We start from the raw sequence: 43,883 nt of genomic DNA, 5'->3' as shown, positions 1-43,883 counted from the left end.
CCAGCAGCTCTTTGGGGATTTTGGGCAGGTCACGCAAGGGTTTCTTTTTGGTTGGCATACATGCACCTCTTACTCATGTTATGCCCGAACACAAAATTTCTGACACCCTCGAAGCTTGGGTCTCAGCTTTTCTACATCATTGATGTTGCCTGACCTGCCAAGGCATCAAACCGCCCCGCCAACCCCCGCTCGGCAAACTGCTCCACCACAAAGTCGATGAACGCCCGGGTCTTGCCCGGCAACAGTTTGTGCTCGGCGTAATACAAGCAGATATGCCCATCATCCACATACCAGTCCGGCAGCACCCGCTGCAGTTGCCCGGCCTGCAGATAAGGCACGGCGAACGGCAAGCTGACCAGGGCAATCCCCAGCCCTTGCTGCGCCACCGCGCAGGCCGCATCCGAATCGCTCATGGTCATTGCCTGGCGCAACTGCAACGGCTGTTGTTCCTGCCCGCGACTGGTCAAGGGCCAGGAACGTACCCGCCCAGTCTGTGGGGAGCGGATCAGAATCCCGTCGTGGCGCTGCAGCACCTCGGGGCTGTCGATAGCGGCATGTCGGTTCAAGTACGCAGGCGCCGCCACCAACACCCGATGCGCCGGGGTCAGCTTGCGCGCCACAACCCCCAGCGGCAGCTCGAAACCACCGCCAATGGCCGCATCGAAGCCCTGGCCGATCAGGTCGACCTGGCGGTTGTCGAAATGCCAGTCCGGGGTGATCGCCGGGTAACGTCGCAGAAACTCGCCGAGTAGCGGTAACACATACAGCCGCCCGAACACCGTGCCCATGCTCACCCGCAGCAGCCCGGCCGGCTGGCCCTCGGCGCTGGCCAGGTTGGCCACGGCGTACTGGATGGTACGAACGCTGTCGCTCACCTCGCCCAGAAATCGCTGCCCGGCTTCGGTCAGGGTCAGCTTTCGCGTACTACGCTGGAACAGCCGTACCCCGAGGCGCGCCTCCAACTGAGCAACGTGCTTGCCCACTGCCGCCGGGGTAATGCTCAGGCGCCGGGCCGCCTCGGCGAAACTGCCCACCTCGGCGCTTCGGATGAAGCACTCGAGGGCGTTGAATGATTCCATGGCCATCGATTACCAACCATAGGTTTACTCTGCTGATAGTGATTGCCATCTTATCAGCAGGTAATCATCGGTCGATACTGCGTCCATCCAAGGCATCCGGCCTTGCCTCCAGCAGGAGATCAACATGTCCAAGCAACTTACCCTCGAAGGCAAAGTGGCCTTCGTCCAAGGCGGCTCGCGCGGTATCGGCGCGGCCATCGTGCGGCGCCTGGCCCGTGAAGGTGCGCAGGTGGCCTTCACCTACGTCAGCTCTGCCGGCCCGGCCGAAGCGCTGGCCGAAGAGGTCAAGGCCGCTGGCGGCCAGGCCCTGGCCCTGCGTGCCGACAGCGCCGACGCCGCCGCGCTGCAACTGGCGATAGACGACGCCGTGAAGGCCTTCGGCCGCCTCGATATCCTGGTCAACAATGCTGGCGTGCTGGCGGTTGCGCCGCTGGCCGAGTTCGACCTGGCGGACTTCGACCGCACCCTCGCGGTCAACGTGCGCAGCGTGTTCGTCGCCAGCCAGGCCGCTGCCCGCTACATGGGCCAGGGTGGGCGCATCATCAACATCGGCAGCACCAATGCCGAGCGCATGCCGTTCGCCGGTGGCGCGCCGTATGCCATGAGCAAGTCAGCGCTGGTCGGCCTGACCAAGGGCATGGCCCGTGACCTGGGGCCGCAGGGGATTACCGTGAACAACGTGCAACCGGGGCCGGTGGACACCGACATGAACCCGGCCAGCGGTGAGTTTGCCGAAAGCCTGATTCCGCTGATGGCGATCGGGCGGTACGGGCAGGCGGATGAGATTGCCAGTTTCGTGGCGTATCTTGCGGGGCCGGAGGCGGGTTATATCACCGGGGCCAGTTTGTTGGCCGATGGCGGGTTTGCCGCCTGATAGACTGGGGGCCTTGCGCCCCCAGATTGCCATTGAACACGAGAAACACATGAGATCCCCAACCCTCAGCCGCGCGCTGATCCTGCTGATGGCCACCGCCACCGGCCTGGCCGTGGCCAGCAATTATTACGCCCAACCACTGCTGCACAGCATCGCCCAACAATTCGGCCTGAGTACCGCCAGCGCCGGCAGCATCGTCATCGCTGCGCAACTGAGCTATGGCGCCGGCCTGCTGTTGCTGGCGCCACTGGGCGACCTGTTCGAGCAGCGCCGGCTGATTGTGGTGATGACCGCCATCTCCACCCTCGGCCTGGTGATCAGCGCCTGTGCCCCAAGCCTGCCCTGGTTACTGCTCGGCACCGCGCTCACCGGCCTGTTCTCGGTGGTGGCGCAGATCCTCGTACCCATGGCGGCCACCCTCAGCGAGCCGCATCAACGCGGCCGCGCAGTGGGCACATTAATGAGCGGGCTGCTGCTGGGCATCCTGCTGGCGCGCACTGCGGCCGGTTTCATGGCCGAGCTGGGCGGCTGGCGCAGCATCTACGTGCTGGCCGCCGTGCTGATGGCGCTCGCGGCGCTGGCGCTGTACCGCAACCTGCCTGAACACAACAGCCATGCCGGCTTGAAGTACCCGGCGCTGATCGGCTCGGTGTTCCGCCTGTTCATCGAAGAGCCGGTGCTGCGCCTGCGCTCGCTGCTCGGCCTGCTGGCGTTCAGCCTGTTCGCGCTGTTCTGGACACCGCTGGCGTTCCTGCTGGCACGCGAGCCCTACCACTACTCCGACGCGGCCATCGGCCTGTTCGGCCTGGCCGGCGCCGCCGGTGCACTGGCGGCCAACTGGGCCGGGCGCCTCGCCGACCGTGGCAAAGGCTCATTGGGCACCACTGTTGGCCTGGTGGCGCTGTTGTTGTCATGGGTGCCGCTGGGCTTTGCCGAAAGCTCGCTGCTGGCCTTGCTGGTCGGCGTGCTGGCCCTGGACCTGGCCGTGCAGCTGGTGCACGTGAGCAACCAGAATGCGGTGATCGCCTTGCGGCCTGAAGCACGTACCCGGCTGAATGCCGGCTACATCACCTGTTACTTCATCGGCGGTGCGCTAGGCTCGTTGCTGGGCACCCAACTGTTCCAGCGGCAAGGGTGGATGGGCATCGTGCTCGCAGGCTTTGTGATTGGCACGCTGGCCTTGGTGGTATGGGCCCTGTCGCAGCGCAAGGCCGCAGCGCAGCCAGCCTGAAGCCATCATTGGGCGTGACAACCCGCCACATTACCCTCCGTCGCCTGGCCGTTGACTTGCCTGCCCCGGCGGCGCTCAGTAGGCGCTGGTCAAGACCTTTCACTGACAGGACGACTCAATGACAAGACTCACGGTGCAATCCGGCGATTTCTTGCAAGGTGAAGGCGAGTTTCGCAATGGATCGCTCACACTCAAGACCCCGCGCAGCCCTTCACCCGGCGAGCGAATTTCACTGGCCCGCATCGCTGACCTGCGCCTGGCCAGCCTGGAGTCCAGCCGTAACCTGGGTACCGCCCTTGGCTGGGGCGTGGCCGGGGCGCTGGTGGCCGGCCCGGTGGGCCTGCTGGCCGGGCTCTGGCTGGGCGGCAAAGAGGAAGAAGCCACCTTCCTGGCCACCTTCAAGGATGGCCGCAAACTGATGGCCATCACCGATGGCAAGACCTGGTCGAAGATCGACGACACCTGGCGCCAGCATCGCCGCCCGTCAACTGCCGATTGAGCCCCAGCACAGCAGCCCCAGAATGCAAAAAGCCCCCGAACTTTTCAGCTCGGGGGCTTTCGCAGAATGTGGCGGTGAAGAAGGGATTTGAACCCTTGATACGATTTCTCGTATACACACTTTCCAGGCGTGCTCCTTCGACCACTCGGACACTTCACCGTTTTCTCTCCAAGGCTTTCACCCCGTCGAGGCGCGCTAATTTAGTAGAAGAGCTTTTCTTTGGCAAGCATTTTTTTCAAATTTTTCATGCATTTAAGCCAACCCACTGAAAACCCGAGGTTGCCAGGGCATTGCTGCCAATCTCGCCTGCGCTTTTACCCCCTGCAAACACCCCACCCTCGCCGCGCAAGGCATCGCGCCCTGACGCTGACTGGCCGGTCAGCCTTGCTGCTTTACCTGGCCCGCCGTGCTGGGTAACGTCGTCGCCACGTCACCCTAAGGATTGCGCCATGAGCGAGCTGATTACCTACCACGCCGAAGACGGCATCGCCACCCTGACCCTGAACAACGGCAAGGTCAACGCCATCTCGCCGGACGTCATCGCGGCCTTCAATGCCGCCCTCGACCGCGCCACGCAGGAGCGTGCCGTGGTAATCATCACCGGCCAGCCAGGCATCCTCTCCGGTGGATACGACCTCAAGGTGATGACCTCCGGCCCTAAAGAAGCCGTGGCCCTGGTCACCGCCGGTTCCACCCTGGCCCGGCGCCTGCTGTCGCACCCGTTCCCGGTGATCGTCGCCTGCCCCGGCCATGCCGTGGCCAAGGGCGCCTTCCTGCTGCTGTCGGCCGACTACCGCATCGGCGTCGAAGGCCCGTACAAAGTCGGCCTGAATGAAGTGCAGATCGGCATGACCATGCACCACGCCGGCATCGAGCTGGCCCGCGACCGCCTGCGTCGCTCGGCCTTCCACCGCTCGGTGATCAATGCCGAGATGTTCGAGCCCAAGGACGCACTGGATGCCGGCTTCCTCGACAAGGTGGTGCCGGCCGAGCAACTGCTTGAGGTCGCCCAGGGCGTTGCCCGCGAGCTGAAGAAGCTGAACATGCTGGCGCACAAGAACACCAAGCTGAAAGTGCGCAAAGGGCTGCTGGATGCCCTGGACGAGGCCATTCTGCTCGATCAGGGCCACATGGGCTGAGTGCACCGGCTCACACCAAGGTTTGCCCCGGCCAGTGCACAGCCGTACACTGCGCCGCGACTGTCTGGTGTGAGCCATACCATGCTTTACTCGCTTCGCATGTTCCTGCTGGCGCTGCACTTCCTGCTGGTGGGCGCCATCGGCCTTTTGATCGGCCTGCTGCGCCCCTTCAACCGCGACAACAGCCGCGTCTTCGCCCGCCTCTACAGCCTGCCGGCCACTTGGCTGATGCGCATCAAGGTCAAGGCCGAAGTCGGCCCGCTATGGGACCAGCCGCCCGGCTGCGTGATCGTCGCCAATCACCAGTCCAACTTCGACCTGTTCATCCTCGGCCATGTGGTGCCGCAACGCACCGTCGCCATCGGCAAGAAGAGCCTCGGCTGGATCCCACTGTTCGGCCAGCTGTTCTGGCTCGGTGGCAATGTGCTGATCGACCGCAAGAACAGCTACCAGGCGCGCAAGGCCATGCAGACCACCACGCGCATCCTGCAAGACGACACCTCGATCTGGATCTTCCCGGAAGGCACGCGCAACCCCGAAGAGCAGTTGCTGGCGTTCAAGAAAGGCGCATTTCACATGGCCGTGGAGGCCGGCGTGCCGATCGTGCCGGTGTGCGTCAGCCGTTATGCCCGGCGCCTGAACCTGAACAGCTGGCGGCAGCGCACCGTGATCATTCGCTCGCTGCCACCGATCGCCACCAGCGGCCTTAGCCAGCAGGACCTGCCAGCGCTGATCGAACAGTGCCGCACCCAGATGCAGCACTGCATCAATAATATGGAAAATGAACTGGCAAAGACCTAGGTCGTTTTCATCGCGGGCAAGCTCGCGCCTACAGTTGCTCTACGGCCAACTACAGCCCAAGCTGTAACCCGTGTGCAACCGAACAAGTGGATAACCATGGGTCGAGTCGTGGCATCGGCGGTGTATGCCGCCGGCAGAAAGGTCACCAACATCAATATCGACGAAGGCAGCGAGTGGGCGCGCAAGCCGGGCCATTTCGTGTGGATCGGCCTGGAAGAACCCAACGCCGAGGAGCTGGCCAACCTGCAGTGCCAGTTCAACCTGCACGAACTGGCCATCGAGGATGCGCTGGAAAAGCACAGCCGGCCCAAGCTGGAAACCTTCGGTGACGCGCTGTTCATCGTCACCTATTCGCCGGTGCGCCACGAAGGCAAGCTGGAGTTCATCGAAACCCACATCTTCGCCGGCAACGGCTACATCATCACCTGCCGCAACGGCCACTCGAAATCCTACGCCCTGGTGCGCCAGCGCTGCGAGGCGCGCCCGCTGCTGCTCGAACATGGCGAAGACTTCGTGCTGTATGCCCTGCTCGACTTCGTCACCGAGAACTACCAGCCGGTCAGCGAGGCCATTCATGGCGAGATCGAGGCGCTGGAACAGCGCGTGCTGAGCACCACGCTGCAGGAGGAGGATATCCAGCGCCTGCACAGCCTGCGCCGCGACATCCTGCGCCTGCGCCGCTACGTGGCGCCAATGGTGGAAATCAGCGAGGAACTGCAGCGCCTGAGCTTCCCGTTCATCGACAAGAACATGCGCCCGTACTTCCGTGATGTGCAGATTCACGTGACACGGCAGATGGAGGACCTGGCCGGGATTCGCGACATCGCCAGCCAGACCATCGAAATCGGCATGCTGCTGGAATCGTCACGGCAGAGCATCGTGCAGCGCAAGTTTGCCGCCTGGGCGGCGATCCTGGCCTTCCCCACGGCGATTGCCGGGATCTACGGGATGAACTTCCAGAACATGCCTGAGCTGAACTGGCACTATGGCTATTTTGGGGTGCTGGGCGTGATCGCGCTGGGGTGTTCGGGGTTGTTTGCCAGCTTCAAGAAATCTGGCTGGCTCTAGCGGGTTGGGGCGCCTTGCGCCCCAGGGTTGATCAGGCAGCGCTGTCGCTGGCTTTGGTCGGCTGCTGGATGAAGCGCATCATCCATTCCCCCACCAGGTCGCCCTGGTGCTCGGTGGCCAGGCTGGCAATGGCCTTGTGGTACACCTCGTCTCCCAGGTACTCCTGACGCGCATCGAGCAGCGCCCGCGAGTAGTCGTGGACGAACTCCGGGTGGCCCTGGAAGCACAGCACCTGGTCACGGATGTGGTACGCCGCATTCGGGCAGAAATCGCTGGAGGCGATTACCGTGGCACCCTCCGGCAGCTCGGTGACCTGGTCCTGGTGGCTGATCAGCAAGGTCAGCTCGGAAACCTCCGGGTCCATCCACGGCGCATGCGCTGCCAGCGAGTAGCGGTGAACGCCCACGCCCCAGCCCTGGTCGGCGCGCTCGGCCTTGCCACCCAGGGTCAGCGCCAGCAACTGATGACCGAAGCACACACCCAGCAGCTTCTCGCCACGCTCGTAAAGCTTGAGCAGGTAGGCCTTGAGCGTCTGGATCCAGGGATCGCTACCGAACGAATCGGCCTTGCTGCCCGTCACCAGATAGGCGTCGAAGCGTTCGCCGTCGGGCGGGTAGACGCCGTTCATCACGTTGTACACACGAAACTCGGCTGCGATCGGCTGACGCGAGAAGAGCTGCTCGAACATCCTTCCGTAGCCCTGGTACTGCGCGGTCAACTCCGGTCGCAGGACATCGGTTTCAAGGATGCAGATGCGTAACGACATAGGGATAGTCCTGAACGACATGGGTGGGAATCTGTTGTAGAGACTGACGCGAAAGCCACGTACAAGCAAGTAGGCTGCACTGACGAACGGTCACATTTGATCGGAGAAACACTGGGGGTTGCGCGGCTGTCTAGGCAGAGCTTGCCAGCGCGATGGCTAATGGCCTCATAGCCAATCGATATCTTTATAAGCCCACTTAGAACAAAGGGTTCTCGACAATGGATAACGCTCGCTCTGCGGGTGGTTTATATCCACATACATGAGGCAAGCAGACCCGACAAGGAAGCCACCGGGTATTCAGGAATAACAACAAGAAGGCGGTCCGCCATGTTCAGACAATCGAAACTTCGCCAAGCCGGGCTTATTCTCTTCGCCACGACTTTGCTGCTGATTCTTCCCAACCTTACGCGGTTGTTCGGCTGACAGCGCCAATGCTTCGCTTGGGTTAATCTTGCGGCTTTATGGTCGGAGTTTACCCATGCGCCATTGCCTTGCCCTGCTGGCCCTGTTGTTGTGCCTGCCGCTGTCGGCGGCGCAGTTGCACCTGGAGCTGGGTGACAGTACCCGGCAGTGGTCCAGCGAGGAACTGTTGAAACACCCTCAGGCCCGCAACATCGACATCGATCAGGACGTTTCCTACAAGCGGCCCATGCATTATCGCGCCGTGCCCTTGGCAACGCTGCTGCAAGGGGTCAAGGCCGATGACCATCTGCAGGCAGTGGCGCTGGACGGTTTTGCCGCAGAAATGCCGGCCGCGCCGTTACTGCAGGAGGGCCCGGCACGCGCCTGGCTGGCGGTCGAGGACCCGGCCAGGCCGTGGCCAGCGCTGGGCGATGGCAAGCCGAGTGCCGGGCCGTTCTACCTGGTGTGGACCCACCCGCAGGCCAGTGGCATTCGCCCCGAGCAATGGCCCTTCCAGGTCGCCACGATCCGCCGCCTGGCGCCGGTCGAACAGCGTTTTCCGGCGTTGCTGCCCGACCCCAAGCTGGCGGCCAATGACCCGGTACGCCAGGGCTTTGCGTTGTTCCAGCAGAACTGCCTGGCCTGCCATCGGCTCAATGGTGCGGGGGATGCGCAGTTCGGGCCGGACCTGAATGTGCCGCACAACCCGACCGAGTATTTCCGGCCTGAGTACCTGCGCATGTACATTCGCGACCCGCAGAGCTTGCGGCAATGGCCGCAGGCGCGGATGCCGGGGTTTGCCGAGGGTGTGCTGAGTGAACAGGAGCTGGATGCGTTGCTGGCTTATCTGCAGCATATGGCCGGGCGCAGGCCTTGAAATCGGGGGACCCTCTTCGCGGCGGCCCGCGAAGAAGGCAACACAACCCTCTCAGGCAATCAGCCTTTCCTGCTTGACGCCCCACCCTTCGACTTCGCCGCCACAGGGTGAAACGACCTGCTCGAAGGCCTCCTCAAAATCACCAATCCCGCAATAGGTGGCGTACATGACCTTGCTCAGTTCCAGGTGCCACGCGCCATCGTCCAGTTCACGCACCTGAGCATTCAACGATTCACCACGAAACTGCCCGGCTGCCCGTCGCGCGCCGGCTTCATCTGGAAAGACCGCGTAGAACTCGATGGGGTGGATGCGGGTGAAGTCGAATCCGCCAGCTTTCATCTGGCGCAAGACATTGCTGCTGATATCGTCGTTCAGGCTGCTCATGAATCGTCCTCCCGAATAATGCGATGGATAGACTTTCCGTGCACTACGCACCTGCCGGCAATGCCGACAGATCGAGCTGATGCAAGACGCGAATTGAATAGGTACAGGCCCGCAGAAAAGGCCAGCACCTCCCACCAGCGTAGTGCCTGCGCAGGCACCACGCCAACCGGTGATTCAGGGCGCTTCGTGGATGCTGGTGATGATCACGCCGTTCTGCTCCTTGAGCCAGCGTGCAGTGGGGGATGGGGCGCGGTCCTGGAAGTCATTGAGGTCCAGCTCATCCATGACCGGAAACAGATGCGAACGGATGGCACGGGCCGCCTCCTCCTCGCTGGGGCACTGTTCACCGTGCAGCAGCAAGCGGGTTGGTTCGCCTTTCTGGTCGGCAAAGATGACTTCCCACTCTTTCATTGAATTGCCCTCTCAATCAAAGAACACCCTGTGTGTGACGCCTGTAGATGCAGACCTTGGGCCTGACAAATCGTTCCAGCAACAGAAAGGGCCGCATTGCGGCCCTTTCTGTTGGCTTACGGATGTTTATTTCTTGGGCGTACCGTGGACAACACCGGCAGTGTTTTCCAGCAGGCTCTTGGTCGCCGTCTGGATGAAGGCCTCAAGCTGCTGCAGCATCTGCGGCTGCTCCGGGCTTTCGATCAGTTCGGCCTTGAACTCGCTGCCCAGCTGGTAGCGGTACATCCGCGGGCTCATGTCCTTGGACTCGATCAGCAGCTGATCGCCCTTGACCAGGCCGACGATCTGCTCGCTGCCCGACGGCTTGATCATGCCGATACCCGGGTCACCCTCAGGCAGGTTGAGCAGGTCGCGACCCCAGCACTGGTGGCGGGTTTCACCGCCCAGGCGGCCCATGATGGTCGGCACGATGTCGACCTGGGTACCGACGGTGTGGCTGACCGCGCCGAACTTCTCCTGAATGCCCGGCGCGATCAGCAGCAGTGGCACGTTGAAGCGGCCCAGGTCCAGCTCGGTGACCTGCTGCTGGTTGCCGAAGCCGTGGTCGCCGACAATCACGAACAGGGTGTCCTTGAAGTAAGGCTCTTTACGTGCCTTCTCGAAGAACTGGCCCAGCGCCCAGTCGGAGTAGCGCATGGCGGTCAGGTGCTCGTCCAGGCGGCCTTGTCCTGTGACTTTCTCGACCGGCAGGTTGGCCGGCAGCGCATACGGGGTGTGGTTGGACAGCGTCTGCAGCAGCGCGTAGATCGGCTTCTTCTGGTCGTGCTTGGCCAGTTCCTCGTTGCCGCGGTCGAACATGTCCTGGTCGGACACGCCCCAGGTCGGGTCGGAGAACACCGGATTGACGAAGTCGTTACGGCCAATGAAGGTGGTCATGCCCTGGTTGCCGAAGAACCCGGACTGGTTGTCCCAGGCGAAGTCGCCGTTGTAGACGTAGACGTCGTCGTAGTCGCGGGCACCGAGCAGCGCCGGCAGGCCGGAAAGCTTGTGGCCACCCTCAGGGGTCTGCATCAGGTATTCGAAGCCTGGCAGGTTGGGGAAGCAAGCCATGGTGGCGAACATGCCCTGGTGGGTATGGGTGCCGTTGGAGAAGAAGCGGTCGAACAGCAAGCCTTCTTTGGCCAGCTTGTCGAAGTACGGGGTGATGTTGTTCGGGCTGCCCAGCGCACCGACCGAGTGGCCGGCGAAGCTTTCCATGAGGATCACCACGACGTTCTTGATCGGCAGGGTGCGATCGGCCGGCGGCACGAAGTCGCGGCGCACGGCGGCCTCGTCGGCGTCGACCAGGGTATCGTTGGCAGTCAGCAGTTGCTTGCGCACGGTCTCGGTGGCCAGTTCCTGTTTCAGCACCGGCTTCCAGATATTGGCGCGGTCTTCGCCGAAGCGGCTCTTGGCTGCGTCGATCAGGGTCAGCGTGCCGTTCAGGCCCAGCTGGTTGACGAAGTTGGAGTCGGTGGTGAAGGCATCACCCCAACGCATCGGCGGGCCCTGGCGCAGGGTGCCACGGGCAGCGACCACCGCCACCAGCAGGATCACCATGAACACTGCCACGCGGGCGTACCATGGCGCCACACGCTGTTCGCCGGCACCCCGGGTCAGGCGGTCGATGCCCTTGAACAGCAGGCTCAGCAACCAGGTGCCAAAGGCCCAGGCCAGCAGGTAGCGAACCACCGGGAAGCCGTACCAGAGCATGCTCAGCACGGTCTTCGGGTCTTCCTTGATGTACTGGAAGACCAGGCCGTTGAGGCGCTGGTGGAACTCACGGTAGAAGTCCATCTCCATCAGGCCGAGGAACATCACCACGCTCGAAGCGAGGGTCAGCCAGAAGCGGAACAGCCCGCGCCGGGCCATGAGCCAGGGGCTCAGCATCGCCAGCAGCAGGGGAATGCTCAGGTACACCACCACCCGCAGGTCGAAGCGCAATCCGTTGAAGAAGCCTTCGGCGACGGTCGAGTAAGGGGTGTCGCCGATCATGTCGTTGTTGTAGACCAGCAGCGCCAGGCGCACCAGGCTGAGCATCAACATGATCACCAGGCCGCTGAGCAGCGTATAGGCCAGGTGCGATTTCAAGGTCGGCGTGAACGCTCGCGCGCCCTGTTGCCTCAAGGCATCCGTGTTAGCCATGAATGGGAAGGTCCTAGGATTGCGGTTTGCGGAGGTGGCGTTGGGGCTGGCCCAACGCAAGCATTATGCGGGAGCGGATTCTGTTTAATCCAATGTGAAAATTTTGTCACGCTACTATTGCTGATTTTGTCTGGGACGCGGCTTTCAAATCCGGACATTACCCCGCGGCCCGGCAATCGCCCAGATCACCAGGCCCAGCACCGGCAGCAGGGCAATCAGCAGAATCCACAGCACCTTGATTCCCACTTCGCTGCTGCTTTTGATCACATTGAGGATCGCCCAGATGTCCAGGGCGAGGATGATCAGGCCGACCAGGCCATTGAAGGTAGAGCCCATTGCCACGTTCTCCTTGAAAGGCTGTTGCTGAGCATAGTCCTCTATCAAGGCTATAGAAGGGAATCCTTGGCCAGCCGCACAGGTCACTGCCTAGACTGCAAGCATTCATGGATTCGAGGTTCCTATGCCCCCCGCTCACAGCCAAAGCGCCACCCCACCGTCCCTGCTCAGCGCCTGGCGCCAGCAGGTGCTCAGCACCCCGTGGCTCAGCGCGGGCCTGGGCGTGAGCCTGCTGGCGGTTATCGTGCTGCTGGCGGCCAGCTTCTGGAATGCCATCAATGGCGACCACGCCGACAACCTGCACCTGGCCGCTCTCGGCGGGCTTTCCGGTTTTGCCGCCACCGCCTTGGGTGCGGTGCTGGCCGTGGTGCTGCGCGATGTCAGCGCGCGCAGCCAGGATGTGATGCTCGGCTTTGCCGCCGGCATGATGCTCGCCGCCAGTTCGTTCTCGCTGATCCTGCCGGGCCTGGATGCCGCACGCGCCATTACCGGCAACGGCCCGGCGGCGGCGTTCACCGTGGTGCTGGGCATGGGCCTGGGCGTGCTGCTGATGCTCGGCCTCGATCGCTTCACCCCGCACGAGCATGAAAGCACCGGCCCCTGTGGCCCGCAGTCAGAACGGCTGAGCCGGGTGTGGCTGTTCGTGCTGGCGATCACCCTGCACAACTTGCCCGAAGGCATGGCGATCGGGGTGAGCTTCGCCAATGGCGACATGAACATCGGCCTGCCGCTGACCAGCGCCATCGCCATCCAGGACATCCCCGAAGGCCTGGCCGTGGCCCTGGCCTTGCGGGCGACCGGGCTGTCGAACCTTAAAGCTGCACTGGTGGCGATGGGGTCGGGGCTGATGGAACCCTTGGGGGCAGTGATCGGTTTGGGCATTTCCACCGGCTTTGCCTTGGCCTACCCCGTCAGCATGGGGCTGGCGGCGGGGGCGATGATCTTCGTGGTGTCCCACGAGGTGATACCCGAGACCCACCGTAACGGGCACCAGACGTCGGCGACCCTGGGGTTGATGGGTGGGTTTGCGGTGATGATGTTTCTCGATACTGCGTTGGGTTAGAGGGGTTCGCCGACGTTGTTGCGGTGTCGGTGAGATCGAGCGCCGCCCGCGCGGCGCATCGCGAGCAAGCTCGCTCCTACATTTGTTGCAACGTGCCGAACCTGACAGACCATGGTTGCCCGCCTTGGTGCATGGCTCAAGTCAGGTGAGGCGGCATCAATGCCCACCTCAAAATCCCGTCATGCCAACAAGGCTGACAACCATGGCCTCACAGGCATGGCCACGTTGCAACAAATGTAGGAGCGAGCTTGCTCGCGATGCGCCGCGCGGGCGGCGCTCGATCTCACAGGCGCCACAAATCAAACGTGAACCGCAACCTTCAACGCCTCCAGCGCCGGCTCCACCTTGATCCCCACCTCTGCCCCGAGCTCCAGCACCCGCGCCAGGTCCTGCTGGCCAACCATCACCATCTGCAACTCGTCATCGAGCAACTGGCTGAAGTTGAGCAGCACATAGCCACCGGCTTCCTTGTTCAACGCGCCCATCTGCACCTGGATGCGGTTGAGTGCGGTCAGCGGCTCGGTACGCGCCAGTTGCTTGGGCTTGAGGGTGAACGGCACGCTCTGGTCGAACGAATCACTGATGTGCTGGAACAGTTCCTGGTAGCTGTCAGCCTGGAAGACCACGGTGTCTGGCAGGCTACCGAGCACCACCCATTCACCCAGCGGGATCGGGAAGCTGTCGTCGTAGTTGATGTCCGGGTTGGCGGCGAGGAAGGCAGCGGGGTCGGCGTAGGCCTGGGCGGCCTCGTCGGCGATGCGCTCGATGTCCTCGTCGCGCATGCAGCCGGCGCCGATGAGGCTGATGAATTCGAGCAACTGGTTTTTCATGAAAGGGGGCCTGCGACGGGTGAAAAGTCGCCAAGGATAGCCGCAAATGCCCCCGGGCGGTTAGCCGGCCAGCGCTTGCAGGCGTGCGGCCGCGTCCACTGCGCCCATGGTCTGCGCCGCCGTCAGCGCTGTGGCGCCACGGGCGTCCTGGCGCGCCGGGTCGGCACCCTGGGCCAGCAGGTAGTCGAGAATCTCGCCGCGGTTGAACATTGCCGCCAGCATCAACGCGGTACGCCCGTCCTGCGCGGCAGCATCCACCGGGACGCCACTGTCCAGCAGCAGGCGGATCATCGCCAGGTCCCCCTTGAACGCCGCACCGGCGATTGGCAACTGGCCGTTGTCGTTGGCGATCAGCGGGTCGGCACCGTGGGCCAACAGCACCCGCACCGCTTCATGGTGGCCGTGGTAGCTGGCCAGCATCAGCAAGGTATCGCCCTTGTGATTGCGCAGGTTGGCCGGCAGGCCGCTGGCCAGCAGGCGCCCAAGCATCTCGGCGTCGCCCTGGCGGGCACGCTCGAAGACCTGTTCGGCAAAGGCGGCGGTTTCGTCATCGGTCATGGCGGTAGCGGTGGGTTGAGTGGACATCGGGAACCTCCTGGCATAAATGATTGCCCAAGTCTTTGTCAGGCATGCCATAGCGGTCAAAGGTTCAGATTCTATGAGGCTGATAGGCAAAGCCTGAACCGTGCAAAATGCACTGTGCAAAATGCACGACCATGCAGCCTGCACGATGCCACTTCTGAAAATCCTCCGTAACACCCTGTATTTACTGGACTTTCCCCGACTTCCCGTTCTGGCACGGTCACTGCAACGATCAACTCACGTCTGCCCACACAACAGTCAGGAGTTGATATGGACCTTATCCAGGAAAAATTCGTCTCGGTGTTTTCGGCCTACCAGGTCGCCACCCAGCCCCGCCCTGACGGTGGCGTGCTGCTGACCCTGCGCGCCGCTGACGGCAAGGTGACCCGCCGAGTGCTGACTTACGGCCAGTTGCACAGCGCCGAGCAGCTGTCCTGGGCGATCAGTGCCATTCGCCGTGACCTGGCCGAGCAGGCCAGTGAGCTGCCGGTGATTTCCATGCTGCAGAGTCAGCAGCGGTTTGCGTTGCCGACTTACCGTTGAGGTTTGTCTGTACCGGCCCTATCGCGAGCTTTGCTCGCTCCTACAGGGGTATCGCATTGCCCATAGGGATGGCGGGGTGCCTTTGTAGGAGCGAGCGCAGCTCGCGATAGGGCCCGGTCAGACACTAAAGCTCGTCGATCCCAAGAAACGCCCGAGCAGTCACATCGCCGGTAAACCGAGGCTCCACGCCCTGCTCACTGCCAAACAGGCGCAACGCCAGGCAGAACGGATTGTCCCCCAACTCCACCCAGCGCCGCGTCCCCGCCGGCACCACCAGCTGGTCACCCTTCTCGCACAACACCGCATACACGTTCTCGCCCAGGCGCAGGCCGACTTGCGCGCGGCCAGCCACCACGGCGAACACTTCGTCGCTGTCATGCACATGCTCGTCGCGCACATCGACCTGGGTCGGGTCGAGGCCATCACGGTTGAGCAGCGTGAACGCCGCGCTACCCTGGGCCGTCATCAACTGGTCGAGGTGCCCACGGCAGGCGTCGAGCACTTCAGCCTGGCTGCTGCCCGGGCGCACACGCAGCGCCAGCGGGCCGTGGCTGAAGCGCACGCCCTGCTCGGCCAGGGTCGCGGCGATGTCGTCGTGGTGGGTCAGCACCTTGTTCGGCAAGTCCGGGCTGGACGGGTGGAAAACACAGAGGATGCTCATCGGCTGCTGGTCCTGGTCGATTTCGAACGAGTGGCAATGATAACGGCTGCCGCCAGCGCTGCGGCACTGGCCATACCAAAGGTGAAGGACGGCCCCAGCAGTTTCCAGCTGTAGCCCGAATACAAGGCGCCCAGCGCACCGCCAGTACCCGACAGCGCCGCGTACAGCGCCTGGCCCTGGCCTTGCTGGCGGGCACCGAAACTGGCCTGGACGAAGGCGATCGACGCGGCGTGGAAGCAACCGAAGGTGGCCGCGTGTAGCAACTGGGCGAAGATCAGCACCGCCGGCTCAGCCGCCAGGTTGCCCAGCAGCAGCCAGCGCAGCGCTGCCAGCAGGAAGCTGGCCAGCAGTACCCGCTGCACGCTGAAACGGGCAAACAGGCGGCTCATGACCATGAACATCAGCACCTCGGCCACCACCCCCAGCGCCCACAGCAAACCGATGGCCCCGCGGCTGTAGCCCAGGTGTTCGAGGTGCAGGGTGAGGAAGGTGTAGTACGGGCCGTGGCTGAGCTGCATCAGCGCCACGCAAATATAGAAGGCGATCACCCCCGGCGCCGTCAGTTGGCGCAGGAAGCCGCCCGCCTCGCGGCGCTCACCCTGCTCCACCGGCTGGGCGTTGGGCACCCACAGGCTAGCGACGACGATGCCGGCCATGATGGTCACCAGGGCCACCGGGTAGATGTCCAGGCTCAGCCATTCGAACAGCCGCCCCAGGCCGACCACGGTGAGGATGAAGCCGATCGAGCCCCACAGGCGCACCTGGCTGTAGCGCGAGGTCTGCCCGTGCAGGTGAGCCAGGGTGATGACTTCGAACTGCGGCAGCACTGCGTGCCAGAAGAACGCGTGCAGCGCCATCACCAGCGCCAGCCAGGCGTAACTCTTGCCCAAGAAGATCAGCGAGAAGGTGGCCAGGGTCGACAAGGCGCCCAGGCGTACGATCAACAGGCGCTGGCCGCTGCGGTCACCGAGCCAGCCCCACAGGTTGGGGGCGATGCAGCGCATCAGCATGGGGATGGCCACCAGCTCGCCGATGCGGGCCGGGGAGAAACCCAGGTGATCGAAGTACAAGGCCAGGAACGGGGCGGTGGAGCCCAGCAGGGCGAAGTAGAACAAGTAGAAGCTGGACAGGCGCCAGTAGGGGATCGGGGGCATCGAATGGGCCTTGTGTGAGCCTGTACCGGCCTCTTCGCGGGTAAACCCGCCACAGGATCAGCACAATGTCCAAAATTGTGCGATCCCTGTGGGAGCGGGTTTACCCGCGAATGGGGCGGGCCTGGCTAAATCAGAGCTGGCCCAGCACCGGGGTGTTGACCTTCACATCGGCATTCTGCGCACGGTGGCGCAGCAGGTGGTCCATCAGCACGATGGCCATCATCGCTTCGGCGATCGGCGTGGCGCGGATGCCTACGCACGGGTCGTGGCGGCCCTTGGTGATGACGTCGACCGGGTTGCCATCGACGTCAATCGAACGGCCCGGGGTGGTGATGCTGGAGGTCGGCTTCAGCGCCAGGTGGGCGACGATCGGCTGGCCAGAGCTGATGCCACCGAGGATGCCGCCGGCATTGTTGCTGAGGAAACCTTGCGGGGTCAGTTCGTCACGGTGCTCGGTGCCACGCTGGGCAACGCTGGCGAAACCGGCGCCGATTTCCACACCCTTGACCGCGTTGATGCTCATCAGCGCGTGGGCCAGCTCGGCGTCGAGGCGGTCGAAGATCGGCTCGCCCAGGCCTGGCATCACGCCTTCGGCCACCACGGTGATCTTCGCCCCGACCGAGTCCTGGTCACGGCGCAGCTGGTCCATGTAGGCCTCGAGCTCCGGCACCTTGCTCGGGTCGGGGCTGAAGAAGGCGTTTTCCTCCACCGAATCCCAGCACTTGAACGGGATTTCGATCGGGCCCAGCTGGCTCATGTAGCCACGTACCTGGATGCCCTGGGTGGCCAGGTATTTCTTGGCGATGGCACCGGCGGCCACGCGCATGGCGGTTTCCCGGGCCGAGCTGCGCCCGCCGCCACGGTAATCGCGGATGCCGTACTTGTGGTGGTAGGTGTAGTCGGCGTGGGCCGGGCGGAACAGGTCCTTGATCGCCGAGTAGTGCTTGGACTTCTGGTCGGTGTTGCGGATCAGCAGGCCGATCGAGCAGCCGGTGGTGCGGCCTTCGAACACCCCGGAGAGGATCTCGACTTCGTCGGCTTCCTGGCGCTGGGTGGTGTGCCGGCTGGTGCCGGGCTTGCGCCGGTCGAGGTCGTGCTGCAGGTCGGCGAGGGAGATTTCCAGGCCAGGTGGGCAACCATCGACAATGGCGACCAACGCCGGGCCATGGCTTTCGCCAGCGGTGGTGACAGTGAACAGCTTGCCGTAGGTATTGCCGGACATGGACGCTCCGCGAAATCTGCCTGAGATGAACGAAAGCGGGCAGTATACAGATGGAATGGCTGTCTGTGCGCGGCGTGGGCCTTGCCTGCGAACCTTCCCGCAAACATTGGGTCAAACCGTCATCTCCCCACTGTAGTACCGCATGATGTCGCGCCTCGTCGCCTTCTTCCTCCTGCTGTGCAGCGGCCTGGCCCAGGCCGCTGCCCCGACCGTGCTGCAACGCCCCATCGACCTGGACACCGGCCAGGGCGTGCTGCACGGCAGCCTGCTGCTGCCGCAACAGGCCACGCCACCGCCGGTGGTGCTGATCATCGCCGGCTCCGGCCCCACCGACCGCGACGGCAACAACCCGGCCTCGGGGCGCGTCGACAACCTCAAGCGCCTGGCCCTGGTGCTGGCCAACGAGCACATCGCCAGCGTGCGCTACGACAAGCGCGGGGTGGCGGCCAGCCAGCCGGCCACGCCCGATGAGCGCGACCTCAGCGTGCAACGCTACGTCGACGACGTGGTGGCCTGGAGCCGCAAGCTCAAGGCCGACCCACGCTTCGGCCCGTTGATCCTGGTCGGCCACAGCGAAGGGGCGCTGATCGCCAGCCTGGCCGCCGAGCGTGCCGGTGCCAGCGCAGTGATCACCCTGGCAGGCATGGGCCGGCCCCTGGCGGACGTGCTGCGCGAGCAACTGGCCCAGCGCATGTCGCCAGCGCAGCTGGCCGGTGGCAGCGCCCTGCTCGACCGCCTGCAGGCCGGGCAAACCAGCCTGGACGTGCCGGCACCGCTGCGCCAGGTGTTCCGCCCCAGTGTGCAGCCCTACCTGATCACCTTGCTCCAGCAGGACCCAGCGCAGGCCTTTGCCCGCTTGCCGATGCCTGCGCTGATCGTGCAAGGCCGTAACGACGTGCAGGTCGACGTGACCGACGCCGAACGCCTCAAGGCGGCCAAGCCGGATGCCCAACTGGTACTGATCGACGGCATGAACCACATGCTGCGCATCAGCCCCAAGGACATGCACCTGCAGCGTGACAGCTACCTCAACCCGGAATTGCCCCTGGCACGGGAGCTCGGTGAGCGGGTGGTCAGCTTCATTCACCAGTTGCCATCGGCCTGACCCTCAAACATCGGCAAAACCTGCCGATAACGCGGTATCGGTGCTGATTGAGGCCGCTTTGCGCCCCGATCAGCACCCGCCCGTACCTGAGGAAATGCCTTGATGACCGATGCCCCCGCCGCCGTCGAACCGGCCGAAGAGCCACAGGCCCCGGAGCCTGCCGCCCTGCCCTGGGCCGACCTTGCCGTCGAACACTTCCAGCTGCTGCGTCTGGCGCCCTTGCCCACCGACCGCAACAGCGGTGCACGGCCATTGCGCTTCGTCGAGTTCGCCTACGCCGAGCGCCATGACAAGGCCCACAGCCTGCTGCGCATGGAAATCCGCCTGCCCGGGCAGAAAGTGCGCAAGGAGCAGAACCAGCTGGATGTGCGGGTGGATCACGCCGAGCGCCTGGTGACCCTGGGCAGCGACAGCGGCCTGCAACTGGAGCCGCTGAACCGTGGCCTCGGCCGCTTCATGCTCGGCCAGGCCGTGCAGTGGCTGCAGCGCCGCTGTTCGAACTACCGGGTCGAAGGCATGGCGCTACCCAACAAGGATGCGCTGAACGAGGACACCCGCCTGCGCCGCGACCGTTTCATCACCGCCAGCGGCATGGAAGTGGAATACGCCGACCCGCAGCACCTCAAGGGTCGCACCCTCGACACCACGGTGAGCCAGCTCAAGGGCGGCTGGAATACCGAGAAGGTGCAGCAGTTGGGGATTCTCGATACGGCGGGGATGCTGCAACAGGCCGAGCAGCAGTTGCTGGAAAAAGAGGGGCAACTGCGCGAGCGCGATGAGCGGGTGGCCAAGTATCGGCGCGAGGACAGCGGGTTGCGCTTTACCATCACCTGCCTGGTGGCGTTTGCCGTGTTCCAGGCGGGGTTGCTGATCTGGATCGCTACCCGGTAAGGATCCGGGGCCGCTGTGCGGCCCCCGCAGTCCAACGTCAGACGCGAGCCTTGAACAGCTCTTGGTGCTGACGGCACTGCTCGGCAGTCAGCATGAACACGCCATGCCCGCCACGCTCGAATTCCAGCCAGGCGAAGTCCACTTCCGGGTACAGCGCCTCGACATGCACCTGGCTGTTGCCAACCTCAACGATCAGCAAACCTTTCTCGGTCAGGTGGTCGCCCGCCTCGGCCAGCATCCGCCGCACCAGGTCCAGGCCGTCGTTGCCGCAGGCCAGGCCCATTTCCGGCTCGTGGTGATATTCGGCCGGCATGTCGCCGAAGTCCTCGGCGTCGACATACGGCGGGTTGGACAGGATCAGGTCGAAACGCTGCCCCGGCAGGCCGGCGAAGCCGTCACCCTGCACGGTGAACACGCGCTCGTCGAGGCCATGGCGCTCGATGTTCTGGTTGGCCACTTCGAGTGCGTCGAACGACAGGTCGGCCAGCACCACTTCAGCTTCGGGGAAGACTTCGGCAGCCACGATGCCGATGCAACCGGAGCCAGTGCACAGGTCGAGGATGCGTGCCGGCTCCTGGGCCAGCCACGGCTCGAAGCGCTTTTCGATCAGCTCGCCGATCGGTGAACGGGGCACCAGCACGCGCTCGTCGACGATGAACGACATGCCGCAGAACCAGGCTTCGCCCAACAGGTAGGCGGTCGGCACGCGGTCTTCGATGCGGCGCTTGAGCAGGTGTTGCAGGCGTACCCGCTCATCGTCCTCCAGTTGGCAGTCCAGGTAACTGTCGGCGATTTCCCATGGCAGGTGCACGGCGCCCAGCACCAGCAGGCGGGCCTCGTCCCAGGCATTGTCGGCGCCGTGGCCGAAGAACAGATCGTGCTCGTGGAAGCGGCTGACCGCCCAGCGGATATGGTCGCGCAACGTGCGCAGACGAGATGTGATCACGGGGTACTCCTAATTCAGAACGTACAAAAGTCTAACAGCCCCACCCGCAGATTTGTTCCCCGCGATGCCCCGACGACAGGCCACAGGCCAGTAAACACGCCGCTTGCGATGTCAACCATTCCCATTGGCGCCAAGGCAAGGGAGAATAGGTATACAAAAGCCCTACCCAAGGAGCCCTTGATGTCCGTTCCAACCACGATGTTCCGCCTCACTGGCCGCGACTATCCGCCGGCCAAGCTGAGCCAAGCCAGCCTGATCATCATCGATGCGCAGAAGGAATACCTGAGCGGTCCTCTGCAACTGTCGGGCATGGACGAGGCCGTGGCCAACATCGCCCGGTTGCTCGACGCCGCCCGCAAGGCCGGCCGTCCGATCATCCACGTTCGCCACCTCGGTACCGTTGGCGGGCGCTTCGACCCGCAAGGCCCGGCCGGCCAGTTCATCCCGGGCCTGGAGCCGCGCGAAGGTGAAATCGTCATCGAAAAGCGCATGCCCAACGCCTTCAAGAACACCAAGCTGCACGACACCCTGCAGGCGCTGGGGCACCTGGACCTGATCGTCTGCGGCTTCATGAGCCACTCCAGCGTCAGCACCACCGTGCGCCGCGCCAAGGACTATGGTTATCGTTGCACCCTGGTGGAAGACGCCTCGGCAACCCGCGACCTGGCGCTGAAGGACCAGGTGATCCCCGCCGCGCAGATCCACGCGTGCGAGATGGCCGTGATGGCCGACAACTTCGCCTGTGTCGCCCCTACCGCCAGCCTGATCTGAGCTGACGTTGCGATGACCGCCCGGCAGCCGGGCGGAACCCAAGGGCCGGCCCCAGGTCGAATTCCGGATGTCCACAGAGGAAACTGGAATGAAGCTCAAAGGCAGTTTCGACGCCAAGCGTCTGCGCCCGCGTGAACCGCGTAACTGGGGTGCGCGCATTGCCGCCGGCCTGTCGGCCCTGATCGCCACGTTCGGCGTGCTGCTGGCCATGGCCGGCATCGCCGGGCTGCTCGGCAACTACACCGCCCTGGCCGAACTCAATGCCAACCGCCCGCTGGCCAGCATCCTCGCCGTGGCCGGGCTGCTGCTGCTGTACTTTGGCGTGCGCTTCTGGCGGCGCAGCCGTATCCGCCTGCGCCGCGGACGCGAGCTGAACCTGTCGCCGCACCTGATGAAAAAGCACGACTGAGGCCGATGCAGACGCCACAGGGTTGATCGCGTAAACTACGCCGCCCACGTGGAGGCACCATGCAAGACGACGATTTTTCCCTGTTCAGCGCCGAAGTGCGCGGCGTCAAGCCGATCAAGCACGACCGCGCTGACGTGGGCAAGCCGAAAACCGACCGCAAACAGCTGGCCGGCCTGCGCCAGGCCGCTACCGTGCGCAGTGACCAGGCCCTGGTGATCGACGGCCTGTCCGACCAGTTCGTCATTGACGTGGGTGCCGAAGACGAGCTGATGTGGCGCCGCGACGGCGTGCAGGAAAGCCAGATCCGCAAGCTCAAGCTCGGCCAGATCGCCTTCGAGGGCAGCCTCGACCTGCATGGCATGAGCGTGGAGAAGGCCCGTGAAACCCTGTGGGCCTTCATCGCCGAAGCCACCAAGCTCGAAGTGCGCTGTGTACGGGTGACCCACGGCAAGGCCGCACGCCTGGACGGCAAGCGCCCGATGATCAAGAGCCACGTCAACACCTGGCTGCGCCAGCACCCGCAAGTGCTCGGTTTCACCTCGTGCCAGGCCCGCCATGGCGGCACTGGCGCGGTGTATGTGATGCTCAAGCGAACCATGATGGAAGGCCGCGACGAGTAACGCCGTGCTTGCAGCGCCGCGCGCGGCGCCGTAACCTTCCTTTTTGCGATTTTTACCCACAGGTAGATACATGTCCCTGGAACAGAACTACACCGAGATCCTCAGCCAACTTGGCGAGGACGTCTCCCGTGAGGGCCTGCTCGACACGCCCAAGCGGGCTGCAAAGGCCATGAAGTACCTTTGCCGCGGTTACGAGCAGACGCTGGAAGAAGTCACCAACGGCGCGCTGTTCACCTCCGACAACAGCGAGATGGTGCTGGTCCGGGACATCGAGCTGTATTCGATGTGCGAACACCACATGCTGCCTTTCATCGGCAAGGCCCACGTCGCCTACCTGCCCAAGGGCAAGGTCCTGGGCCTGTCGAAGGTCGCGCGCATCGTCGACATGTTCGCCCGCCGCCTGCAGATCCAGGAAAACCTCAGCCGCCAGATCGCCGAGGCAGTGCAGCAGGTGACCGGCGCCGCTGGCGTGGCGGTGGTCATCGAAGCCAAGCACATGTGCATGATGATGCGTGGCGTGGAAAAGCAGAATTCGACCATGCTCACGTCGGTGATGCTGGGTGAGTTCCGTGAAAACGCCTCGACTCGCAGCGAGTTTCTCAGCCTGATCAAGTGATCGGCGCATATCCCAAGCCGGCCCCCAGGGGTCGGCTTTTTCATTTCAGGAGTAGCCCATGATCGTCAAAGCCCTGCGGGTCGGCCTCGGCCAGCTCATCGTGTTCGGCGACTGGATCAGCCGCCCGGCCAAGCAGAAGCGTGATGTGGCGGCCCAGGCACATGTCGAGCAGGAGGCCAAGGGCCTCGCGCTGTACCAGTTCCATGCCTGCCCGTTCTGCGTGAAGACCCGCCGTACCCTGCACCGCCTGAACGTGCCGGTAGCGTTGCGTGATGCCAAGAACGACGACGTGCATCGCCAGGCGCTGCTCGAAGGTGGCGGCCGGGTGAAAGTGCCGTGCCTGCGCATCGAAGAAGCGGGCAAGGTGACCTGGATGTATGAATCCAAGGCCATCATTGCCTATCTGGACAAGCGCTTCGCGTAAGCCCTGCGCGCCCCTTGTGGGAGCCGCGCTTGCCGGCTCCCACAGGGGCGTGCCAGCTCAGTCGACCATCGGCACATGCCGCGGATGGCTGGCCACCCGCTCAAGCCAGGCGCGCACCGCCGGGTAATCGGCCAGGTCGAACCCGCCCTGATGCGCCACATGGGTGTAGGCATACAGCGCCACATCGGCGATCGAGTACTGGTCGCCGACCAGATACGGCGTCATCTGCAACTGCCGCTCCATCACCTTCAATGCCTTGTAACCGCCCTTGTGCAGCTTGCGGTATTCCTCCACGCGCTCGTCCGGCAGCCCCAGGTAGAACTGGATGAAGCGCGCCACGGCAATGTACGGCTCATGGCTGTACTGCTCGAAGAACTGCCACTGCAACACCTGGGTCCGCAGGCGCGGCTCGCTGGGCAGGAATTCGCTGCCGTCGGCCAGGTAGTTGAGGATGGCGTTCGACTCCCACAGGCAGGTACCGTCCTCGAGCTTGAGCACCGGCACCTTGCCGTTGGGGTTCATGGCCAGAAACTCAGGGGTTTCGGTCTCGCCCTTGAGGATATCCACCGCCTGCCACTCATACGGGCGGTCAAGCAGGCTGAGCATCAGCTTGACCTTGTAGCAGTTGCCCGACTGGTAGTCACCATACACCTTGAACATCGCCCGTCCCCTCCCATGCAGTTGCGAAAACTTGCCCAATAGTTGGCGACTGTACGGCTAAAAGCAATGCCTGCTGTATGGCAAGGATCAATCCGGCCCGCGTTAGTCTGAAAAAACTGCTTACACATGGACAAGGACCCAACCCAATGACCGATGCCACCTCCGCTCGCCTGCGGCCCCTGGCAGACACCTCCCCGTCGGCGGTGGTCGCCGGCTTCATCGCCATGCTCACCGGCTACACCAGTTCACTGGTGCTGATGTTCCAGGCCGGCCAGGCAGCCGGCCTGACCAACGCGCAGATTTCTTCGTGGATCTGGGCGCTGTCGATTGGTATGGCGGTGTGCAGCATCGGCCTGTCGCTGCGCTATCGCACCCCCATCACCGTGGCCTGGTCGACCCCCGGTGCGGCGCTGCTGATCACCAGCCTGGGCGGGGTCAGTTACGGCGAGGCCATCGGTGCCTACATCACCTGTGCGGTGCTGGTGCTGATCTGCGGCCTGACCGGCAGCTTCGAGCGCCTGGTCAAGCGCATTCCGGCGTCGCTGGCCTCGGCCTTGCTGGCCGGGATCCTGTTCAAGATCGGCAGCGAAATCTTCGTTGCCGCCCAGCACCGCACTTTGCTGGTACTGGGCATGTTCTTCAGCTACCTGCTGGTCAAGCGCCTGTCGCCGCGCTACTGCGTGCTGGCCGCCTTGCTGGTGGGCACGGCGTTGTCCGGCGCCCTCGGCCTGCTGGACTTCAGCGGTTTCAAGCTGGAGGTGGCCACCCCTGTGTGGACCACGCCAAGCTTCTCGCTGGCTGCGACCATCAGTATCGGCATTCCGCTGTTCGTGGTGGCCATGACTTCGCAGAACATGCCTGGCGTGGCCGTGCTGCGCGCCGACGGCTACCAGGTGCCCGCCTCGCCGCTGATCTCAACGACGGGCCTGGCTTCGCTGCTGCTGGCACCGTTCGGCTCGCACGGGGTCAACCTGGCGGCGATCAGCGCGGCGATCTGCACCGGGCCGCATGCCCATGAAGACCCGAGCAAACGCTATACCGCGGCGGTGTGGTGCGGGATCTTCTATGGCATTGCCGGTACGTTCGGCGCCACCCTGGCGGCACTGTTCGCGGCGCTGCCGAAGGAGCTGGTGCTGTCGATTGCGGCGTTGGCGCTGTTCGGCTCGATCATGAACGGGTTGACCGTGGCCATGAGCGAGGCACGGGAGCGGGAGGCGGCGCTGATTACCTTCATGGTGACGGCTTCGGGGTTGACGCTGTTCTCGATTGGTTCGGCGTTCTGGGGGATTGTGGCGGGGGTGTTGACCTTGCTGATCCTCAATCCGCGCAAGGTCTGAAGGTTTATGCTGCCTGTGCTGGCCTCTTCGCGGGTTTACCCGCGAAGAGGCCAGCACAGGCGATCACAGCCTGAAGTGGCCGACCATGCCTTTGAGGTCATTGCCCAGCTGCGCCAATTCGATACTGGAGCGGGCATTGTCCTGCATCGCCAGCGCCGCCTGGTCGGCGCTGCCGCGGATCTGCGTCACGCTGCGGCTGATCTCTTCGGCCACTGAACTCTGCTGCTCGGCCGCCGCCGCAATCTGCTGGTTCATCTGCTGAATCAACGACACCGCCACCGCAATACTGCCCAGCGCACTTTCGGTCTGCAGCGCATCGGCCACGGCCAGGCGCACCAGCTCGGTACTGCCGCGGATCTGCGCCACCGACTGCTGGGCATTGCCGCGCAGGCTGGCCACCAGACGTTCGATTTCCTCGGTCGACTGCCGGGTGCGCCGGGCCAGCGCCCGCACCTCGTCGGCCACCACCGCAAAACCACGCCCCTGCTCACCCGCCCGGGCCGCTTCGATGGCCGCGTTGAGCGCCAGCAGGTTGGTCTGCTCGGCCACGCTCTTGATCACCTCCAGCACATCACCAATGGTGTGGATCTCGGCACTCAGGCTGTCGATGCCGGCGCTGGCGGTGTCCGCTGCCGTGGCCAATTGTTCGATGCGCTGCATGCTCTCGCGCACCACGCGCTGGCCGGCGTCAACCTTGTCGTCGGCGGCCTGCGCCGCCTGTGCGGCTTCTTCGGCATTGCGCGCCACGTCGTGCACGGTGGCGGTCATCTGCTGCATGGCGGTGGCCACCTGCTCGGTCTCTTCCTTTTGGCTGCCAACTTCGCGGTTGGTCTGTTCGGTCACCGCCGACAACGCCTGGGCGCTGCCGGCCAGCTGCTCGATACCTTGCTGCAGGCCACTGACCACGCCAGACAGCCCGGCGGCCATCTGCTGCATGGCTTGCATCAACTGGCCGACTTCATCACTGCGCGCCGCCTCGCTCTCCAGGCTCAACTCACCTGCGGCAATGCGCTGGGCACGGCCGATCACGCGCTTGAGCGGGCCGACCACGGCGCGGGTAATCAGCCAGGCAGCAAGGATGCCCACCAGCAACGCCAGCCCGGTGGCCAAGGCAATGGCCAGGCTGTTGCGCGCCAGTTCAGCCTGCATGGCTTGCTGATCGGCGGCATAGGCCTGGTCGACCCGCCCCGTGACCTGCTCGGCACGCGCCTGCAACTGCGCCTTGATGCCTTGCTCCTTGCCCAGCAGGTCGGTGTATTCATTGAGCTTGTCGGAGAAGCTGGCAATGTGCCCGGCCACCTCGCCGAGGACACTCTGGTAACCCGCATCAGCGACAGCAGCCTTGAGCTGTTCGACCAGTTGCGCCGCCTCGACCGTCTGGGCGATGCGGCCTTGCTCCCCCTCCTCGCCCTTGCGGCTCTTGTCCAGGCGTACCCGCGCTTCATCCATGGCCTGCAGCATCAGCCGCGACACCTGTGCCACCTGCCCGGCCTGTTCGAGGAACTCGCCACCTTGCTGGCCCTGGGACTGCTTGAGGGTGTAGGTGGCATCGTCAGCCAGGCCGGACTGCAACACATCGAGGTTGTTGGCCACGCTGGACACCGACCAACTGGCCATGTCCAGCGCCAGCTCCTTGGCCTGCACCGCTTCGACGAAGGCTTCGAAGGCCTCGCCGTAAGCCGAGAGGTCTGCCTCGGCCGCAGCCAGCGCTGGCAGGCTGCGGGCGCGCTCGGCAAGGTTGTGCAGGCCGCTGCGCAAGGCCTCGGCCTCCTTGATGTCGGAGCGCAGGGCAAAGGCCTGCTCGTGCTGGCGCAGCCGCAGCAGGTCGGTATTGATCTGGCCCAGCTGGCGCAAGCCGTCGAAGCGCTGGCCAACGCTGTGCAGCGCCGCGATGCCGATGGCCGCCACCGCGACGGTCAGCAGCAACACCAGGGCAAAACCCAGGCCCAGTTTGCGGGCCATGCCCAGGTTGGCCAGAACACCGTGCCTGCTCGTCGCCATCACCGATTCCCCTTCACCGTGCAAGGTTTTGCCAAGGGCCAAGCGTGGCAACCTTGTTGCCCTGCAAACAAGAGGTTGGCGGCAAAATGGTGTCAAATAGCTATGAGCGTGTCGCGATCAGCTAGCTGAAGGTCGCCCTGCATGCTGAAGGAAGCCTTGGGCGCGGGTGTCCTGCCCGTAGGCGACATTGATGCGCAGCCAGTCGCTGCTGGCGCCCTGGTAGTCGAAGGCGCTGCCCGGGGTGAGCAACACCGCATGCTCCAGCCCCAGGCGCTCTAGGCTGGCGAAGTCACGCCCGGGTACCCGCGCCCAGACGAACATGCCGCCATACGGTTCGCAGAACACCTGCCAGCCATACTGTTCCAGTTGGCCGAGCAACTTGGCCATGTGTTGCCCCAGGCGCACCCGCAGGCGCTGGACGCTTTTGCGGTAGCTACCGTTGGCCAGCATCTGGCCGACCACCTGCTCGGCGAAGCGTGAAGTGCCGATGCCGCTGACCATCTTTAGCTCGGCCAGGCGCGCCAGCAGGGGGGCGTCGGCCACCAGGTAGCCGACCCGCAACGAACTGCTCAGGGTCTTGGAGAAGCTGGCCAGGTAGATCACCCGCTGCTCGCTGTCGAGGGTGGCCAGGCGGGTGGCCGGGCCTTCCTGGTAGTCGGCGTAGATATCGTCCTCGATGATGCGCAGGTCATGCTCGCGAGCCAGCTCCAGCAAGCGATAGGCAACCTTGGGCGCAAGGCTGGTGCCGGTGGGGTTGTGGTACAGGCTGTTGGTGAACAGGCAGCGCGGGCGGTGCTCGGCCAGCAGGCGTTCGAGCACCGCCAGGTCAGGGCCGGCCGCTGTGCGCGGCACCGGCAGCATGTGCACCTGATGCTGGCGCAGCAGGTTGTAGAGGTTGTAGTAACCAGGGTTTTCCACCAGCACGGTATCGCCGGGGCGCAACAAGGTACGCACCAGCAGGTCGAGGCCATGGCTGGCACCCTGGGTGGTGAGGATGCGCTCGGGGCCGGCAGCGATGTCCAGCCGCGCCAGGCGCTTGTGCAAGTGCTGGCGCAGGCTGGCCAGGCCTAGCGGCGGGCAGTAGTCGAACAGGTCCTGGGGGTTGCCGCGGCTGACCTGGCGGATCGCCTGGGCCAGTTCGACGTCTGCGCGCCAGCTGTTCGGCAGCCAGCCGCAACCGAGCTTGAGCAGTTCGTCATGGCCTTCGCGGAACTGTCGCCAGCTGCCATCGCCCGCCTCACCCCACACCGGCGGATTGTCGGCTTCGAGGGCGGCTTTGCGCTCGGCAACGAAAAAGCCAGTGCCGTGTCGCGCTTCCAGCCAACCGCTGGCGACCAGGCGATCGTAGGCCTCGATCACGCAGGAAGCACTGACCGACTGGCTGCGGGCCAGGGTACGGATCGACGGCAGGCGGGCACCGGGGCGCAGGCGCTGCTGTTCGATCCAGGCTTGCAGGTGGTCGGTGAGTTGCTGCACCAGCGCAGTGGGGCTTTGGCGGTCGAGGGTGAAGTGCATGGGCTAAGTGTTTGGTTGTTTTGAGCGAACAGTTAAGCATAAATGCGGCTTGGGTGTGCCTTGTTGGATGCTTGGGCCCAGGGCAATGTCTGCTGCACCGAGAACCAGGACCATCCCATGCCCCCGCGCCACTCCCCCGCCCTGCTGGCCTTCGCCCTGTGCCTGATCACCCTGGCAGTCAACCTGCAGGCTCCGCTCTACATCACCTACGCCGATCTCTCCGGCCAAGGCGCCGCCGCCACAGCAGTGGCCTTCTCCGGCTACGTACTGGGCGTGCTGCCGGTGTTGCTGGCCCTGGGCGGGCTGGCCGACCGGGTCGGGCGACGGCCACTGATCCTCGCCGCGCTCGCACTGTCGATGGTTGCCACCTTGCTCATGCTGTTCGCACCGAGCCTGCAGACGCTGGGCGTGGCGCGCTTCTTCCTGGGCCTGGGCACCGGCCTGGCCTCGGCCACGGCAACCGCCTACATGGCGGAACTGATGGGCGCCAGCAGCAGCGCCCGCGCCGCCAACTGGGTCACCGCCAGCACCTCACTGGGCTTTGGCCTCGGCGCTGCACTGACCAGCCTGTTCCTGCTGGGCGGCCCGAGCCTGACGCCCGGCAGCTTCCACTTGCAATTGCTGCTAGGCGCAGTGGCGCTGCTGCTGGTGTGGCGCTTGCCCGACCCGCGACCGGCACAGCGCAGTGCCATGCTGCGCCTGCCCTGCTACCCGCGCGGCAGCGTGGTGTATGGCCTGGCCATTCTGCTGGCCTGGGCCTGCGTCGGGCTGGTGATCGCCCTGCTGCCCGGCATCCTGCGCCAGCATGGCCTGAGCGACTGGTCGGGGTTTTCGACGTTCTGCGTAATCAGCTGCGGCCTGCTGTTCCAGCCGCTGGCCCGGCGCATGTCCAGCCGCTCGGCCACCCTGCTGGGCATGGCGATCCTGCCGTGCAGCTATGCCTTGCTGGCCTGGGGCGCGCACAATGGCCACCTCTGGGCCGTACTGGCCGGCACGGTGGCGGCCAGCAGCGCCTGCTATGGGTTCATCTACCTCGGCGGGCTGGCGGCAGTGAACGAGTTGGCCGGGGCCGAGAAGACCCGCGCCAGCGCAGGGTTCTTCCTGCTGGCCTACCTGGGCTTCAGCGTGCCGGTGATCCTGACCGGCATACTGAGCGACCGCCTGGGCTCGGGTGTGGCCTTGCAGGGGTTTGGCGGGGTCTTGCTGGTGGGGTGCATGGCGGTTGCCGGTTCGTTACAAGGCGCAAGGCAAAGCGGGCATCAGGCAATCAACCGGTAAAGCTTCGAGTCACGCGGGGTGGCTGCACAAGAACGCCTGCGACGCGCGGCCGAGGATAAGCCTCTCGGCCTGATCGAGGCTGATCTTGGGGATGACCGCCGCCGGGATCTTCGATGTGGCAGAAAGGTTGTAGACGGCGAAGTGCTCGTTCACAACCCGGTCGGCCATCAGCTTCAGCGAGGGCAGGATGCGCCGCTCATAGGACTCGTCCAGATGGCAGCGAGAAGCCGCCTGGCCCGGCGTTTCATAAAAGCGCCCTACTGCCTGGTCGAGGTCTACACCCACCAGGAAAACCTGATTGAAACCCAGGTGATAGGCAAGCTGTAACGCCGCATAAGCTACCGTACGTGCATCGAAAAACCCCAGCGACAAATCTTTGCTGAAACCTACCGAACGCGAGCGGCTGCCCCATAAAACACGGCTGCGCACCAGCAATGGGTCGGGGTTGAACAGCAAATCCTGCAGACTGGAGCGGGCTGCCTTGGCCAACGGGAAGACCTGCCCGTTGATTGGCTCCGGCAAAGTATCGACTTCATCTGGCCAGATCGCCAACCGCTGGCTGAGCCGTACCGCCTTGGCGTAAAGCTCAGGCTGCTGCTGCGCAAACCCGGTGTCGGTGCACACATAGAAGTAAGGACGCACGCCATGGTCGGCGAACATCGAAATCGCGCCGTTGACGGTGATCATCGGCACACCAGCGAAATGCTGCAGTGGGAAGCCCTTGGCAGATGCTCCCGATGCCACGATGAACACGGGTCCTTCGGCTATACCCCGGCAAGCCGCAAAATCCAATATCGAGGCATGGCAGCCGGGCTTTTGGGCGCTGACTGTCTCCATGACGCTTTCCAAATCCTGAAGCGCCAGAGTATACACTGTGAGTCAGCGAAGCACCTATACACCGGGCGTACGGCCTGCACCACTCGAGGTTCAGATCGCAGTTGCCCCGCCATCCACTGCCAGGCTATGCCCGGTTGTGAACGCCGCCCCGTCACTGCACAGGTAGAGCACCGCACTGGCAATTTCCTCGACCTTGCCAATACGCCCGACCGGGTGCATCGCGGCGGCAAACTCAGCCTTGCGCGGGTCTGCCTCGTAGGCACGGCGGAACATGTCGGTGTCGATCACCGCCGGGCACACGGCATTCACCCGGATACCCTTCTTGGCATACTCGATGGCCGCCGATTTGGTCAGGCCGATCACCGCATGCTTGGAGGCGGCGTAGATGCTCATCTTCGGCGCAGCGCCCAGGCCCGCCACCGAGGCGGTGTTGACGATCGCGCCACCGCCCTGGGCCAGCAGCAGTGGCAGCTGGTATTTCATGCACAGCCATACGCCTTTGACGTTGACCCCCATGATGGCGTCGAACTCGGCCTCGCTGCCATCGGCCAGGCGCCCCTGTTCGATCTCGATGCCGGCATTGTTGGAGGCGTAGTCCAGCCGGCCATACGCCTCGATAGCGCGCTCATGCAACCGGCGCACCTGGGCGTCCTGGGTTACGTCACAGGCCACGAACAGCGCCTCGCCACCCGCTTCGCGAATCAAGGCCACCGTGGCCTCGCCCCCGGCCGCGTCGAGATCAGCCACTACCACCTTCAGGCCCTCGCGGGCAAAGGCCAATGCCGTCGCCCGGCCAATACCTGCTGCACCGCCAGTGACCAGGGCTACCTGGCCGGAAAAGGTCATGCTCATCGTCTGCTCCTGAGGGTGATGGATGGGCCCTGAGTCTAGTCAGCCCACCGCCCGGCTGGGCAGCATCATCAAGGCAGCGGTTGGGCTACCATGCTTACCAGTGATTTTGCGGACCAACCTGCATCAGCAGGTTAAATTGACCGCTGTGCCTCATCGCCCACAAGGACCTGCCATGACCCAGACCAACCGCCGCTTCCTGCTTGCCAAACGCCCGGTCGGCGCCGTGCGCCGTGACGATTTCACCTTCGAGACGGTGCCCGCCGAAGCCCCCGCCGCCGGCCAGATCCAGGTACGCAACCTGTATCTGTCGCTGGACCCAGCCATGCGCGGCTGGATGAACGAAGGCAAGTCGTATATCCCGCCCGTCGCCCTCGGCCAGGTGATGCGCGCCCTGGGTGTGGGCGAAGTGGTCGCTTCCAATCACCCGGACTACAAGCCTGGTGACCATGTCAGCGGCGCCCTCGGGGTGCAGGACTACTTCACCGGCGAACCCCAGGGCCTGCACAAGATCGACCCCAGCCTGGCGCCGTTGCCCCGCTACCTCTCGGCTTTGGGCATGACCGGCATGACCGCCTACTTCGCCCTGCTTGAAGTTGGCCAGCCCAAGGCCGGCGAAACCGTGGTGATCTCCGGTGCGGCCGGCGCGGTGGGCAGCATCGTCGGCCAGATCGCCAAGCTCAAGGGCTGCCGTGTGGTCGGCATCGCCGGTGGCGCGCAGAAGTGCCAGTACCTCAAGGACGAACTGGGCTTCGACGGCGTGATCGACTACAAGGCCGAAGACGTGCTGGCCGGCCTGAAGCGCGAATGCCCCAAAGGCGTCGACGTGTACTTCGACAACGTCGGCGGCGACATCCTCGACGCCGTGCTCACCCGCATCAACTTCAAGGCGCGCATCGTCATCTGCGGCGCCATCAGCCAGTACAACAACAAGGAAGCCGTCAAAGGCCCGGCCAACTACCTGGCGCTGCTGGTGAACCGCGCCCGCATGGAGGGTTTCGTGGTGATGGACCACGCCAAGGACTATGGCAAGGCCGCGCAGGAAATGGCCGGCTGGCTGGCCACGGGCAAGGTCAAGAGCAAGGAGGATGTGGTGGATGGCCTGGAGACGTTCCCCGAGACGCTGCTCAAGCTGTTCAGCGGCGAGAACTTCGGCAAGTTGGTGTTGAAGGTGTGAGTCTGTAAGATTGGCTATCGCCACTGAAACCAGTGACTGGGATTTGCAGAGTAGACCATGATCAAGATCACCCCCACCATCGAGTGCTCCAACACCGCCCCGTTCGTCCTCTTCGGCGGCATCAACGTGCTCGAGTCCGAGGACCTGGCCCTGACCGCCTGCGCCGAGTACGTTCGGGTTACCGAGAAACTGGGCATCCCTTACGTGTTCAAGGCCAGCTTCGACAAGGCCAACCGCTCCTCGATCCACTCCTACCGTGGCCCGGGCATGGAAGAAGGCCTGCGTATCTTCGAGAAGGTGAAGGCTGAGTTCGGCGTACCGATCATCACCGACGTGCACGAGATCCACCAGTGCGCCCCGGTGGCCGAAGTGGTCGATGTGCTGCAGCTTCCCGCGTTCCTGGCCCGCCAGACCGACCTGGTGGTGGCACTGGCCAAGACTGGCAAGCCGGTCAACATCAAGAAGCCGCAGTTCCTCAGCCCGTCGCAGATGCAGAACATCGTGCACAAGTTCAAGGAAGCCGGTAACGACCAGCTGATCCTGTGCGACCGCGGTACCTGCATGGGCTACGACAACCTGGTGGTCGACATGCTGGGCTTTGGCGTGATGAAGCGCACCTGCGACAACCTGCCGATCATCTTCGACGTCACCCACGCCCTGCAGAACCGCGACCCATCGGGTGCAGCCTCGGGTGGCCGCCGCGAGCAGGTGGTCGACCTGGCGCGTGCCGGCATGGCGGTTGGCCTGGCCGGGCTGTTCCTGGAGGCTCACCCGAACCCGGACCAGGCCAAGTGCGACGGCCCGAGCGCCCTGCCGCTGGACAAGCTGGAGCCGTTCCTGGCGCAGATCAAGGCGCTGGATGACCTGATCAAGGGCTTCCAGCCACTGGTTATTGCCTGATTCAACCCCGCGCAATGCAAAAAGGGCCGGCATGCACTGCATACCGGCCCTTTTTTCAGCCTCCGATCTATCGCTTCATCGCGCCATGCCTAGCTCAGCATCATCCATCAGTGCCTTGGCCATCGCACTCAGGTAGTGCGAGGCCCAGATCATCATGGGCTTTTCATCCATCAGGCCGATGATGGTCAGCTCTCTTACATAGCCCATCAACTCCGAGGCCTGCTCGCGGGCATCCCGGCAGGGAATGCCTGGCTCGATGCGGAACAGCGGATGGGTCTGGCATTCGCCTTGGAAGAAGGTGGTTTTGCCGACAGTGAATTGGGTGTCGTCTGTGCTCATCGATTCCTCTCCTGAAGTTGTCGATTGCCTGTTATGGCTTCAATGCAGGCTGGTGGACCGCTCCAGGGCCAGTGACAGCGCATCTGCCTGGCCCCAGGCAATCTGCATGGCGCGCAGCCCATTCACCAACGATTCACGGGTGTGATCATCTTCGATGGCGTCGAGGATTCGGTGGCAATGGTTGTAGGCGAGCATCAGGTAGTGGGTGACGTTCATCACCACGTGATCGATGGGCACGATGCCTTCGCTGACGGCGTTGGTGAGGGTCTTGTCGGAGGGTAGGTCGAAATGATGGGGTGGGTCGGGGACGATCTTTTTCATAAAGGCTCCTGAACGCTTGGGACTGCCGCTTCCGTTTCCACAGGAAGGGCGGCAGCTGTACACGGAGTGGAAACCCGAGTGCATTCAGGAAAACTCGGTAGGCACAGGCCTTCCGGGTACAGCCGCCATTAACGACAAACCCAAAATGCTTGATGCGGGTTTCCACACCCGATCGCTGAACTGCCAGCGACCCAGAGAGGCTAAAGGGCAGCGTATTCAGGAACAATCAGACGCGAGTCGACAGGGCTTGTAGGATATTTCCAGCCACATCATGCCGCCAGCCTCAACTTGTAGGACCCTTCTGAAAATACAGTAGGAAGAGCCATACAGACCCGCGTTTATTCCGTTACATCCCCTCTGAAGCCTCAAAGCCCATGCCATCCAACGCAGCGAAGTAGCGTTCGCGCTCAAACTCAGGTATTGATGTGCGCGCTTTCATGAGGAGATCGTTGTGGAGTGGTACGAATCGTTGTTTCTGCAGGCCTGCGCCCATGTCATGACTCTGGCGAAAATAGCCCAGCCTCGCACCCCGCAAGGTGCACTGAAGCTGAATGTCACCAGCACCTATGAGTTGGTGGAAGCCTACCAACGTGGTGTGACCCTGGCCTTCAACGCTAAGGAGTTGCAGCAGCACTTCGTCGAAGGCGCAGATTGCGCGCTGCTGATCCTGACGAGCGAACACCAGTTCACCAGCACGTTGCAAGACATCAAGCGCCAACACGATGTGGTGCTGAGTGCCTCGCTCGGGACCAATATCCGGTCCAGCGATTTCGCAACTTATCACGTTGACGTTGCGCTCATCCGCGCAACGAAAGCCGGTGCGATGGATATCGCCCACTAAGCAAGGGCTGCTCACAGCAGCCCTTCAACCAAATTAGCCGCGGATCTCTGCCACCACAGCTGCCAGCGCCTGGGCCGGGTCCGCCGCTTTGCTGATCGGGCGGCCGATCACCAGGTAATCGGAACCTGCGTCCAGCGCCTGGCGCGGCGTCAGAATGCGGCGCTGGTCGTCCAGCGCGCTACCCGCCGGGCGAATGCCTGGAGTCACCAGTTGCAGGCCAGGGTGCGCAGCTTTCAACGCTGGCGCTTCCAGCGCCGAGCACACCAGCCCGTCCATGCCGGCCTTTTCAGCCAGCGCAGCCAGGCGCAGCACCTGCTCCTGCGGGTCCACGTCCAGACCAATACCCGCCAGGTCTTCACGCTCCATGCTGGTCAGCACGGTAACGCCGATCAGCAACGGCTGCGGGCCGCTGCGCTTGGCCAGCTCTTCACGGCAGGCCGCCATCATGCGCAGGCCGCCGGAGCAGTGGACGTTGACCATCCACACACCCATTTCTGCAGCAGCCTTCACAGCCATGGCGGTGGTGTTAGGGATATCGTGGAACTTGAGGTCGAGGAACACCTCGAAGCCCTTTTCGCACAGGGTCTCGACAATGCCGGCAGCGCTGCTGGTGAACAACTCTTTGCCCACCTTCACCCGGCACAGAGCAGGATCGAGCTGGTCGGCCAGCTTGAGGGCGGCATCACGGGTTGGGAAATCCAGGGCGACGATCAGGGGCGTCTGGCAGGCGGACATGGTCAAGGTCTCTTTGGTAATTCGTAAACGGCGCGCATTGTAAACGAAGTGAGCGTGCCTTTGGGGCCAGGGCGCCATCAGAATTGGCCCAGACAGGTACGGCTCCTATAATTGAACCAACGGATAAGGCCATCGCTCAAAATTTGTACAAGCGAAACCTTCAAAGCGCATAGGAGAACGACAATGCCCTGGTATGCCTGGCTGATACTCATCATAGCCCTCGGCTCGATCGTGGGCGGGTTGATGATGTTGCGCGATACAGCGAAAAAGCTGCCGCTGACGGAAGAACAGCTGCGCAAAGTGCATAAACGCAATGCCGAGGCGGATGCCAAGGATGCGCAGGACCGGTAAGCTGCAGGCGGTGACGCCGGGGCAGACAGTTGCCAGCCCCGGCCAGCTACCCTACTCCACGACCAACTTGCCCCGGTTGCGCTCCAGCAGCGCATTGCCTATTCCTTTGATCTCCAGCAGTTCATCTACCGAAGCGAACGGCCCGTTGGCATCCCGATAAGCCACGATCGCTTCGGCCTTCGCTTTGCCAATGCCATTGAGTTCCTTTTGCAAGGTCGGCGCATCTGCGGTGTTCAGGTTCAACATGCCGGATGGCGCTTGTACCTGGCTTACCATCGGCACCGGCTCCTTCGGAGCAGCGTCTGTTGCAGGCGCGGCGCTGAGTGAAAAAGACAAGCCGGCAAACAGCGGCAACAGCAGGTAATTGAGGACGGTATTACGCATGAAGGTCACTCCTGTGAGTTGAGTTTGAAAGCAGCAAGATCCTTGGCTGCCCACTCAAGCTAGCGGCTCACAGGCCATTCTCCCAGCGTTTGTCGCAAGGGAATAGTAACCAGATTAGACGTCACAGCATGTTGCACGCCCGCCAGGTAAAACATCCCACAGCGGCCGTGCACAGTCCCTTCAAACTCAGAAGATTGTGTCGCGCAGTACCCGTTGCAGGTACTGACCATAGCCGTTCTTCATCAGGGGTGCGGCCAGCTTTTCCAACTGCGCAGCGTCAATCCAGCGCTGACGGTAGGCAACCTCTTCAGGGCAAGCGACTTTCAGGCCCTGGCGGCGTTCGATGGTGGCGATGAAACCGCTGGCTTCGAGCAGCGAATCATGGGTGCCGGTATCCAACCAGGCATAGCCCCGCCCCATCACCTCGACAGACAATTGCTCGCGCTCAAGGTACAGGCGGTTGAGGTCGGTGATCTCTAGCTCGCCGCGAGGCGAAGGCTTGAGCCCCTTGGCCATCTCGATCACATCCTTGTCGTAGAAGTACAACCCTGTGACCGCGTAGTTGGACTTGGGTTTGGTCGGTTTCTCTTCCAGGCTGATGGCCTTACCGCGACTGTCGAACTCGACCACGCCGTAGCGCTCGGGGTCGGTCACATGGTAAGCGAAGACACTGGCCCCCTCGTTGCGGCCCATGGCATCGAGCAGCAGCGCTTGAAAATCATGGCCGTAATAGATGTTGTCCCCCAACACCAGTGCCGACAGGTCGTTACCGATAAAGTCCTCACCAATGATGAAGGCCTGGGCCAGGCCATCGGGCGACGGTTGCACGGCATAGGTGATGTTGATGCCCCACTTATGGCCATCGCCGAGCAACTGCTCGAAGCGCGGCGTGTCCTGCGGGGTGGAGATGATCAGGATGTCACGAATGCCCGCCAGCATCAGCGTGGTCAGCGGGTAGTAGATCATCGGTTTGTCGTACACCGGCAGCAGTTGCTTGGAGATCGCCAGTGTGGCCGGGTGCAGGCGCGTACCGGAGCCGCCAGCGAGAATGATGCCTTTGCGGTTGAATGTGCTCATATGGTGTAAATCTCAGTCAGGCGTGCGGCCAGTTAATTGCCATCTCTTTGCCATTATAGATAAGGCATTCAGATGCGCCCGTTATGCGGAGCGCCCGGCATAGTTCTTCTCGACCCATTCGCGATAGCTACCCGACAGTACACCTTGGACCCATGGCTGGTTGTCCAGATACCACTGAACAGTTTTACGGATACCGGTTTCAAAGGTTTCCGCAGGTTTCCAGCCCAATTCACGCTCAAGCTTGCGCGCGTCGATGGCGTATCGGCGATCATGGCCAGGACGGTCGGAGACGAAGCTGATCTGGCTGGCATAGGGCTGCCCGTCTGCACGAGGGCTCAGCTCGTCGAGCAGCGCGCAGACGTGATGGACGATGCCCAGGTTGGGCATCTCGTTCCAGCCGCCGACGTTGTACACCTCACCCACCTGGCCTGCTTCGAGGACTCGGCGGATGGCACTGCAATGATCCTTGACGTAGAGCCAGTCGCGAATTTGCTGGCCGTCACCGTACACCGGCAGCGCCTTGCCGGCCAAAGCATTGACGATCATCAATGGGATCAACTTCTCGGGGAAATGCAGCGGGCCGTAGTTGTTCGAGCAGTTGGTGGTCAACACCGGCAGGCCGTAGGTGTGGTGGTAGGAGCGTACCAGGTGATCGCTGGCAGCCTTGCTGGCTGAATAGGGGCTGTTGGGTTGGTACTGGTGTGTTTCAGTGAACGCCGGTTCGTCAGCGGCGAGCGAGCCATATACCTCATCGGTCGATACGTGCAGAAAGCGGAAAGCCGCACGGCCCGGCTCGTTCAGCGACTGCCAGTGCTCACGCACCGCCTCGAGTAGCTGGAAAGTACCCACCACGTTGGTTTCGACGAACGCCTGCGGGCCATGGATCGACCGATCGACATGGGACTCGGCGGCAAAGTTGAGTACTGCTCGTGGCTGGTGCTCGGCAAACAGACGACGCAGCAGCGGGCCGTCGCCGATATCGCCGTGCACGAAGACGTGCTGCGTATTGCCTTCCAGGCTCACCAGGCTCTGCAGGTTGCCTGCGTAGGTCAGCTTGTCCAGGTTGATGAGGGTCTCATCCGACTGACTTATCCAGTCGAGCACGAAATTCGCGCCAATAAAGCCGGCTCCGCCGGTTACCAGGATTGTCATGGGGCTGGTCAGTCCAAAAATTGGGGCGTATGGGGATGCCGATAGTGTAAACGCGATTGCGACTACCTCAAGCCTCATTAAAGAACTTGCAAAGCTGGGGGGGACGTCAATTCACCATTTGTACCCTGGCAGCGTGTTAGCGCGCTTGCTGCACGGTGACCCCCTACCGCCAACAGACTCAACCCTGCAGCTGTTAGTCAGGCACCACAAATCAGCGGCCAGCTGGCCATTTTGCAAATTCCTCTTTGCAGAAAGACTGTATGCATGTACAGTTCCACTCAAGCACGAGACTCGCTAAAGGAGGTCAATTTATGTCTATGTACTACGATACGCCCTATGTGTTCAGACCAAGCGCTACTCTGGACAACGGTCCGCAACTTCGGTCCATCATTCAGGCAGGTTACCGCTGGATTCAAATCGATCGAGATGTATGCCCAATCGGCTCCACCGTTTACCTGAACAAGTCCGATTTGACCCCTGTTCATGGATTGGTTATTGAGCCGTCACCTAACTACGAAAAAGTTCGTATTGATTCGAGCGGCATTGGTCGAAACCCAGAGGTCCCTACCGACCCTAGCTATGCTGCGTTCGACTACCAAGGCAAAGTTAGACCAGCCAGCTTCCTGACCAGAGAAGCTTATCTCAATCAGACAGAGATATTCGTTGATGATCCGACCCAGTATGTAGCTGGCGACTGGATTGTAATATCTGATGCTTCAACAGATTTCGCCACCCAGCCCCTGCCACTTGATGGACCAATGGAAGTTCGTCAAGTTCTATTTGTGCTGGGTGGTTCCTTACTGATCAACAACGCACTGAAGACTGGTCACCCGAACGGCGCCATTGTTGCCAAATGCGTTCCCATTCGAAACGTCTTCATTCGAGGCCTCGAATTTACGGGTAACTCCGCCGTTGGTGTACACATTCACTATGCCCAACACTGCACTGTCCAGGATATTACATCCTATGAGTGGACTGGGCGCTCGCTGGTTCTAATTGATAATGGCGGGATGAACAACACTGTCATTGACTGTTACTGCACAGGTACGGAGCCCGGCGGCGGACCAACCCAGAACGCTTGGGGGGTGGTAATGGAAGGTCAAGACTCCTCCCGGATGGTTAATTGCGGCGGCGAACTATGCGGTAACGGTAGTGCCATGAACTATTGCATTGACAGCATTTCGGTTGACGCACGAGCGCGAAGAAACAATGTGAACGTTGGAGTTTACACTCAGTCGTTACGTAGCGGATTCCTTCGCCCAAGGACGGAACTCCCACTCATTCTCGACACCTATGAAAGTCCTGAAAACGTAGACTGCTTCATTTTTAGCAAACAGGAACTTTCTTAATATAAGGCCAGCCCAAATACTGATGAAATTGTCCAAGCCATAATTTTCTAAAAGCCCGCCCCTGAGCGGGCTTTCACTTTTAATCGCTGATCTTGCGCATACATCATCTACCTAGCCCGCTTTTTAGGCGGCCCATCAGTAGCCGCCACACAGATTAAAATCGTAAATATCTGCACAAGCCAACAAAACAATCACGGTTCAAGCCCCCGTTCAAACGCACAGCACTGAAGATGACCGATACTCGAAAGTAAAAAGGCGCCTTTGCAAGACAAAGACACCTTTGAGTGAGCGTTTATCTTTCGAGTCGACGCTGCTGGTAAATCCAATCGACAATATCACCTTCCGGGGTGTATCCGATCACCGTTTCCCGCAGCAATTTCCGAACCCGTACAAAGTCGTCTTCCTCCACTGCCAGTATCAGCTGTTTCAAGGCTTCCTTGAGCGCATCCCACGGCAGGAAGTCCTCGGCGGCACTCATGATCATTGGGTGCTCTGTGGGTATCACGTTGTCACCGATCAGCAGCTCCTCGTAGAGTTTCTCCCCTGGGCGCAGGCCGGTGAACTCGATGGCGATGTCACCATGTGGGCTGCGCTCCGAACGCACGCTAAAGCCTGACAGGTGAATCATTTTCTCGGCCAGTTCGACGATCCGTACGGGCTCGCCCATGTCCAGCACGAACACATCTCCCCCCTGCCCCATCGACCCGGCCTGGATAACGAGCTGCGCCGCCTCGGGAATAGTCATGAAATAGCGGGTGATCTTCGGGTGCGTGACCGTGACCGGACCACCTTCCTTGATCTGCCGATGGAACAACGGGATGACCGAGCCCGACGAACCCAGCACGTTGCCAAAGCGGACCATGGTGAAACGTGTCTTGTTGACCTGGGCAACGTTGCTCTTGTCGCCATACAGCACGGGAGCCAGTTCCTTGCTCAGGGCCTGCAATACCATCTCCGACAACCGCTTGGTACTGCCCATGACGTTGGTCGGGCGCACGGCCTTGTCGGTGGAAATCAGCACGAAGTTGGGCACGCCCGCCTGCACCGCTGCCTGGGCAGTGTTCAAGGTGCCGAAGACATTGTTATGGATGCCTTCGGCGATGTTGTGCTCAACCATCGGCACATGCTTGTAGGCAGCCGCGTGATAAACGGTATCGACATGCCAGGTACGCATGACGTCAAGCAGCTGGTGCGGGTTGCGTACCGACCCGAGGATCGGTAGCACCTTGGTCGACAACGACTCGCGCGCCACGCGCTGATCCAGCTCGGACAAAATGCTGTAAAGGTTGAACTCGCTGTGCTCAAGCAACAGCAGTACGCGCGGCTTGAGTGTGAGAATTTGCCGGCACAGTTCCGAACCGATCGAGCCTCCCGCACCGGTTACCAGCACCACCTGGCCCTGCACACAACGTGACAACAGATCCTTCTGCGCCGGTACTGCGTCTCGGCCAAGCAGGTCGGCAATGTCGACTTCCTGGATATCGTCGACCTTGACCCGCCCGCTGGCAAGGTCCATGAACCCAGGAACACTGCGCACATGGAGCGGCAAACCTTCAAGCAAGCCAAGAATCTCGCGTCGGCGAGCGCGGCTCACCGAAGGCAACGCCAACAACAGCTCATCAGCCCCGGTCAGGTCGATCATCTGTTGAATCTGGCCAGGGCTGTACACATGCAGGCCGGATATCACCCGGTCGGTGATGCTGGCGTCATCATCGATGAACGCCACCGGACGCATCACTTTGCCCATCCTCAAGGCTGCAACCAACTGGTTGCCCGCCGCCCCTGCACCGTAGATCGCCACTTTAGGCAAACCATTGTCGCGCGTACCAAAAGGCACATTCGGTGGCGTACCGAACCAGTCACCGAGGAAGTACTGACGCATGGCCAGACGCAAGCCCCCGACCATGATCAGGCTAAGCCACCAGTAGTTGAATACGATGGAGCGCGGCACCAGGGGCCGGTGATTGCTGTACCAGAAAATCACCAGGCCAAGTATCAGTGACGAAAGTGTCACTGCCTTGACGATGGCGATCAACGCATCATTGCCCAGATAACGCATCACTGCGCGGTACATGCCAAAGCGAATGAACAGAGGTATGGCTGTCAATGGCGCACTCAAGAACAACCACGGATGCTCCGTGATCGGATTGTCCATTTCACTGACCCCGAGCCGAACGGCGAATGCCAGCCAAAGGGCAATCCATACCAGCATCACATCGGTAGCCACCTGGAGCAGCCGCTTCTGGCTGCGGTTCAGGTTCAGCAACCCTGAGCGAATCTTGTCCATATATCCCTCAATAGCATTCCACACCTTGTGGCTCAACGAGCCACCGCTCGCCCCATCACCGAGGCCAGGACTTCGCAGGTCAGTTCAACCTCACGGTCGGTCAGGGTCGGGTGGACAAGGAACATGAGACTGGTCTCGCCCAGTTCATGGGCGACCGGCAGCGGCTGCTCCGGGCGCCATCCAGTTCCGTCGAAGGCTTTTTCAAGATAAACCTCCGAGCAGGACCCGGAATAACAAGGCACGCCGGCGTCGTTGATTTCCCGGGCAATACGATCGCGGTTCCAGCCTTCAGCCAGCGCTTGCGGCTCAACGAAAACGTAACATTTGTAGGCTGCGTGACGAATGTCGTCAGGCACCTGTGGCACGCGCAAGCCAGGCAGCCGAGCAGCCGTTGCGCCTATGCGCTCAGCATATTCACTGCGCTGTGCCTGCCACTGTGGCATCCGCTGCAGTTGCAGCCGGCCGATCACTGCCTGGACCTCCAGCATCCGCCAGTTGGTACCGAAGCTCTCGTGCAGCCATCTGAAGCCTGGCGGGTGCTGGCGTTCGTAAATGGCCTCCCAGCTCTTGCCATGATCCTTGTAAGACCACATGGCAGACCACAA

The 43,883-nt window shown here is 62.7% G+C and carries 48 protein-coding genes and 1 tRNA gene (1 of these 49 only partly in view); 23 read left to right on the top strand and 26 right to left on the bottom strand.

Annotation, left to right across the window (positions count from 1 at the left end; all coding sequences use genetic code 11):
* Window positions 1-131: 131 nt before the first annotated feature.
* Window positions 132-1,085 carry a LysR family transcriptional regulator gene (locus ABE528_RS19845; protein WP_152958033.1) on the bottom strand — a complete coding sequence of 318 codons (954 nt, stop codon included), beginning with the start codon at window positions 1,083-1,085 and terminating at the stop codon, window positions 132-134.
* A 118-nt stretch (window positions 1,086-1,203) separates the two neighbouring features.
* Here ABE528_RS19845 and ABE528_RS19840 point away from each other — a divergent pair, with 118 nt between their 5' ends.
* From ABE528_RS19840 to ABE528_RS19830, 3 genes are all read left to right on the top strand, one after another.
* A complete protein-coding gene (locus ABE528_RS19840; protein ID WP_346653859.1) occupies window positions 1,204-1,953 on the top strand; it encodes a 3-oxoacyl-ACP reductase family protein in 750 nt (249 codons plus the stop codon).
* A 49-nt stretch (window positions 1,954-2,002) separates the two neighbouring features.
* Window positions 2,003-3,184: an MFS transporter gene (locus tag ABE528_RS19835; protein WP_346653858.1), complete on the top strand. Its 1,182-nt coding sequence runs from the start codon at window positions 2,003-2,005 to the stop codon at window positions 3,182-3,184.
* 118 nt (window positions 3,185-3,302) lie between these two features.
* Window positions 3,303-3,683: a hypothetical protein gene (locus ABE528_RS19830; RefSeq protein WP_346653857.1), complete on the top strand. Its 381-nt coding sequence runs from the start codon at window positions 3,303-3,305 to the stop codon at window positions 3,681-3,683.
* A gap of 69 nt (window positions 3,684-3,752) precedes the next feature.
* Here the strand turns inward: ABE528_RS19830 and ABE528_RS19825 are convergent.
* Window positions 3,753-3,842: transfer RNA gene (locus ABE528_RS19825), tRNA-Ser, on the bottom strand.
* Between the two features lie 290 nt (window positions 3,843-4,132).
* Here ABE528_RS19825 and ABE528_RS19820 point away from each other — a divergent pair.
* The 3 genes from ABE528_RS19820 to ABE528_RS19810 all read left to right on the top strand — a co-directional run bounded on the left by ABE528_RS19820 (window position 4,133) and on the right by ABE528_RS19810 (window position 6,691).
* Window positions 4,133-4,822 (top strand): crotonase/enoyl-CoA hydratase family protein, encoded by a 690-nt coding sequence (locus ABE528_RS19820; protein WP_152959315.1) that lies wholly within the window; start codon window positions 4,133-4,135, stop codon window positions 4,820-4,822.
* Window positions 4,823-4,903: 81 nt separating this feature from the next.
* The gene (locus tag ABE528_RS19815) at window positions 4,904-5,623 is read left to right on the top strand and encodes a lysophospholipid acyltransferase family protein (protein WP_346653856.1); all 720 of its coding nucleotides are present in this window, start codon (window positions 4,904-4,906) and stop codon (window positions 5,621-5,623) included.
* A gap of 96 nt (window positions 5,624-5,719) precedes the next feature.
* Complete coding sequence (locus ABE528_RS19810) at window positions 5,720-6,691, top strand: magnesium and cobalt transport protein CorA (RefSeq protein ID WP_152959317.1); 972 nt, start codon at window positions 5,720-5,722, stop codon at window positions 6,689-6,691.
* A gap of 31 nt (window positions 6,692-6,722) precedes the next feature.
* On the opposite strand, the gene ABE528_RS19805 is transcribed toward ABE528_RS19810, so the two are convergent.
* Window positions 6,723-7,457, bottom strand: coding sequence for an amidotransferase (locus ABE528_RS19805; protein WP_346653855.1), 735 nt, complete (start codon window positions 7,455-7,457; stop codon window positions 6,723-6,725).
* A 478-nt stretch (window positions 7,458-7,935) separates the two neighbouring features.
* On the opposite strand from ABE528_RS19805, the gene ABE528_RS19800 reads away from it, so the two are divergent.
* Window positions 7,936-8,736 carry a cytochrome c gene (locus tag ABE528_RS19800; RefSeq protein ID WP_346653854.1) on the top strand — a complete coding sequence of 267 codons (801 nt, stop codon included), beginning with the start codon at window positions 7,936-7,938 and terminating at the stop codon, window positions 8,734-8,736.
* Between the two features lie 51 nt (window positions 8,737-8,787).
* Here the strand turns inward: ABE528_RS19800 and ABE528_RS19795 are convergent, their stop codons facing one another.
* The 4 genes from ABE528_RS19795 to ABE528_RS19780 all read right to left on the bottom strand — a co-directional run bounded on the left by ABE528_RS19795 (window position 8,788) and on the right by ABE528_RS19780 (window position 12,051).
* Window positions 8,788-9,120, bottom strand: a complete 333-nt coding sequence (locus tag ABE528_RS19795; protein WP_152959320.1) for a ribonuclease E inhibitor RraB — start codon at window positions 9,118-9,120, stop codon at window positions 8,788-8,790.
* A 174-nt stretch (window positions 9,121-9,294) separates the two neighbouring features.
* Window positions 9,295-9,531: a hypothetical protein gene (locus tag ABE528_RS19790; RefSeq protein ID WP_152959321.1), complete on the bottom strand. Its 237-nt coding sequence runs from the start codon at window positions 9,529-9,531 to the stop codon at window positions 9,295-9,297.
* A 126-nt stretch (window positions 9,532-9,657) separates the two neighbouring features.
* Window positions 9,658-11,715 (bottom strand): LTA synthase family protein, encoded by a 2,058-nt coding sequence (locus ABE528_RS19785; RefSeq protein ID WP_346653853.1) that lies wholly within the window; start codon window positions 11,713-11,715, stop codon window positions 9,658-9,660.
* Window positions 11,716-11,859: 144 nt separating this feature from the next.
* Window positions 11,860-12,051 (bottom strand): PLD nuclease N-terminal domain-containing protein, encoded by a 192-nt coding sequence (locus tag ABE528_RS19780; RefSeq protein WP_085675605.1) that lies wholly within the window; start codon window positions 12,049-12,051, stop codon window positions 11,860-11,862.
* A 124-nt stretch (window positions 12,052-12,175) separates the two neighbouring features.
* Between ABE528_RS19780 and ABE528_RS19775 the strand changes: the two genes are divergently transcribed.
* Window positions 12,176-13,114, top strand: a complete 939-nt coding sequence (locus ABE528_RS19775; RefSeq protein ID WP_346653852.1) for a ZIP family metal transporter — start codon at window positions 12,176-12,178, stop codon at window positions 13,112-13,114.
* Between the two features lie 299 nt (window positions 13,115-13,413).
* Here the strand turns inward: ABE528_RS19775 and ABE528_RS19770 are convergent, their stop codons facing one another.
* Both ABE528_RS19770 and ABE528_RS19765 read right to left on the bottom strand, forming a co-directional pair.
* Complete coding sequence (locus tag ABE528_RS19770; protein ID WP_152959332.1) at window positions 13,414-13,944, bottom strand: hypothetical protein; 531 nt, start codon at window positions 13,942-13,944, stop codon at window positions 13,414-13,416.
* Window positions 13,945-14,004: 60 nt separating this feature from the next.
* Window positions 14,005-14,529, bottom strand: a complete 525-nt coding sequence (locus tag ABE528_RS19765; RefSeq protein WP_152959333.1) for an ankyrin repeat domain-containing protein — start codon at window positions 14,527-14,529, stop codon at window positions 14,005-14,007.
* Window positions 14,530-14,796: 267 nt separating this feature from the next.
* Here ABE528_RS19765 and ABE528_RS19760 point away from each other — a divergent pair, with 267 nt between their 5' ends.
* Window positions 14,797-15,069 carry a DUF3509 domain-containing protein gene (locus ABE528_RS19760; RefSeq protein WP_027596016.1) on the top strand — a complete coding sequence of 91 codons (273 nt, stop codon included), beginning with the start codon at window positions 14,797-14,799 and terminating at the stop codon, window positions 15,067-15,069.
* Between the two features lie 124 nt (window positions 15,070-15,193).
* Here ABE528_RS19760 and ABE528_RS19755 read toward each other — a convergent pair whose 3' ends face one another.
* The 3 genes from ABE528_RS19755 to aroC all read right to left on the bottom strand — a co-directional run bounded on the left by ABE528_RS19755 (window position 15,194) and on the right by aroC (window position 18,106).
* Window positions 15,194-15,730 carry an oxidase gene (locus ABE528_RS19755; RefSeq protein ID WP_152959334.1) on the bottom strand — a complete coding sequence of 179 codons (537 nt, stop codon included), beginning with the start codon at window positions 15,728-15,730 and terminating at the stop codon, window positions 15,194-15,196.
* Window positions 15,727-16,884, bottom strand: a complete 1,158-nt coding sequence (locus ABE528_RS19750; RefSeq protein WP_346653851.1) for an MFS transporter — start codon at window positions 16,882-16,884, stop codon at window positions 15,727-15,729. Before ABE528_RS19750 ends, ABE528_RS19755 begins: the two co-directional genes overlap by 4 nt.
* Window positions 16,885-17,014: 130 nt before the next feature.
* Window positions 17,015-18,106 carry a chorismate synthase gene (aroC, locus tag ABE528_RS19745; protein ID WP_346653850.1) on the bottom strand — a complete coding sequence of 364 codons (1,092 nt, stop codon included), beginning with the start codon at window positions 18,104-18,106 and terminating at the stop codon, window positions 17,015-17,017.
* Window positions 18,107-18,248: 142 nt separating this feature from the next.
* Here aroC and ABE528_RS19740 point away from each other — a divergent pair, with 142 nt between their 5' ends.
* Window positions 18,249-19,211, top strand: coding sequence for an alpha/beta fold hydrolase (locus ABE528_RS19740; RefSeq protein WP_152959337.1), 963 nt, complete (start codon window positions 18,249-18,251; stop codon window positions 19,209-19,211).
* 102 nt (window positions 19,212-19,313) lie between these two features.
* Window positions 19,314-20,102: a hypothetical protein gene (locus tag ABE528_RS19735; protein ID WP_152959338.1), complete on the top strand. Its 789-nt coding sequence runs from the start codon at window positions 19,314-19,316 to the stop codon at window positions 20,100-20,102.
* A 37-nt stretch (window positions 20,103-20,139) separates the two neighbouring features.
* On the opposite strand, the gene prmB is transcribed toward ABE528_RS19735, so the two are convergent.
* Entirely contained in the window at window positions 20,140-21,048 is a 909-nt protein-coding gene (gene prmB / locus ABE528_RS19730; RefSeq protein WP_346653849.1) for a 50S ribosomal protein L3 N(5)-glutamine methyltransferase, read from the bottom strand.
* Window positions 21,049-21,228: 180 nt separating this feature from the next.
* On the opposite strand from prmB, the gene ABE528_RS19725 reads away from it, so the two are divergent.
* The 5 genes from ABE528_RS19725 (at window position 21,229) to ABE528_RS19705 (ending at window position 23,888) form a co-directional block, all read left to right on the top strand.
* On the top strand, window positions 21,229-21,819 hold the full coding sequence (locus tag ABE528_RS19725) for a cysteine hydrolase family protein (RefSeq protein WP_085675474.1): 591 nt from the start codon (window positions 21,229-21,231) through the stop codon (window positions 21,817-21,819).
* A gap of 88 nt (window positions 21,820-21,907) precedes the next feature.
* Complete coding sequence (locus tag ABE528_RS19720; RefSeq protein WP_152959339.1) at window positions 21,908-22,228, top strand: hypothetical protein; 321 nt, start codon at window positions 21,908-21,910, stop codon at window positions 22,226-22,228.
* A 59-nt stretch (window positions 22,229-22,287) separates the two neighbouring features.
* A complete protein-coding gene (locus ABE528_RS19715) occupies window positions 22,288-22,848 on the top strand; it encodes a Smr/MutS family protein (RefSeq protein WP_152959340.1) in 561 nt (186 codons plus the stop codon).
* Window positions 22,849-22,918: 70 nt separating this feature from the next.
* A complete protein-coding gene (gene folE / locus ABE528_RS19710; protein WP_103449647.1) occupies window positions 22,919-23,464 on the top strand; it encodes a GTP cyclohydrolase I FolE in 546 nt (181 codons plus the stop codon).
* A 58-nt stretch (window positions 23,465-23,522) separates the two neighbouring features.
* Window positions 23,523-23,888: a glutathione S-transferase N-terminal domain-containing protein gene (locus tag ABE528_RS19705; RefSeq protein WP_152959341.1), complete on the top strand. Its 366-nt coding sequence runs from the start codon at window positions 23,523-23,525 to the stop codon at window positions 23,886-23,888.
* A gap of 57 nt (window positions 23,889-23,945) precedes the next feature.
* Here the strand turns inward: ABE528_RS19705 and ABE528_RS19700 are convergent, their stop codons facing one another.
* Entirely contained in the window at window positions 23,946-24,548 is a 603-nt protein-coding gene (locus ABE528_RS19700; protein ID WP_152959342.1) for a glutathione S-transferase family protein, read from the bottom strand.
* A gap of 146 nt (window positions 24,549-24,694) precedes the next feature.
* On the opposite strand from ABE528_RS19700, the gene ABE528_RS19695 reads away from it, so the two are divergent.
* The gene (locus tag ABE528_RS19695) at window positions 24,695-25,885 is read left to right on the top strand and encodes a benzoate/H(+) symporter BenE family transporter (RefSeq protein WP_346653848.1); all 1,191 of its coding nucleotides are present in this window, start codon (window positions 24,695-24,697) and stop codon (window positions 25,883-25,885) included.
* Window positions 25,886-25,948: 63 nt separating this feature from the next.
* Here ABE528_RS19695 and ABE528_RS19690 read toward each other — a convergent pair whose 3' ends face one another.
* Both ABE528_RS19690 and ABE528_RS19685 read right to left on the bottom strand, forming a co-directional pair.
* Window positions 25,949-27,886: a methyl-accepting chemotaxis protein gene (locus ABE528_RS19690; protein WP_346653847.1), complete on the bottom strand. Its 1,938-nt coding sequence runs from the start codon at window positions 27,884-27,886 to the stop codon at window positions 25,949-25,951.
* A gap of 117 nt (window positions 27,887-28,003) precedes the next feature.
* On the bottom strand, window positions 28,004-29,401 hold the full coding sequence (locus ABE528_RS19685) for a PLP-dependent aminotransferase family protein (RefSeq protein WP_346653846.1): 1,398 nt from the start codon (window positions 29,399-29,401) through the stop codon (window positions 28,004-28,006).
* A gap of 117 nt (window positions 29,402-29,518) precedes the next feature.
* Here ABE528_RS19685 and ABE528_RS19680 point away from each other — a divergent pair, with 117 nt between their 5' ends.
* A complete protein-coding gene (locus ABE528_RS19680) occupies window positions 29,519-30,679 on the top strand; it encodes an MFS transporter (protein ID WP_346653845.1) in 1,161 nt (386 codons plus the stop codon).
* Between the two features lie 9 nt (window positions 30,680-30,688).
* Here the strand turns inward: ABE528_RS19680 and ABE528_RS19675 are convergent, their stop codons facing one another.
* Window positions 30,689-31,516, bottom strand: coding sequence for a lipopolysaccharide biosynthesis protein (locus ABE528_RS19675; RefSeq protein WP_346653844.1), 828 nt, complete (start codon window positions 31,514-31,516; stop codon window positions 30,689-30,691).
* Between the two features lie 90 nt (window positions 31,517-31,606).
* A complete protein-coding gene (locus ABE528_RS19670) occupies window positions 31,607-32,368 on the bottom strand; it encodes an SDR family oxidoreductase (protein ID WP_346653843.1) in 762 nt (253 codons plus the stop codon).
* 172 nt (window positions 32,369-32,540) lie between these two features.
* Between ABE528_RS19670 and ABE528_RS19665 the strand changes: the two genes are divergently transcribed.
* Window positions 32,541-33,542: an NADP-dependent oxidoreductase gene (locus tag ABE528_RS19665; protein WP_152959349.1), complete on the top strand. Its 1,002-nt coding sequence runs from the start codon at window positions 32,541-32,543 to the stop codon at window positions 33,540-33,542.
* A 57-nt stretch (window positions 33,543-33,599) separates the two neighbouring features.
* Window positions 33,600-34,442 carry a 3-deoxy-8-phosphooctulonate synthase gene (gene kdsA / locus ABE528_RS19660; RefSeq protein WP_346653842.1) on the top strand — a complete coding sequence of 281 codons (843 nt, stop codon included), beginning with the start codon at window positions 33,600-33,602 and terminating at the stop codon, window positions 34,440-34,442.
* Window positions 34,443-34,517: 75 nt separating this feature from the next.
* Here kdsA and ABE528_RS19655 read toward each other — a convergent pair whose 3' ends face one another.
* Complete coding sequence (locus ABE528_RS19655; RefSeq protein WP_346653841.1) at window positions 34,518-34,781, bottom strand: DUF3077 domain-containing protein; 264 nt, start codon at window positions 34,779-34,781, stop codon at window positions 34,518-34,520.
* Between the two features lie 39 nt (window positions 34,782-34,820).
* Entirely contained in the window at window positions 34,821-35,102 is a 282-nt protein-coding gene (locus tag ABE528_RS19650; RefSeq protein ID WP_110639718.1) for a hypothetical protein, read from the bottom strand.
* 451 nt (window positions 35,103-35,553) lie between these two features.
* Here ABE528_RS19650 and ABE528_RS19645 point away from each other — a divergent pair, with 451 nt between their 5' ends.
* Window positions 35,554-35,943, top strand: a complete 390-nt coding sequence (locus ABE528_RS19645) for a hypothetical protein (protein ID WP_346653840.1) — start codon at window positions 35,554-35,556, stop codon at window positions 35,941-35,943.
* A gap of 33 nt (window positions 35,944-35,976) precedes the next feature.
* Here the strand turns inward: ABE528_RS19645 and pyrF are convergent, their stop codons facing one another.
* Window positions 35,977-36,678, bottom strand: a complete 702-nt coding sequence (pyrF, locus tag ABE528_RS19640) for an orotidine-5'-phosphate decarboxylase (protein WP_060508910.1) — start codon at window positions 36,676-36,678, stop codon at window positions 35,977-35,979.
* 183 nt (window positions 36,679-36,861) lie between these two features.
* Between pyrF and ABE528_RS19635 the strand changes: the two genes are divergently transcribed.
* The gene (locus ABE528_RS19635; RefSeq protein ID WP_346653839.1) at window positions 36,862-37,029 is read left to right on the top strand and encodes a DUF2897 family protein; all 168 of its coding nucleotides are present in this window, start codon (window positions 36,862-36,864) and stop codon (window positions 37,027-37,029) included.
* Between the two features lie 51 nt (window positions 37,030-37,080).
* Here ABE528_RS19635 and ABE528_RS19630 read toward each other — a convergent pair whose 3' ends face one another.
* From ABE528_RS19630 to rfbB, 3 genes are all read right to left on the bottom strand, one after another.
* Window positions 37,081-37,413, bottom strand: a complete 333-nt coding sequence (locus tag ABE528_RS19630; RefSeq protein ID WP_346653838.1) for a ComEA family DNA-binding protein — start codon at window positions 37,411-37,413, stop codon at window positions 37,081-37,083.
* A 186-nt stretch (window positions 37,414-37,599) separates the two neighbouring features.
* Window positions 37,600-38,490 (bottom strand): glucose-1-phosphate thymidylyltransferase RfbA, encoded by an 891-nt coding sequence (rfbA, locus tag ABE528_RS19625; RefSeq protein WP_346653837.1) that lies wholly within the window; start codon window positions 38,488-38,490, stop codon window positions 37,600-37,602.
* 81 nt (window positions 38,491-38,571) lie between these two features.
* Window positions 38,572-39,642, bottom strand: coding sequence for a dTDP-glucose 4,6-dehydratase (rfbB, locus tag ABE528_RS19620; RefSeq protein WP_346653836.1), 1,071 nt, complete (start codon window positions 39,640-39,642; stop codon window positions 38,572-38,574).
* A 311-nt stretch (window positions 39,643-39,953) separates the two neighbouring features.
* Here rfbB and ABE528_RS19615 point away from each other — a divergent pair, with 311 nt between their 5' ends.
* A complete protein-coding gene (locus tag ABE528_RS19615; protein ID WP_346653835.1) occupies window positions 39,954-40,991 on the top strand; it encodes a hypothetical protein in 1,038 nt (345 codons plus the stop codon).
* Between the two features lie 292 nt (window positions 40,992-41,283).
* Here ABE528_RS19615 and ABE528_RS19610 read toward each other — a convergent pair whose 3' ends face one another.
* Together ABE528_RS19610 and ABE528_RS19605 are read right to left on the bottom strand one after the other, a co-directional pair.
* Window positions 41,284-43,278: a nucleoside-diphosphate sugar epimerase/dehydratase gene (locus ABE528_RS19610; protein WP_346653834.1), complete on the bottom strand. Its 1,995-nt coding sequence runs from the start codon at window positions 43,276-43,278 to the stop codon at window positions 41,284-41,286.
* A gap of 32 nt (window positions 43,279-43,310) precedes the next feature.
* Window positions 43,311-43,883, bottom strand: the 3' end of a protein-coding gene (locus ABE528_RS19605; RefSeq protein WP_346653833.1) for a DegT/DnrJ/EryC1/StrS aminotransferase family protein. 606 nt of this gene lie beyond the right edge of the window; the window shows 573 of its 1,179 coding nt (coding positions 607-1,179); its start codon lies off the right edge, out of view — the gene reads right to left on this strand; its stop codon occupies window positions 43,311-43,313.

It is taken from the genome of Pseudomonas sp. TWI628, from assembly GCF_039673865.1.
Taxonomy (GTDB): domain Bacteria; phylum Pseudomonadota; class Gammaproteobacteria; order Pseudomonadales; family Pseudomonadaceae; genus Aquipseudomonas.
The sequence above is the reverse complement of the archived record's forward strand: the minus strand, read 5'-3'. Positions and strand labels throughout refer to the sequence as shown.

Excerpts from the sequence above, each read along its gene's own strand:
- ABE528_RS19845 (WP_152958033.1), bottom strand. The coding sequence starts at position 1,085 with ATGGCCATGGAATCATTCAACGCCCTCGAGTGCTTCATCCGAAGCGCC.
- ABE528_RS19840 (WP_346653859.1), top strand. The coding sequence starts at position 1,204 with ATGTCCAAGCAACTTACCCTCGAAGGCAAAGTGGCCTTCGTCCAAGGC.
- ABE528_RS19835 (WP_346653858.1), top strand. The coding sequence starts at position 2,003 with ATGAGATCCCCAACCCTCAGCCGCGCGCTGATCCTGCTGATGGCCACC.
- ABE528_RS19830 (WP_346653857.1), top strand. The coding sequence starts at position 3,303 with ATGACAAGACTCACGGTGCAATCCGGCGATTTCTTGCAAGGTGAAGGC.
- ABE528_RS19820 (WP_152959315.1), top strand. The coding sequence starts at position 4,133 with ATGAGCGAGCTGATTACCTACCACGCCGAAGACGGCATCGCCACCCTG.
- ABE528_RS19815 (WP_346653856.1), top strand. The coding sequence starts at position 4,904 with ATGCTTTACTCGCTTCGCATGTTCCTGCTGGCGCTGCACTTCCTGCTG.
- ABE528_RS19810 (WP_152959317.1), top strand. The coding sequence starts at position 5,720 with ATGGGTCGAGTCGTGGCATCGGCGGTGTATGCCGCCGGCAGAAAGGTC.
- ABE528_RS19805 (WP_346653855.1), bottom strand. The coding sequence starts at position 7,457 with ATGTCGTTACGCATCTGCATCCTTGAAACCGATGTCCTGCGACCGGAG.
- ABE528_RS19800 (WP_346653854.1), top strand. The coding sequence starts at position 7,936 with ATGCGCCATTGCCTTGCCCTGCTGGCCCTGTTGTTGTGCCTGCCGCTG.
- ABE528_RS19795 (WP_152959320.1), bottom strand. The coding sequence starts at position 9,120 with ATGAGCAGCCTGAACGACGATATCAGCAGCAATGTCTTGCGCCAGATG.
- ABE528_RS19790 (WP_152959321.1), bottom strand. The coding sequence starts at position 9,531 with ATGAAAGAGTGGGAAGTCATCTTTGCCGACCAGAAAGGCGAACCAACC.
- ABE528_RS19785 (WP_346653853.1), bottom strand. The coding sequence starts at position 11,715 with ATGGCTAACACGGATGCCTTGAGGCAACAGGGCGCGCGAGCGTTCACG.
- ABE528_RS19780 (WP_085675605.1), bottom strand. The coding sequence starts at position 12,051 with ATGGGCTCTACCTTCAATGGCCTGGTCGGCCTGATCATCCTCGCCCTG.
- ABE528_RS19775 (WP_346653852.1), top strand. The coding sequence starts at position 12,176 with ATGCCCCCCGCTCACAGCCAAAGCGCCACCCCACCGTCCCTGCTCAGC.
- ABE528_RS19770 (WP_152959332.1), bottom strand. The coding sequence starts at position 13,944 with ATGAAAAACCAGTTGCTCGAATTCATCAGCCTCATCGGCGCCGGCTGC.
- ABE528_RS19765 (WP_152959333.1), bottom strand. The coding sequence starts at position 14,529 with ATGTCCACTCAACCCACCGCTACCGCCATGACCGATGACGAAACCGCC.
- ABE528_RS19760 (WP_027596016.1), top strand. The coding sequence starts at position 14,797 with ATGGACCTTATCCAGGAAAAATTCGTCTCGGTGTTTTCGGCCTACCAG.
- ABE528_RS19755 (WP_152959334.1), bottom strand. The coding sequence starts at position 15,730 with ATGAGCATCCTCTGTGTTTTCCACCCGTCCAGCCCGGACTTGCCGAAC.
- ABE528_RS19750 (WP_346653851.1), bottom strand. The coding sequence starts at position 16,884 with ATGCCCCCGATCCCCTACTGGCGCCTGTCCAGCTTCTACTTGTTCTAC.
- aroC (WP_346653850.1), bottom strand. The coding sequence starts at position 18,106 with ATGTCCGGCAATACCTACGGCAAGCTGTTCACTGTCACCACCGCTGGC.
- ABE528_RS19740 (WP_152959337.1), top strand. The coding sequence starts at position 18,249 with ATGATGTCGCGCCTCGTCGCCTTCTTCCTCCTGCTGTGCAGCGGCCTG.
- ABE528_RS19735 (WP_152959338.1), top strand. The coding sequence starts at position 19,314 with ATGACCGATGCCCCCGCCGCCGTCGAACCGGCCGAAGAGCCACAGGCC.
- ABE528_RS19725 (WP_085675474.1), top strand. The coding sequence starts at position 21,229 with ATGTCCGTTCCAACCACGATGTTCCGCCTCACTGGCCGCGACTATCCG.
- ABE528_RS19720 (WP_152959339.1), top strand. The coding sequence starts at position 21,908 with ATGAAGCTCAAAGGCAGTTTCGACGCCAAGCGTCTGCGCCCGCGTGAA.
- ABE528_RS19715 (WP_152959340.1), top strand. The coding sequence starts at position 22,288 with ATGCAAGACGACGATTTTTCCCTGTTCAGCGCCGAAGTGCGCGGCGTC.
- folE (WP_103449647.1), top strand. The coding sequence starts at position 22,919 with ATGTCCCTGGAACAGAACTACACCGAGATCCTCAGCCAACTTGGCGAG.
- ABE528_RS19705 (WP_152959341.1), top strand. The coding sequence starts at position 23,523 with ATGATCGTCAAAGCCCTGCGGGTCGGCCTCGGCCAGCTCATCGTGTTC.
- ABE528_RS19700 (WP_152959342.1), bottom strand. The coding sequence starts at position 24,548 with ATGTTCAAGGTGTATGGTGACTACCAGTCGGGCAACTGCTACAAGGTC.
- ABE528_RS19695 (WP_346653848.1), top strand. The coding sequence starts at position 24,695 with ATGACCGATGCCACCTCCGCTCGCCTGCGGCCCCTGGCAGACACCTCC.
- ABE528_RS19690 (WP_346653847.1), bottom strand. The coding sequence starts at position 27,886 with ATGGCGACGAGCAGGCACGGTGTTCTGGCCAACCTGGGCATGGCCCGC.
- ABE528_RS19685 (WP_346653846.1), bottom strand. The coding sequence starts at position 29,401 with ATGCACTTCACCCTCGACCGCCAAAGCCCCACTGCGCTGGTGCAGCAA.
- ABE528_RS19680 (WP_346653845.1), top strand. The coding sequence starts at position 29,519 with ATGCCCCCGCGCCACTCCCCCGCCCTGCTGGCCTTCGCCCTGTGCCTG.
- ABE528_RS19675 (WP_346653844.1), bottom strand. The coding sequence starts at position 31,516 with ATGGAGACAGTCAGCGCCCAAAAGCCCGGCTGCCATGCCTCGATATTG.
- ABE528_RS19670 (WP_346653843.1), bottom strand. The coding sequence starts at position 32,368 with ATGAGCATGACCTTTTCCGGCCAGGTAGCCCTGGTCACTGGCGGTGCA.
- ABE528_RS19665 (WP_152959349.1), top strand. The coding sequence starts at position 32,541 with ATGACCCAGACCAACCGCCGCTTCCTGCTTGCCAAACGCCCGGTCGGC.
- kdsA (WP_346653842.1), top strand. The coding sequence starts at position 33,600 with ATGATCAAGATCACCCCCACCATCGAGTGCTCCAACACCGCCCCGTTC.
- ABE528_RS19655 (WP_346653841.1), bottom strand. The coding sequence starts at position 34,781 with ATGAGCACAGACGACACCCAATTCACTGTCGGCAAAACCACCTTCTTC.
- ABE528_RS19650 (WP_110639718.1), bottom strand. The coding sequence starts at position 35,102 with ATGAAAAAGATCGTCCCCGACCCACCCCATCATTTCGACCTACCCTCC.
- pyrF (WP_060508910.1), bottom strand. The coding sequence starts at position 36,678 with ATGTCCGCCTGCCAGACGCCCCTGATCGTCGCCCTGGATTTCCCAACC.
- ABE528_RS19635 (WP_346653839.1), top strand. The coding sequence starts at position 36,862 with ATGCCCTGGTATGCCTGGCTGATACTCATCATAGCCCTCGGCTCGATC.
- ABE528_RS19630 (WP_346653838.1), bottom strand. The coding sequence starts at position 37,413 with ATGCGTAATACCGTCCTCAATTACCTGCTGTTGCCGCTGTTTGCCGGC.
- rfbA (WP_346653837.1), bottom strand. The coding sequence starts at position 38,490 with ATGAGCACATTCAACCGCAAAGGCATCATTCTCGCTGGCGGCTCCGGT.
- rfbB (WP_346653836.1), bottom strand. The coding sequence starts at position 39,642 with ATGACAATCCTGGTAACCGGCGGAGCCGGCTTTATTGGCGCGAATTTC.
- ABE528_RS19615 (WP_346653835.1), top strand. The coding sequence starts at position 39,954 with ATGTCTATGTACTACGATACGCCCTATGTGTTCAGACCAAGCGCTACT.
- ABE528_RS19610 (WP_346653834.1), bottom strand. The coding sequence starts at position 43,278 with ATGGACAAGATTCGCTCAGGGTTGCTGAACCTGAACCGCAGCCAGAAG.